Annotated in this window: 47 protein-coding genes and 3 pseudogenes; 26 read left to right on the top strand and 24 right to left on the bottom strand. The window is 72.2% G+C overall.

Translation table 11 applies throughout. The annotated features are described in order from the left end of the window. Positions 1–110: 110 nt before the first annotated feature. On the bottom strand, positions 111–572 hold the full coding sequence (locus ABZ562_RS36320) for a MaoC family dehydratase (protein ID WP_361488306.1): 462 nt from the start codon (positions 570–572) through the stop codon (positions 111–113). Positions 573–738: 166 nt separating this feature from the next. After that, positions 739–1,356: a hypothetical protein gene (locus tag ABZ562_RS36315; RefSeq protein ID WP_361488303.1), complete on the bottom strand. Its 618-nt coding sequence runs from the start codon at positions 1,354–1,356 to the stop codon at positions 739–741. Between the two features lie 187 nt (positions 1,357–1,543). Here ABZ562_RS36315 and ABZ562_RS36310 point away from each other — a divergent pair, with 187 nt between their 5' ends. From ABZ562_RS36310 to ABZ562_RS36290, 5 genes are all read left to right on the top strand, one after another. Beyond that, entirely contained in the window at positions 1,544–4,369 is a 2,826-nt protein-coding gene (locus ABZ562_RS36310; RefSeq protein WP_361488301.1) for a penicillin acylase family protein, read from the top strand. Between the two features lie 165 nt (positions 4,370–4,534). Then, the gene (locus ABZ562_RS36305; RefSeq protein WP_361488298.1) at positions 4,535–5,587 is read left to right on the top strand and encodes a LysR family transcriptional regulator; all 1,053 of its coding nucleotides are present in this window, start codon (positions 4,535–4,537) and stop codon (positions 5,585–5,587) included. A 132-nt stretch (positions 5,588–5,719) separates the two neighbouring features. Then, positions 5,720–6,496 (top strand): SDR family oxidoreductase, encoded by a 777-nt coding sequence (locus ABZ562_RS36300; RefSeq protein WP_361488296.1) that lies wholly within the window; start codon positions 5,720–5,722, stop codon positions 6,494–6,496. After that, entirely contained in the window at positions 6,493–8,136 is a 1,644-nt protein-coding gene (locus tag ABZ562_RS36295; RefSeq protein WP_361488293.1) for an AMP-binding protein, read from the top strand. Before ABZ562_RS36300 ends, ABZ562_RS36295 begins: the two co-directional genes overlap by 4 nt. A gap of 18 nt (positions 8,137–8,154) precedes the next feature. Next, a complete protein-coding gene (locus tag ABZ562_RS36290) occupies positions 8,155–8,757 on the top strand; it encodes a TetR/AcrR family transcriptional regulator (protein ID WP_361488290.1) in 603 nt (200 codons plus the stop codon). Between the two features lie 58 nt (positions 8,758–8,815). Here the strand turns inward: ABZ562_RS36290 and ABZ562_RS36285 are convergent, their stop codons facing one another. Genes ABZ562_RS36285 through ABZ562_RS36275 form a run of 3 tightly spaced genes read right to left on the bottom strand, consistent with a single transcriptional unit; the run spans position 8,816 to position 11,547 of the window. Further along, positions 8,816–10,030 (bottom strand): acyl-CoA dehydrogenase family protein, encoded by a 1,215-nt coding sequence (locus ABZ562_RS36285; protein WP_361488288.1) that lies wholly within the window; start codon positions 10,028–10,030, stop codon positions 8,816–8,818. An 8-nt stretch (positions 10,031–10,038) separates the two neighbouring features. Further along, entirely contained in the window at positions 10,039–11,061 is a 1,023-nt protein-coding gene (locus tag ABZ562_RS36280) for a phosphotransferase family protein (RefSeq protein WP_361488286.1), read from the bottom strand. A gap of 39 nt (positions 11,062–11,100) precedes the next feature. Continuing rightward, positions 11,101–11,547, bottom strand: coding sequence for a helix-turn-helix domain-containing protein (locus ABZ562_RS36275; RefSeq protein WP_361488283.1), 447 nt, complete (start codon positions 11,545–11,547; stop codon positions 11,101–11,103). 134 nt (positions 11,548–11,681) lie between these two features. On the opposite strand from ABZ562_RS36275, the gene ABZ562_RS36270 reads away from it, so the two are divergent. Beyond that, positions 11,682–12,347 carry an NAD(P)-binding domain-containing protein gene (locus tag ABZ562_RS36270; protein ID WP_361488281.1) on the top strand — a complete coding sequence of 222 codons (666 nt, stop codon included), beginning with the start codon at positions 11,682–11,684 and terminating at the stop codon, positions 12,345–12,347. 97 nt (positions 12,348–12,444) lie between these two features. Next, positions 12,445–13,371, top strand: a complete 927-nt coding sequence (locus ABZ562_RS36265; protein WP_361488279.1) for an NADP-dependent oxidoreductase — start codon at positions 12,445–12,447, stop codon at positions 13,369–13,371. Here the strand turns inward: ABZ562_RS36265 and ABZ562_RS36260 are convergent. Genes ABZ562_RS36260 through ABZ562_RS36245 form a run of 4 tightly spaced genes read right to left on the bottom strand, consistent with a single transcriptional unit; the run spans position 13,368 to position 15,406 of the window. Continuing rightward, complete coding sequence (locus ABZ562_RS36260) at positions 13,368–13,688, bottom strand: DUF202 domain-containing protein (RefSeq protein WP_361488277.1); 321 nt, start codon at positions 13,686–13,688, stop codon at positions 13,368–13,370. The two genes, ABZ562_RS36265 and ABZ562_RS36260, sit on opposite strands and share 4 nt — an antisense overlap. Then, positions 13,676–14,083 (bottom strand): DUF202 domain-containing protein, encoded by a 408-nt coding sequence (locus tag ABZ562_RS36255; protein WP_361488275.1) that lies wholly within the window; start codon positions 14,081–14,083, stop codon positions 13,676–13,678. Before ABZ562_RS36255 ends, ABZ562_RS36260 begins: the two co-directional genes overlap by 13 nt. Beyond that, entirely contained in the window at positions 14,080–14,616 is a 537-nt protein-coding gene (locus tag ABZ562_RS36250; protein WP_361488273.1) for an NUDIX domain-containing protein, read from the bottom strand. Before ABZ562_RS36250 ends, ABZ562_RS36255 begins: the two co-directional genes overlap by 4 nt. A gap of 28 nt (positions 14,617–14,644) precedes the next feature. Further along, a complete protein-coding gene (locus tag ABZ562_RS36245) occupies positions 14,645–15,406 on the bottom strand; it encodes a hypothetical protein (protein WP_361488271.1) in 762 nt (253 codons plus the stop codon). Positions 15,407–15,623: 217 nt separating this feature from the next. On the opposite strand from ABZ562_RS36245, the gene ABZ562_RS36240 reads away from it, so the two are divergent. The 4 genes from ABZ562_RS36240 to ABZ562_RS36225 all read left to right on the top strand — a co-directional run bounded on the left by ABZ562_RS36240 (position 15,624) and on the right by ABZ562_RS36225 (position 19,884). Continuing rightward, the gene (locus tag ABZ562_RS36240) at positions 15,624–17,279 is read left to right on the top strand and encodes an FAD-binding dehydrogenase (RefSeq protein ID WP_361488269.1); all 1,656 of its coding nucleotides are present in this window, start codon (positions 15,624–15,626) and stop codon (positions 17,277–17,279) included. Between the two features lie 98 nt (positions 17,280–17,377). Then, on the top strand, positions 17,378–18,106 hold the full coding sequence (locus ABZ562_RS36235; protein ID WP_361488267.1) for a molybdopterin-dependent oxidoreductase: 729 nt from the start codon (positions 17,378–17,380) through the stop codon (positions 18,104–18,106). After that, a complete protein-coding gene (locus tag ABZ562_RS36230; protein ID WP_361488265.1) occupies positions 18,090–18,809 on the top strand; it encodes a cytochrome b/b6 domain-containing protein in 720 nt (239 codons plus the stop codon). Before ABZ562_RS36235 ends, ABZ562_RS36230 begins: the two co-directional genes overlap by 17 nt. A gap of 61 nt (positions 18,810–18,870) precedes the next feature. Then, positions 18,871–19,884 (top strand): glycoside hydrolase family 6 protein, encoded by a 1,014-nt coding sequence (locus ABZ562_RS36225; RefSeq protein WP_361488262.1) that lies wholly within the window; start codon positions 18,871–18,873, stop codon positions 19,882–19,884. Between the two features lie 19 nt (positions 19,885–19,903). On the opposite strand, the gene ABZ562_RS36220 is transcribed toward ABZ562_RS36225, so the two are convergent. Next, positions 19,904–21,826, bottom strand: coding sequence for a glycosyltransferase family 2 protein (locus ABZ562_RS36220; RefSeq protein WP_361488259.1), 1,923 nt, complete (start codon positions 21,824–21,826; stop codon positions 19,904–19,906). A 336-nt stretch (positions 21,827–22,162) separates the two neighbouring features. Between ABZ562_RS36220 and ABZ562_RS36215 the strand changes: the two genes are divergently transcribed. Next, positions 22,163–23,362, top strand: coding sequence for a glycosyltransferase (locus tag ABZ562_RS36215; protein WP_361488257.1), 1,200 nt, complete (start codon positions 22,163–22,165; stop codon positions 23,360–23,362). On the opposite strand, the gene ABZ562_RS36210 is transcribed toward ABZ562_RS36215, so the two are convergent. Further along, complete coding sequence (locus ABZ562_RS36210) at positions 23,313–24,263, bottom strand: AraC family transcriptional regulator (protein ID WP_361488255.1); 951 nt, start codon at positions 24,261–24,263, stop codon at positions 23,313–23,315. The two genes, ABZ562_RS36215 and ABZ562_RS36210, sit on opposite strands and share 50 nt — an antisense overlap. A gap of 91 nt (positions 24,264–24,354) precedes the next feature. On the opposite strand from ABZ562_RS36210, the gene ABZ562_RS36205 reads away from it, so the two are divergent. After that, positions 24,355–25,191, top strand: a complete 837-nt coding sequence (locus tag ABZ562_RS36205) for an NmrA family transcriptional regulator (RefSeq protein ID WP_361488252.1) — start codon at positions 24,355–24,357, stop codon at positions 25,189–25,191. Positions 25,192–25,409: 218 nt separating this feature from the next. Here the strand turns inward: ABZ562_RS36205 and tgmC are convergent, their stop codons facing one another. The 3 genes from tgmC to tgmA are packed head-to-tail and all read right to left on the bottom strand — an operon-like array spanning position 25,410 to position 27,719. Further along, positions 25,410–26,534: an ATP-grasp peptide maturase system methyltransferase gene (gene tgmC / locus ABZ562_RS36200; RefSeq protein ID WP_361488250.1), complete on the bottom strand. Its 1,125-nt coding sequence runs from the start codon at positions 26,532–26,534 to the stop codon at positions 25,410–25,412. Then, a complete protein-coding gene (tgmB, locus tag ABZ562_RS36195) occupies positions 26,527–27,486 on the bottom strand; it encodes an ATP-grasp ribosomal peptide maturase (RefSeq protein WP_361488248.1) in 960 nt (319 codons plus the stop codon). The genes tgmC and tgmB overlap by 8 nt, the downstream gene beginning before the upstream one ends. Before the next feature lie 11 nt (positions 27,487–27,497). Further along, positions 27,498–27,719, bottom strand: coding sequence for a putative ATP-grasp-modified RiPP (tgmA, locus tag ABZ562_RS36190; RefSeq protein ID WP_361488311.1), 222 nt, complete (start codon positions 27,717–27,719; stop codon positions 27,498–27,500). Between the two features lie 454 nt (positions 27,720–28,173). Between tgmA and ABZ562_RS36185 the strand changes: the two genes are divergently transcribed. The 3 genes from ABZ562_RS36185 to ABZ562_RS36175 all read left to right on the top strand — a co-directional run bounded on the left by ABZ562_RS36185 (position 28,174) and on the right by ABZ562_RS36175 (position 31,288). Further along, positions 28,174–29,634 (top strand): twin-arginine translocation signal domain-containing protein, encoded by a 1,461-nt coding sequence (locus ABZ562_RS36185; RefSeq protein ID WP_361488245.1) that lies wholly within the window; start codon positions 28,174–28,176, stop codon positions 29,632–29,634. 183 nt (positions 29,635–29,817) lie between these two features. Then, a complete protein-coding gene (locus tag ABZ562_RS36180; protein WP_361488242.1) occupies positions 29,818–30,936 on the top strand; it encodes an IS630 family transposase in 1,119 nt (372 codons plus the stop codon). A 31-nt stretch (positions 30,937–30,967) separates the two neighbouring features. Then, a complete protein-coding gene (locus ABZ562_RS36175) occupies positions 30,968–31,288 on the top strand; it encodes a MafI family immunity protein (protein ID WP_361488240.1) in 321 nt (106 codons plus the stop codon). Between the two features lie 34 nt (positions 31,289–31,322). Here ABZ562_RS36175 and ABZ562_RS36170 read toward each other — a convergent pair whose 3' ends face one another. The 4 genes and pseudogenes from ABZ562_RS36170 to ribA all read right to left on the bottom strand — a co-directional run bounded on the left by ABZ562_RS36170 (position 31,323) and on the right by ribA (position 35,625). Further along, positions 31,323–33,461, bottom strand: coding sequence for a xanthine dehydrogenase family protein molybdopterin-binding subunit (locus ABZ562_RS36170; RefSeq protein ID WP_361488237.1), 2,139 nt, complete (start codon positions 33,459–33,461; stop codon positions 31,323–31,325). Then, entirely contained in the window at positions 33,458–34,462 is a 1,005-nt protein-coding gene (locus ABZ562_RS36165; protein WP_361488309.1) for a xanthine dehydrogenase family protein subunit M, read from the bottom strand. The genes ABZ562_RS36170 and ABZ562_RS36165 overlap by 4 nt, the downstream gene beginning before the upstream one ends. Continuing rightward, positions 34,457–34,831, bottom strand: a pseudogene (locus ABZ562_RS36160) (2Fe-2S iron-sulfur cluster-binding protein); the annotation flags it as partial. The pseudogene ABZ562_RS36160 and the gene ABZ562_RS36165, both read right to left, overlap by 6 nt. Positions 34,832–34,947: 116 nt before the next feature. Next, positions 34,948–35,625, bottom strand: coding sequence for a GTP cyclohydrolase II (ribA, locus tag ABZ562_RS36155; RefSeq protein WP_361488234.1), 678 nt, complete (start codon positions 35,623–35,625; stop codon positions 34,948–34,950). A 121-nt stretch (positions 35,626–35,746) separates the two neighbouring features. Here ribA and ABZ562_RS36150 point away from each other — a divergent pair, with 121 nt between their 5' ends. Together ABZ562_RS36150 and ABZ562_RS36145 are read left to right on the top strand one after the other, a co-directional pair. Next, positions 35,747–36,523: a creatininase family protein gene (locus ABZ562_RS36150; RefSeq protein ID WP_361488231.1), complete on the top strand. Its 777-nt coding sequence runs from the start codon at positions 35,747–35,749 to the stop codon at positions 36,521–36,523. Beyond that, positions 36,520–37,161: pseudogene (locus tag ABZ562_RS36145) on the top strand (RibD family protein); the annotation flags it as partial. The gene ABZ562_RS36150 and the pseudogene ABZ562_RS36145, both read left to right, overlap by 4 nt. A gap of 180 nt (positions 37,162–37,341) precedes the next feature. Here the strand turns inward: ABZ562_RS36145 and ABZ562_RS36140 are convergent. From ABZ562_RS36140 to ABZ562_RS36120, 5 genes and pseudogenes are all read right to left on the bottom strand, one after another. After that, a pseudogene (locus tag ABZ562_RS36140) lies at positions 37,342–38,271 on the bottom strand (lysylphosphatidylglycerol synthase transmembrane domain-containing protein); the annotation flags it as partial. Beyond that, the gene (locus ABZ562_RS36135) at positions 38,268–39,116 is read right to left on the bottom strand and encodes a class I SAM-dependent methyltransferase (protein ID WP_361488229.1); all 849 of its coding nucleotides are present in this window, start codon (positions 39,114–39,116) and stop codon (positions 38,268–38,270) included. The pseudogene ABZ562_RS36140 and the gene ABZ562_RS36135, both read right to left, overlap by 4 nt. Next, positions 39,113–40,270, bottom strand: a complete 1,158-nt coding sequence (locus ABZ562_RS36130; RefSeq protein ID WP_361488226.1) for a glycosyltransferase family 4 protein — start codon at positions 40,268–40,270, stop codon at positions 39,113–39,115. Before ABZ562_RS36130 ends, ABZ562_RS36135 begins: the two co-directional genes overlap by 4 nt. Then, positions 40,267–40,665 (bottom strand): 6-carboxytetrahydropterin synthase, encoded by a 399-nt coding sequence (locus ABZ562_RS36125; protein ID WP_361488224.1) that lies wholly within the window; start codon positions 40,663–40,665, stop codon positions 40,267–40,269. The genes ABZ562_RS36130 and ABZ562_RS36125 overlap by 4 nt, the downstream gene beginning before the upstream one ends. Before the next feature lie 107 nt (positions 40,666–40,772). Beyond that, a complete protein-coding gene (locus ABZ562_RS36120) occupies positions 40,773–41,753 on the bottom strand; it encodes a zinc-binding alcohol dehydrogenase (RefSeq protein WP_361488221.1) in 981 nt (326 codons plus the stop codon). Between the two features lie 160 nt (positions 41,754–41,913). On the opposite strand from ABZ562_RS36120, the gene ABZ562_RS36115 reads away from it, so the two are divergent. After that, on the top strand, positions 41,914–42,705 hold the full coding sequence (locus ABZ562_RS36115) for a CDP-alcohol phosphatidyltransferase family protein (RefSeq protein WP_361488218.1): 792 nt from the start codon (positions 41,914–41,916) through the stop codon (positions 42,703–42,705). Here ABZ562_RS36115 and ABZ562_RS36110 read toward each other — a convergent pair. Beyond that, positions 42,683–43,474 (bottom strand): ScbA/BarX family gamma-butyrolactone biosynthesis protein, encoded by a 792-nt coding sequence (locus tag ABZ562_RS36110; RefSeq protein WP_361488215.1) that lies wholly within the window; start codon positions 43,472–43,474, stop codon positions 42,683–42,685. The two genes, ABZ562_RS36115 and ABZ562_RS36110, sit on opposite strands and share 23 nt — an antisense overlap. Before the next feature lie 257 nt (positions 43,475–43,731). Here ABZ562_RS36110 and ABZ562_RS36105 point away from each other — a divergent pair, with 257 nt between their 5' ends. From ABZ562_RS36105 to ABZ562_RS36075, 7 genes are all read left to right on the top strand, one after another. Next, positions 43,732–44,892: a transposase gene (locus tag ABZ562_RS36105; RefSeq protein ID WP_361488213.1), complete on the top strand. Its 1,161-nt coding sequence runs from the start codon at positions 43,732–43,734 to the stop codon at positions 44,890–44,892. Continuing rightward, positions 44,889–46,163 (top strand): hypothetical protein, encoded by a 1,275-nt coding sequence (locus ABZ562_RS36100; RefSeq protein ID WP_361488210.1) that lies wholly within the window; start codon positions 44,889–44,891, stop codon positions 46,161–46,163. Before ABZ562_RS36105 ends, ABZ562_RS36100 begins: the two co-directional genes overlap by 4 nt. Positions 46,164–46,286: 123 nt before the next feature. Then, positions 46,287–47,285 (top strand): NADP-dependent oxidoreductase, encoded by a 999-nt coding sequence (locus ABZ562_RS36095; RefSeq protein ID WP_361488208.1) that lies wholly within the window; start codon positions 46,287–46,289, stop codon positions 47,283–47,285. Then, entirely contained in the window at positions 47,282–48,622 is a 1,341-nt protein-coding gene (locus ABZ562_RS36090; RefSeq protein ID WP_361488205.1) for an MFS transporter, read from the top strand. Before ABZ562_RS36095 ends, ABZ562_RS36090 begins: the two co-directional genes overlap by 4 nt. Before the next feature lie 197 nt (positions 48,623–48,819). Continuing rightward, positions 48,820–48,990: a hypothetical protein gene (locus tag ABZ562_RS36085; protein WP_361488203.1), complete on the top strand. Its 171-nt coding sequence runs from the start codon at positions 48,820–48,822 to the stop codon at positions 48,988–48,990. A 58-nt stretch (positions 48,991–49,048) separates the two neighbouring features. After that, the gene (locus ABZ562_RS36080) at positions 49,049–50,239 is read left to right on the top strand and encodes a M20 family metallopeptidase (RefSeq protein WP_361488201.1); all 1,191 of its coding nucleotides are present in this window, start codon (positions 49,049–49,051) and stop codon (positions 50,237–50,239) included. 205 nt (positions 50,240–50,444) lie between these two features. Next, positions 50,445–51,143: a ScbR family autoregulator-binding transcription factor gene (locus ABZ562_RS36075; RefSeq protein WP_361488198.1), complete on the top strand. Its 699-nt coding sequence runs from the start codon at positions 50,445–50,447 to the stop codon at positions 51,141–51,143. Positions 51,144–51,247 lie beyond the last annotated feature (104 nt).

The raw sequence follows: 51,247 nt of genomic DNA, 5'->3' as shown, positions 1-51,247 counted from the left end.
CGCCGCTGCGCTCTCCTCACGCGGGTTGCGATGCTCCCCCAGCTACCGCTGGGAGGTGCCCCCTGCACCAGACGCCGCTCGCTGATCCGGCCTGACCCACAAGACACCCCCTAGAAGTAGAAGCGGGAGACCGATTCCGCCACGCAGACCGGTTTGGTGCCGCCCTCGCGCTCGACGGTGACCGTGAGGGTCAGCTGGATCCCGTCCTTCACCTCGGTCACCTCGGCGATGCGGCCCGTGGCGCGCAGCCGGGAGCCGACCGGAACGGGGGAGGGGAAGCGGACCTTGTTGCTGCCGTAGTTGACGCCCATCGTCAAGCCCTCGACGCGCAGCAGCTGCGGGCTGAAGTACGGCAGCAGGGACAGGGTCAGATAGCCGTGGGCGATGGTCGTGCCGAAGGGGCCGGCGGCGGCCTTCTCGGCGTCGACGTGGATCCACTGGTGGTCGCCGGTCGCCTCGGCGAACAGGTCGATCCGCTTCTGGTCGATCTCCAGCCAGTCGCTGGGGCCGAGTTCCTCACCGACCGCGGCGCGCAGTTCGTCGGGTGAGGTGAAGATCCTGGGCTCTGCCATGTGTGCTGCCTCCCGGGCGACTCGCGATGCGGCTAAGCGACTGCTCAGCATGCTCGGGTGGCCAGGCTCCTGTCAACGCGCCGTGCGCGGCCCCTCATGCCGAGGGCGCTGTTCGGGGCGCGCCCGCCAGGTCCCGGCGAGCGCGCCCCCGGCCCGGGGCCGGGCCTCAGGCCGCCGCGTACCGCGTCACCGTCGCGCAGCCGGCGCGCCGGGAGGCCGCCAGCGCCTCGGTGGTGAGCAGCGGGACCGGCACCACGATGCCGCAGTCCTCGCAGACCGGTCCGGCCGCGGGATAGCGGTTCAGGTCCTCGCGCCAGACCAGCCGTTCCTGGGCGCAGACCGGGCAGGCCGATCCCGGGCCCGCTTCCATGGCCACGATCAGCCGCCGCAGGACGTCGGCGAGGCGGCCGTCGGGGTGGGTCGAGGGGGATTCGCACGGCATGATGTCGCAGCCGCCCCAGGTGTGCAGGTGCCAGTCGTCGACGGCGCTGGGCTGCCGGATGCCGTGGTGTTTCTCCAGCCTGCGCCGGGCGGCGAAGTCCGCCTCGTACGCGAGCCACAGGGTGCGGGCCTCCTCGAGTTCTTCGAGTGCCGTGATCAAACGTGTGGGTTCAGGCTGACGGTCCTCCGGGATGATCCCGGTCCTGGCGCACAGATGGTGCCAGGTCGCCCGGTGCCCGTACGGCGCGAACCGCTCCAGGCATTTGCGCAGCGAGGTGCGCCGGGCGGTGACGTGTCTGCGTGGATTGCGAACCTCTCGTGCGAGTGCTCTGAAACCGGCCACTTCTTACCACCTCCGCGAGTGCGGACCCGACTCGTTGTCGAATGGACGTAACGCAGCGCGATCCGGATCCATCGTGTTTCCAGAAACTCGCGAAGCAATCGGAACAAGGAAGTTGACGGCCGCTCACCTTCCGGCGTGGTTGTACCGCCGGTAACCTCCCCCTCAACTGCATCCGGGAGGAGCGGATATGCGTTTCAGAACCGGCAAGCTCACCCGTGTCGCGGTGGCCGCGGCCGCGGTATTGGCGCTCGGCGCCACGTTCGCGGCCCCGCTGCCGCAAGAGGCCCAGGCGGCGCCCGCCGCGCAAGCCGCCACCGACTACTGCGGGGGGCAGTGTTCCGACATCCTGCCGCCCGGCGCGACCGGCAACGCGACACTGGCCGACATCCTCGCCAACCGAGTGTTCGGCACCCACCCCGCGCACAGCGCCGACCAGCTCGGCCCGTACGCCGACCTGGCCCAGGGCTATCCGACGCTCACCGACGACAAGCTGAACACCTTCTTCAACGACTCGTCGTTCGGCGTCCCGGCCGACCAGGTCGAGTCGGTCACCAAGCCCCGCGACGACGTCACGATCACCCGGGACAAGAAGACCGGCGTCCCGCACATCCAGGGCACCACCCGCGAGGGCACCGAATTCGGCGCCGGATACGCCGCCGCCCAGGACCGGCTGTGGCTGATGGACCTGTTCCGCCACGTGGGGCGTGGCGAGCTGACCTCGTTCGCCGGTGGCGCGCCCGCCAACCAGGGCCTGGAACAGGACTTCTTCCGCCAGGCGCCGTACACCGAGGCGGACTACCAGGCGCAGATCGACTACATCCTGGCCACCGGCGGCGAGCGCGGGAAGCAGGCGCTGGCCGACGCCCAGGCGTACATCGACGGGATCAACGCCTACGCCAAGAAGGCGAAGGACGCCCGCAACTTCCCCGGCGAGTACGTGCTCACCGGGCACATCGACGCGATCACCAACGCCGGTGAGATCCAGCCGTTCAAGCTCACCGACCTGATCGCGCTGGCCTCCGTCGTCGGCGCCCTCTTCGGCAACGGAGGCGGCGGCGAGGTGGAGGGCGCGCTGTCCATGCTCGCCGCCCAGCAGAAGTACGGCCTCGAAGAGGGCACCAAGGTCTGGGAGTCCTTCCGGCAGCGCAACGACCCGGAGGCCGTGCTGACCGTCCACGACGGCAAGGGCTTCCCGTACGCGGACAAGCCCGCGAACGCACAGGGCACCGCGATGCCCGACCCGGGCTCCGTCACCCCCGAACAGCTCGTGTACGACCGCGAGGGCAGCGCCACCCCGGCCAAGGCCGAGGACCGCACCGCGGTCAAGGCGCCCGCCAAGCTCGACAAGCTGCGCGGCATCTACGACGACGGGGTGCTGCCCCGCGACCTGTTCAGCCGCAAGAAGGGCATGTCCAACGCGCTCGTGGTCTCCGGCAAGTACACCGCCAGCGGCCACCCCGTCGCCGTCTTCGGCCCGCAGACCGGCTACTTCGCCCCGCAGCTGCTGATGCTCCAGGAGATCCAGGGCCCGGGCATCAGCGCCCGCGGCGCCTCCTTCGCGGGCGTCGGAATGTACGTCCAGCTCGGGCGCGGCCAGGACTACGCGTGGAGCGCCACCACCTCCGCGCAGGACGTCACCGACACCTACGCGGTCGAGCTGTGCTCACCGGACGGCTCCACGCCGGGCAAGGACGCGACGTACTACCGCTACCACGGCGACTGCCTGCCCATGGACAAGCTGGAGCGGCGCAACGCCTGGAAGCCCACCGTCGCCGACTCCACCGCCGCGGGCTCCTACCGGATGCAGGTCTACCGCACCAAGTACGGGCTCGTGACCCATCGCGCCACGGTCGGCGGCAAACCCGTCGCCTTCACCTCGCTGCGCGCCACCTACCGCCACGAGGCCGACTCGATCGTCGGCTTCCAGATGTTCAACGACCCGGGCTACGTGACCGACGCGAAGTCCTTCCAGAGCGCCGCCCAGCACATCAACTACACCTTCAACTGGTTCTACGCCGACTCCCGGCAGGCCGCCTACTACAACAGCGGGCTCAACATGCGGCGCGCCGACGGCGTCGACCCGTCGCTGCCCGTCAAGGCCGAGAAGGCGTACGAGTGGCGGGACTTCGACCCGGCGGACAACACCGCCGCGTACACCCCGGCCGCCGAACACCCCCAGTCCATCGACCAGGACTACTACATCAGCTGGAACAACAAGCTCGCCAAGGACTACAGCGCGGCGGGCTTCGGCGACGGCTCCGTGCACCGCGGCAACCTCCTCGACGACCGGGTGCGCGCCCTGGTCAAGAAGGGCGGGGTGACCCGCGCCGCGCTCGCCCGGGCGATGGGCGAGGCCGCCGTCACGGACCTGCGCGGCGAGGACGTGCTGCCCGAGCTGCTGAAGGTGCTGCGCAGCAAGCCGATCGACGACCCGGCGCTCTCCACCGCCGTGCAGCGGCTGGAGTCCTGGCAGGCGGCCGGTTCACAGCGCCGCGAGACGAGCGCGGGCTCGCACACCTACGGCCACGCCGACGCGGTGCGCATCATGGACGCCTGGTGGCCGCTGCTGGTCGAGGCCGAGTTCAAGCCCGGCCTCGGCGGCGAGCTGTACGACGCGCTGCGCACCAACCTGAGCGTGGACGAATCGCCCTCGGCGGGCCACGGGCCGACCGGTTCGCACGCCGGGTCGTCCTTCCAGTACGGCTGGTGGTCCTACGTCGACAAGGACCTGCGCGCGGTCCTCGGCGAGGACGTCAAGGGGCCGCTCGCCAAGCCGTACTGCGGCGGCGGCGACCTGAGCGCCTGCCGTGACGCCCTGCTCGCAAGCCTCAAGCAGGCCGCCGCCAAGCCCGCCACCGAGGTCTACCCCGGCGACGACAACTGCGCGGCGGGCGACCAGTGGTGCGCCGACTCCATCATCCAGCGCACCGTCGGCGGACTGACCCACGACAAGATCAGCTGGCAGAACCGTCCCACCTTCCAGCAAGTGGTGGAGTTCGCCCGCCACCGCTGAACGTACGGCCCCGGTCATTTCTGAAGTCCCTGTGCTTCTCGCGGTTTCCCTCGTGCATTCCGGAATATCCCTGCCAGGTCCGGACCAGGAATAGCGCCGAAGACGCTGCACTATGCTTCGAAACGTCAGGACGCGTTTTCTTGTACGGGGGAGCAGAAGACCGGAATGTCCTCAAGCGATCGGTGGCAGTACCCCGCGGCGCTGCTGGACACCACCATGGATCAACTCCGCACACTGCTCGCGGTCCATGAGACCGGTACGGCGCTGGGCGCCGCCCGGCTCCTGGGCCGCGAGCAGTCCAGCGTTCAAAAACAGCTCGACACGATGAACCGGAACTTCGGCACCCTGTGCGGAGAACCGCTCGTCCTCAAACGGGGCCGCAGCCGGAACGTGCTCTTCACCGCCACCGGCGAGAGCCTCGCCGAACTCGCCCGCGGCACGCTGAACGGATGGCAGGACGAACTGCGCGACTGCCGCCGCCGGCTCGGCGGCCGGCTGGCCGTCGGCTCCACCCGCTACACCCTCGGCTTTCTGCTGAACGCCGTGGAACTGGTCACCGCCGACTTCGAGAGCCGCGGCGTCGAGCTGAAGGTCGAGCACGTCCGCACCCGGGACCTGCTCCACCGGCTCGGCTCCAAGGAACTCGACCTGGTCTGCGGCAGCGTGCTGGCCACCGGGAGCGAGAACCGCGGGCTGGAGGACTTCGAGGTGATGCAGTGGCGGCGCAGCGGCCTGTCCCTGGTCACCAACCTCGGCGCGGGCGAACTGCCGGACCCCGCCGTCGCGGTGAGCGCCCTGCCCGGGGTGCCGCTCGCGGTCTCCGCCGACGGCCTCATCCCCGGCTTCCTGCGCGGCTGGTTCGGCGGCCGCTACCGCCAGGAGCTGCACATCGCGGCCGAGATCGACACCGTGAGTTACGGCCTCGAACTGCTCTCCTCGGGCGTGCTGCGCGGCGGGGTGCTCGTCACCCAGGGGATCGGCGACGCGGTGGCCGACGGGCGGCTGCGGACCGGCGCCGGGCTGCGCACGCTGCGGCTGGCCGATGACATCGCGCCGGAGCTGGAAGTGCTCGTCGGGGTCTTCGTACGGGCCGGGGAGCGCGCCGCGCAGGACGACCACCATCCGCTCAACGTGCTGTGGAACGCCCTGGCGGGGGAGAACGCCCGCTGGCGCCGGGTCATCGGCGACCAGCGCCCCCGGAGCCCGCGCGACCGGTGAGCCGCACCCCGATGGTCATCCGCCGGTCGGCCGATCGCCCTCTTCCGTTCCACATACCGACTGGTTAGTCTGCCGGTGCGGCCGGGCCGATCCGGGCCGACGGCCGCGCCGCATCCGAGGAGCGTCTCAATCGTGGAAACCGTGCGTGGAGCGCGAGTTGTCGTCACCGGGGCGGGAGGCGGCATCGGCGCCGCCCTGGCCCGCCGCTTCGCCGCCGAGGGCGCCCAGGTCGTCGTCAACGACCTCGACGCGGCCGGGGCGGAGGCCGTCGCCGCCGAGATCGGCGGCACCGCCGTCCCCGGTGACGCCTCCGGCGTGGTGCCCGCCGCCCGCGACGCGCTCGGCGGCGCCATCGACATCTTCTGCGCCAACGCGGGCGTCGGCCACGGCGGCGGGCCCGAGGCCGACGAGGAGCTGTGGGCCCAGTCCTGGGACGTCAACGTGATGGCCCATGTCCGGGCCGCCCGCGCGCTGCTGCCCGACTGGCTGGAGCGCGGGGAGGGGCGCTTCGTGTCCACCGTGTCCGCGGCCGGGATGCTCACCATGGTCGGCTCGGCGCCGTACAGCGTCTCCAAGCACGCGGCGCTCGCCTTCGCCGAATGGCTTTCCGCCACCTACCGCCACCGGGGCATCCAGGTGCACGCCGTGTGCCCGCAGGGCGTGCGCACCAAGATGCTGGTGGACAGCGGAGCCGCGGGGGACCTGGTGCTGGTGCCCACCGCGATCGAACCGGAGGACGTCGCCGCCGCCGTGCTCCAAGGCATCGCCGAGAACCGGTTCCTGATCCTGCCGCACCCGGAGACGGCCGAGTACTACGCCCAGCGCGCCACCGACACCGAGCGGTGGCTGCGGGGCATGAACCGCGTCCAGCGCACCCTGGAAGAGACCGAAGAGAGGCCGCCCCGATGACGTCGTACCAGGACCAGCCGTGGCTCGCCCAGCTCACCGAGAAGCAGCGCCAACCGATCACCCCGCGCCCGAGCGTGCTGCACGCCTTCCGGGAGGCGGTGCGCGACGCCCCTGACCACCCCGCGCTCGCCTACTTCGACGGCCGGATCACCTACCGGGAGCTGGACGAGCTGTCGGACGGGCTCGCCGGCCACCTCGCCGGGCGCGGCTTCGCCCCCGGCGACCGGCTCGCGATCATGCTGCAGAACACCCCGCACTTCGTGATCGCGCTGCTCGGCGCGTGGAAGGCGGGCGCGGCCGTGGTCCCCGTCAACCCCATGTACAAGGGCGGCGAACTCACCCACATCCTCACCGACGCCGAGGTCACCGCGCTGGTGTGCGCCCGCACCGGCTGGGAGGCGTACATACGGGAGACGGCCGCGGGTACCCCGGTGCGCATCGCGCTCACCGCCGACGCGTACGACTTCCAGACCCGGAACGACGAGCGGGTGCTGCGCGACGAGCGCGTCCCCGTGCCCGAGGACACCGACGACCTCCTGGTGGCCGCCCGCGCCGGTGCCCGGCCGCCCGCCGTCCCCGAGCCCGCGCCCGGCGACATCGCGCTGATCAGCTACACGTCCGGCACCAGCGGCACCCCCAAGGGCGCCATCAACACCCATGTCAACGTCTCCTACAACGCCGACCGGCAGCACCTCCTCCACGAGCTGCCCCCGGGCTCGGTGATCTTCGCGCTGGCGCCGCTGTTCCACATCACCGGCATGGTCTGCGAGCTGGGCGCGAGCCTCGCCGGGGCCGGGACGCTCGCGCTGGCGTACCGCTTCGAGACCGGGGTCGTCCTGGACGCGTTCGCCGAGCACCGCCCCGCGTACACCGTGGGCCCCTCCACCGCCTTCATGGCGCTGATGGCCCATCCGCAGGCGACCCGCGACCACTTCTCGTCCTTCCGGATCATCTCCTCCGGCGGCGCCCCGCTGCCGCCCGCGCTGGTCGACCGGTTCGAGTCGGCGCTGGGCCCGTACCTGCACAACGGCTACGGGCTCACCGAGTGCACCGCCCCCTGCGCCAGCGTCCCGCCCGGCGTACGGGCCCCCGTCGACCCGGTCTCCGGCACCCTGGCGGTCGGCGTGCCCGGTGCGGACACCGTCGTACGGATCGCCGGTGACGACGGCAAGGACCTGCCGTTCGGCGAGCCCGGCGAGATCGTGGTGAGCGGCCCCATGGTCGTCCCCGGCTACTGGCGCCGCCCCGACGCCACCGAGGCCGGCATGCCCGGCGGCGAACTGCGCACCGGGGACATCGGCTTCATGGACGAGGGCGGCTGGCTGTATGTCGTCGACCGCAAGAAGGACATGATCAACGCCTCCGGGTTCAAGGTGTGGCCGCGCGAGGTCGAGGACGTGCTCTACACTCACCCCGCCGTCCGCGAGGCGGCCGTCGTCGGCAAGCCGCACCCCTACCGGGGCGAAACGGTCAAGGCGTACGTGAGCCTGCGGCCGGGGGCCGAGGCCACGCCGGACGAGCTGGCCGCGTACTGCGCGGACCGGCTCGCCGCGTACAAGTACCCGCGGGAGGTCGACATCCTGCCCGAGCTCCCGAAGACGACCAGTGGCAAGATCCTCCGACGAGAACTGCGAGGATGAGAACGGAAAGAGAAACGGGTGGCGACCATGGCCAGAACGACGAACGGCGACGGACAACCGGTGCCGCGGCGGCTGCTGGCCGCCGCGACCCGCCTCTTCGCGGAGCGCGGGTTCGACCGGACGTCCGTCCAGGAGATCGTCGAGGCGGCGGGGGTCACCAAGGGAGCCCTTTACCACTACTTCGGCTCCAAGGACGATCTGCTCCATGAGATCTACGGCCGGGTGCTCCGCCTCCAGCAGGAACGGCTGGACGCCTTCGCGGACGCGGACGCTCCCGTGGAGCGGCGGCTGCGGGACGCGGCGGCCGACGTCGTGGTGACCACCATCGAGAACCTCGACGACACCACGATCTTCTTCCGGTCGATGCACCATCTGAGCCCGGAGAAGTACAAGCAGGTACGGGCCGAGCGGCGCCGCTACCACGAGCGGTTCCGCGCGCTCGTCGAGGAGGGCCAGCGGACCGGGGTCTTCACCGCCGACACCCCGGCGGACCTGGTGGTCGACTACCACTTCGGCTCCGTGCACCACCTGGGCACCTGGTACCGCCCCGGCGGCCCCCTCGGCCCCCAGCAGGTGGCCGACCACCTGGCCGACCTCCTGCTGCGCGCGCTGCGGCCGTAAGGAGACGCGGCGGAGGGGGCGCCCACGGTGTGGGCGCCCCCTCCGCTCGCTCTCGTGGCTACAGGTACCGCTTCAACTCCCGCCGCGCCAGCGACCGCTGGTGCACCTCATCCGGCCCGTCGGCCAGCCGCAGCGTACGGGCCGCCGCCCACAGCTCCGCCAGCGGGAAGTCCTGGCTGACCCCGCCCGCGCCGTGCAACTGCACCGCCTGGTCCAGGATCCCCACCACCGTCCGCGGTGTGGCGATCTTGATGGCCTGGATCTCGGTGTGCGCCTCCCGGTTGCCCACCGTGTCCATCATCCAGGCCGTCTTGAGGACCAGCAGCCGCAGCTGCTCGACCGCCACCCGGGCGTCCGCGATCCACTCGTGGACCTGGCCCTGCTGGGCGAGCGCCTTGCCGAACGCCTGCCGGGTCACCGCCCGGCGGCACATCAGCTCGATCGCCCGCTCGGCCATGCCGATCAGCCGCATGCAGTGGTGGATACGGCCGGGGCCCAGCCGGGCCTGGGCGATGGCGAAGCCGCCGCCCTCCTCGCCGACGAGGTTCGCGGCCGGCACCCGGGCCCGGTCGAAGACGACCTCGGCGTGGCCGCCGTGGTAGTGGTCCTCGTAGCCGTACACCTGCATCGCCCGCCGCACCTCGACCCCCGGCGTATCGCGCGGCACCAGCACCATGGACTGCTGGCGGCGCACGTCCGCGCCCTCCGGGTCGGTCTTCCCCATCACGATGAAGATCTTGCAGTCCGGGTTCATCGCCCCGGAGATGTACCACTTGCGCCCGGTGATGACGTAGTCGTCGCCGTCCCGCTCGATCCGGGTCTCGATGTTGGTGGCGTCGGACGAGGCCACCTCCGGCTCGGTCATCGCGAAGGCCGACCGGATCTCGCCCGCGAGCAGCGGCTCCAGCCACTGCTTGCGCTGCTGCTCGTTGCCGAACTGGGTGAGCACCTCCATGTTGCCGGTGTCCGGCGCGGCGCAGTTGAGGGCGGTGGGGGCGAGCTGGGGGCTGCGGCCGGTGATCTCGGCGAGCGGGGCGTACTGGAGGTTGGTCAGCCCGGCCCCGTACTCGGCGTCGGGCAGGAACAGGTTCCACAGCCCCTGCTTGCGGGCCTCGGCCTTCAGCTCCGCCACGACGGCCGGGGTCTCCCAGGGCGAGCCGAGCCGGGCGCGCTGCTCGCCCACGACCGCCTCGGCCGGGTAGACGTGCTCGTCCATGAAGGTCAGGAGCTTGGCGCGGAGTTCTTCGGTGCGGGCGTCGAATGCGAAGTCCATGAGGTGTCTCAGTTCTCCTGGAGGGTGGTGAGGCCGTTGTGGATGAAGCCCGGGACGATGGCGCCGATGCGGTCGAAGCCCGCGCCCAGGGTCTGTCCGAGGGTGAAGCGGTAGTGGATGCCCTCCAAGATCACCGCGAGCTTGAAGTAGGCGAAGGCGGTGTACCAGGCGATGCCGCCGACGTCCCGGCCCGAGCCCTCGGCGTACCGCTGGACCAGTTCGTCCGTCCCCGGGTGGCCGGGGGCGCCCTGGGTGGAGGAGATGGGCGCGTCGTCCAGCGTGGGGTGCTCGCTGTACATCACGATCAGGCCGAGGTCGGTCAGCGGATCGCCGAGCGTGGACATCTCCCAGTCGAGGATCGCCTTGATCCGGTCGTCGGCGCCCACCAGGACGTTGTCCAGGCGGTAGTCGCCGTGCACGACGGTGGGCGCGGGGGAGGCGGGCAGCGCCTTGGCGAGCCGGGTGTGCAGCTCGTCGATGCCGGGCAGCTCACGGCTGCGCGAGGCCTCCAGCTGCTTGCCCCAGCGCCGCAGCTGCCGCTCCAGGAAGCCCTCCGGCCGCCCGAAGTCACCGAGCCCGACCTCGGCGGGGTCGACGGCGTGCAGCGCCACGAGGGTGTCCACCAGGGACAGCACCACCCCCCGGGTGCGCTCCGGACCGATCGCGGCCAGCTGCTCGGCCGTACGGTACGGAGTGCCCTCCACGAACTCCATGACGTAGAACGGCGCCCCGGCCACCGCCTCGTCCTCGCACAGCAGCACCGGCTCCGGCACCGGCACGCTGGTCGGATACAGCGCGCTGATCACCCGGTGCTCGCGCCGCATGTCATGGGCGGTGGCCAGCACATGCCCCAGCGGCGGCCGGCGGACCACCCAGCGGGAGGCGCCGCCGGTGACGGCGTACGTGAGATTCGACCGGCCGCCCTCGATCAGCTCCGCGCTCAGCGGGCCGCCCACCAGCCCGGGCCGCTCGCGGTCGAGATGGGCGCGGAGCCGCGTCAGATCGAGTCCCGGCGGATTGCCTGCGTTCATCGAATCTCTTCTTCCCTGGGAGGCGGGCGACGGTACGGTTCACTCCATGTCCACCTCATGATGCCGACCAGTCGGTATGTAGTCCAGTGCGCGGCCGTCACCGGTTCCCTCCCGCCGCCGCTCGGCGCGCTCCTGAGCCGCCGTGACCGCGTCGCCGTACTCGATGCCCCAGGAGCCCAGCGCCTCGACGGGGCCCAGCAGGGTGCGGCCCAGCGGCGTCAGCGCGTACTCGACGCGCGGCGGCGCCTCCGCGTACCGACGCCGCTCCACCAGCCCGTCGTCCTCCAGGCGGCGCAGCGTCTCGTTGAGCACCTTGGCGCTGATGCCGCCGATGGCCGTGCGCAGCTCACCGGGGCGGCGCGGCCGCTCGCGCAGCCCGAAGATCACCACGGCGGTCCAGGTGCGGGTCAGCACATCGAAGCCGATCCGGGCCCGGCAGTCGGCGATGAACCGACCGGTGGGCGAAGGGTGCGGGGTCGTCGTCACTCATGCCTCCTGGGGCTGACGTACTGGCCGTCCTAGCGGATCCATTGGGCACCACGGGGTGCGCAACGGACTTCCTAGTGTCCTGTTCGAAGCGGGCGGCACCGGCCGCTCGTGAGCGATGAGGAGGCCGCGCGATGCGGATCGGAGTGCTGGGCACGGGAACCATGGCCGAGGGGCTGGCGGGGCAGTGGGCGCGGGCGGGCCACACGGTGTTCATCGGCGGCCGCACGCCCGCCGACGCGCGGGCCCTGGCGGAGCGGACCGGCCACGGGGCACGGGCCGGATCGCTGCGCGAGGCCGCCGGGTTCGGGGAGGTGACGCTGCTCGCGGTCGCGTACGAAGGGGTGGCGGCCACCCTGGAGGCGGCGGGCGCGGGGGAGGGGACGCTGAGCGGCCGGGCGCTGATCGACTGCACCAACGCGATCGTCCCCGGCCGGTTCGTCCTCGCCACCGGCGGCGGCCCGGGGGTGGCCGAGCGGATCGCCGCACAGGCGGTCGGGGCGCGGGTGGTGAAGGGGTTCAACCTGTGCGCGGACTCGGTGTGGCGGATGACCCCGCCGGTCTTCGCGGACGGCCCCCTCGCGGTGCCGCTGTGCGGGGACGACGAGGGCGCGCTGGAGGCCGTACGGACCCTCGTGCGCGACATGGGCTGCGTACCCCTGGACGGCGGCGGCCTGGAGCGGGCCCGGCACCTGGAGGCGACGGCCGCGTTCCTGCTCGGCTTCTGGTTCGCCGGGGCGGAGCCGCGGGCCGCGCTGCCCCCGGCGGCGGCCCAGGTCCCCTACCGCGTTCCGGCCTGAACCCGAGCGGGCTGGATTTGCGGTGCCGGTTCCCGAGCAGGAGCGTCGGTAAGGGGGAAGCGCCCGGCGACACAAGGAACCGCGAGGAGCAGCCACCATGAAGGCCATCAGCTACCGCCGCTACGGCGGCCCCGAGGTCCTCGAATTCGGCGAGGTCCGGGATCCCAAGGTCGGGCCCGACTCGGTGCTGATCCGGGTCAGGGCCGCCGCCGTGAACCCCGTCGACTGGAAGGCGCAGGCCGGATATCTCGACCCCGTCCTGGACGCCGTCTTCCCGGTCATCCCGGGCTGGGACGTCGCCGGGGTGGTGGAACAGACCGGACCGGCGGTGACCGGGTTCCGGGCCGGGGACGAGGTGATCGGGTACGTGCGCGAGGACTTCCTGTCCCGCGGCACCTGCGCCGAGTACGTGGCCGCGCCGCTGCGCACGATCGCCCGCAAGCCGCGGAATCTCACCTTCGAGCAGGCCGCGGGCATTCCGCTGGCCGGGCTGACGGCCTACCAGTCGCTGGTCGGCGCGCTGCGGGTCGGCGAGGGCGACACGGTGCTGGTGCACGCGGCCGCCGGGGGCGTCGGCTCGATGGCGGTGCAGCTGGCCCGGCATCTGGGCGCCCGCGTCATCGGGACCGCCGGTGAGCACAACCACGACTACCTGCGGACGCTGGGCGCCGAGCCGACCGTGTACGGGGAGGGGCTCGCCGGGCGGGTGCGGGAGCTCGCCCCCGACGGAGTGCAGGCCGCGTTCGACCTGGTCGGCGGCGACGCCCTCACCGCCTCCACGGAGGTGCTGGCCCCCGGCGGCCGGCTGGCGTCCATCGCCGATCCGGCGGTCCTCGCCGCCGGCGGCGCTTATGTCTTCGTCCGCCCCGACCCCGACGACCTCCAGGACCTGACCGATCTCGCCGAACGCGGCGCGCTGGGGGTCGAGGTGTCGGCGACGTACCCGCTGGAGCGGACGGCGGAGGCGCAAGCGCGCAGCGCGGAGGGTCACACCCGCGGCAAGATCGTCATCACGGTCGATTAGCGCAGCATCGCCGCACCGCACACCGCGGCGCCCAGCACGCAGACCACCGCGGCCGCCGCGGCGCGCGGGGTCAGCAGGGGCGGGCGCGGGGCACCCAGACGGCGGACGCGGCGGTGCGCCACGGCAAGGAAGGCCAGCCCGGACAGGGCGACCAGCGACAGGGCGAGGGCCGAGAGCGGGCCCAGCCCCGCGTGCAGGGTCTGCCGCCCGGCGAGCGAGGCGGCCACGGCGCAGGCCAGCGTCGTGCGCCGCCACGCCAGCCGGGTGCGCTCCGGCTGCAGCCCGGGGTCCCGCGCCGGTTCGGTCACCCGCCCCACCCCACGGCGACGACGATCACCATCAGCAGCGCGACCACCCCGACGGCGAGGCCCAGGGCCACCGGGAAGCGCGACACCGGCAGGTCCTCGCCGCGCCGCATGGCGCGCTCGCAGCGGATCCAGTGGTTGATGGCGCGCAGGGCGCACACCGCGCCGCCCGCGAGCAGGACGAGCGCGAGGGCCAGCCGGAGCGGGCGGCCGGTGTCCGGCAGGAACTGGTCGACCGCGAAACCGCCGCCCACCAGGGCCATCGCGGTGCGCAGCCAGGCCAGGAAGGTGCGTTCGTTGGCGAGCGAGAAGCGGTAGTCGGGGGTGTCGCCCTCCTCGCGGAGCCGTTCGGGCGCGAACCACAGCCGGACGTGTCCCACGGCGGCCCCGAGTCTGCCTCCGGTCACGGGGTGGGCCTCTCACGGCGCCATTCCTTCAGCCGCCGGTACGCCTCCGAGCCGTCCGGCACCCACTCCCACTCGGTGAGCCGCCGCTCCAGCTCCTCGTCGGTGAGGAAGGTGTGCCAGGCGATCTCGTCGGCCTGCGGTGCGACGGGGAGGTCGCAGCGGACCTCGTAGACCCGGGACCACCAGGTGTGCTCGGGAGTGTCGTAGAGGAAGGAGAACAGCGGCACGGGCGCCGGGAGCCCCTGGACGCCCAGCTCCTCCTCCGCCTCCCGCAGCGCCGCCTCGTCGTAGGTCTCGCCCGCCGCGACGACCCCGCCGACGAACATGTCGTACAGCGAGGGGAAGACCAGCTTCCGGTCGGTGCGGCGATGGACGAAGACGCGGCCCCCGGGATCGCGCGCGAGGACGAAGACGCATCGGTGGCGCAGCCGGTGGGCGGTGGCGTCACCGCGACGGGCCTGGCTTATCACCCGGTCCCGCTCGTCCACGATGTCCAGCAGTTCGTCGGCGGAAAGCGGCTCCTGATCAGGCATGTGGCCATACAAGCAGATGGTACCCGGGTCAGCGCGAGGGGCCACCGCCGTAGGGGCCGCCCTGCCCGCCGTGGCCGCCGCCGTACGGGCCGGATCCGGCGCCCTGGCCGTAGGGCCCCTGCTCCTGGCCGTACGGACCGGAGCCGCCTCCCGGGTAGCCGCCGTTCCCCTGGCCGTTCCCCCAGCCGCCCTGACCCTGACCGCCCTGCTGTTCCGCCTGCTGCCGGGCCTGCTCGGCCCACTGCCGCCACGCCTCGGCCCGCTTCCGCCACTGCTCGGCCGCCTCGGACCGGGCCGGCTCGGACCGCTGACCGGAGGACGGGGTGCGGGGTTCGGCGGCGGGGGCGGCCGGGGCCCGCGTCGCCGGCTTGGCGGCGGGCGCGGGGGCCGCGGGCTCGGTGGTGCGCGAACCGCGCAGCGGCTTGTCGCCGACGGCCGACCCGGCGACCGCGGCCGACTTCGGCTCGGGCTCGTCGGGGGCGGTGGGCGAGGCGTCGGGCCCCGGGGCGGCCTGCGCCTGGCGCGCGTCCTTGCCCATGAGCATGAAGAGCGCGGTGGCGGCGCCGGTGGCCGACAGCAGGATCGCCCCGGCGGCGGCCTTGCGCCGCGGGTCGACGCGGCGGCGGCGGGCGTGCCGGGGGCCGATGATCTCGCCCTGGAGGATGTGCGGGGCGACGGGGGAGTCACCGGCCTCGATGGGCTGGGGACCGGGGGTGACAAGTGTCGGATTCACGATGCGCTTGTCCGCCTGGTACGGCGGCCCGGGTTGCTCAACGGAGCGGTCAGCCATGGTCGTTGATGATGCCGCTTTGGCTGAACCCTGTCCAATAGAGGTGAGGGATTGTTCCCTTTTGCTGCACAAGAGAGCTATAGCCTGGGGGTGACGATGTCCGGAAAGCGCTCTCACCCCTGGCTCCCGGACCAGTTGACGCCGTACTGGCCGGTAGGCAGGATCGGCATCCGACGACTGGCGTCGACCGGCTGACGAGGACGGGATACCACCAACCATGGCGTACGACGCGGATGTGATCGTGGTCGGGGCGGGCCTGGCGGGCCTCGCGGCCACCGCCGAGCTGGCCGACGCGGGCCGCAAGGTCATCCTGCTCGACCAGGAGCCCGAGCAGTCGCTCGGCGGCCAGGCCCACTGGTCCTTCGGCGGTCTCTTCCTCGTCGACTCGCCCGAGCAGCGCCGGCTGCGCGTCCGCGACAGCCGCGAACTCGCCTGGCAGGACTGGCTCGGCACGGCCGGTTTCGACCGCGAGGAGGATCACTGGCCGCGCCGCTGGGCCGAGGCGTACGTGGACTTCGCGGCGGGCGAGAAGCGGTCCTGGCTCCACGCCCAGGGGCTGCGGCTGTTCCCCCTCGTCGGCTGGGCCGAGCGCGGCGGCTACGACGCGACCGGGCACGGCAACTCCGTACCCCGCTTCCACATCACCTGGGGCACCGGCCCCGGCGTCGTCGCCCCCTTCGAGCGCCGGGTGCGCGCCGCGGCCGCCCGCGGCCTGGTCGACCTGCGCTTCCGGCACCGGGGCACCGGGCTCTCGCGGAGCGCGGGCGCCGTGGACACCGTCACCGGCGAGGTGCTGGAGCCCAGCCGCGCCGAGCGGGGCACGGCCAGCAGCCGCGAGGTGACCGGCTCCTTCGAGCTGCGCGCCCAAGCCGTGATCATCACCTCCGGCGGCATCGGCGGCAACCACGACCTCGTCCGCGCCAACTGGCCCGAGCGGCTGGGCTCCCCGCCCGAGCGGATGATCTCCGGTGTCCCCGCGCACGTGGACGGCAAGATGCTCGGCGTCGCGGAGGCGGCCGGTGGCCGCCTCATCAACCGCGACCGGATGTGGCACTACACCGAGGGCATCGAGAACTGGAACCCGATCTGGCCCCGGCACGGCATCCGCATCCTGCCCGGCCCCTCGTCGCTCTGGTTCGACGCCCGCGGACGGCGGCTCCCGGTCCCGCTCTTCCCCGGCTTCGACACCCTCGGCACCCTCGAACACATCATGCGGACCGGATACGACTACACCTGGTTCGTCCTCACCCGGAAGATCATCGAGAAGGAGTTCGCGCTCTCCGGCTCCGAGCAGAACCCGGACCTGACGGGCAAGAGCGTCCGTGATGTGCTCGGGCGCGGGCGGGCCGGGGCGCCGGGCCCGGTCCAGGCGTTCATGGACCACGGCGCGGACTTCATCGTCGAGCGCTCGCTGCCCGCCCTCGTACGGCGGATGAACGAACTGACCAAGGACCCGCTCATCGACGAGGCCGAGCTGCGCCGCGAGATCGTCGCCCGGGACCGCGAGATCGCCAACCCCTACACCAAGGATCTCCAGGTCACCGCCCTGCGCGGGACCCGTAAGTACATCGCCGACCGCCTCATCCGCACCGCCGCCCCGCACCGCATCCTCGACCCGAAGGCGGGCCCGCTGATCGCCGTGCGGCTGAACATCCTCACCCGCAAGACGCTGGGCGGACTGGAGACGGATCTGTCGTCGCGGGTGCTCACCGACGGCGGGGAGCCGCTGCCGGGCGTCTACGCGGCGGGCGAGGCGGCGGGCTTCGGAGGCGGGGGCGTGCACGGCTACCGGTCCCTGGAGGGCACCTTCCTGGGCGGCTGCCTCTTCTCGGGCCGGACGGCGGGCCGCGCGGCGGCCAGGGCGGTGTCGTAAGCCCCTTGCGTACCGCGCCGGGCGTTCAGTTCTGACGGAAGTCTGACGAAAACCCACAGACGATGGCGCGCCGCCCCGCCCGGTGGTGTCATCAGGACATGGACGCAACCCCCGGCGACGACGAGCGCGGCGCACCCGTCGGCCGCCGCATCCTGCTCGGCATGCTCGGCCTCGGCGCCGCCGGTATGGCGGTCGCTCCCTGGGCGCAGCGCGGGCTGGAGAGCACGCTCGGCGCGGTGTCCGGCAAGGACCCCACCGGGGTGACCGGGCTGCTGCCCAACGGCGGCGGGTTCCGGTACTACTCCGTGACGTCCTCCGTCCCGCACAAGGACGCCGCGAGCTACCGCCTCACCGTGGGCGGGCTCGTCGACAAGCCCGCCGACTACCGGCTCGCCGAGCTGCGCGCGCTCCCGCAGGTCCGGCTCGTCCGGGACGTCCAGTGCGTCACCGGATGGCGGGTGCCGAGGACGCCGTTCGAGGGGGCGCGGCTGTCGACGCTGCTGGACGCCGCCGGGGTGAGCCCGCGCGCCAGGGCGGTCCGGTTCACCTGCTTCGACGGCGCGTACTCCGAGAGCCTCACCCTCGACCAGGCGCGCCGCCCGGACGTCCTGGTGGCGCTGCGGATGCGGGACGAGCCGCTGGGCCACGCGCACGGCGGCCCGGTCCGGCTCTATGTCGCGCCCATGTACTTCTACAAGTCGGCGAAGTGGCTCTCCGGCATCACCGTCACCGACGAGGTGCGCCCCGGCTACTGGGAGGACCGGGGGTACGACGTGGACGCCTGGGTCGGCAGATCGAACGGACGCGACGATGACCCCACTGCCTGAGACCCCACTGCCCGACACCGCCGCGGCCCCGGCCGCCCCCGCGCACCGGGTGCGCCGCTTCGCGCCCGCCGAGCGCTGGATCCACCGCGCCACGGCCGCGCTCCTGGGGGCGTGCGTGGTCAGCGCGGCCTGTCTGTACGTCCCCGCCCTGGCCGAACTCGTCGGCCGCCGCGCGCTCGTGGTCACCGTCCACGAGTGGACCGGCGTCCTGACGCCCGTCCCGGCCCTCCTCGGTCTCGCCTCCCGTGCCTTCCGGGCCGACCTGGGCCGCCTCAACCGCTTCGGACCGCACGACCGCCGCTGGCTGCGGGCCGCGCTGCGCCGCGACCACAGCCGGGCGGAGCGCCCGGCGGGCAAGTTCAACGCGGGCCAGAAGGTGTACGCCGCCTGGACCGCGGGCGCGGTGCTGGTGATGGCGGCCACCGGATCGCTGATGTGGTTCACCGGACTGGCCCCGCTCATGTGGCGCACCAGTGCCACGTTCGTCCACGACTGGCTGGCGCTGGCCGTCGGCATCGTGGTGATCGGGCACATCGGGAAGGCGCTCGCCGATCCGGAGGCGCGGCGCGGGATGCGCACCGGGCGGGTCGACCCGCGGTGGGCGGCCCGCGAGCATCCGCTGTGGCGTACGGAGGACCCGCGTACGGAGGACGGCGGCGGCGACAGCGACCGGAACGGCGACAACGAACGCGACGTCCGCTGAACCGGCGGCACGCGGTGCCATGATGCCTCGCATGCGCAAGAGATGTCCAGGTAAGTCTGTTATGCGCCGATTGCTGACGGTCGCCGCGTGCGGTGCCATGGCCATGGCACCGCTGAGCGGATGCCAGCTGTCCGACCCTCCGCCGCGGCGGAGCGGGCTCTGGGTGAACCCGAACGGCCCGGCCGTCCGGCACGTCCGTGCCCGGGAGGAAGAGGGGAAGAACGGAGCGAAGAACAACGACGCCGAGCTGATCCGGCGGATCGCACAGCAGCCGGTCGCCGAATGGCTCGGCCCGCAGCCGCCTCGCGAACGGGTGCGCTTCATCACCGAATCGGCGGCCCGGACCGGGACCACCCCGGTGCTGGTCGCCTACAACATCCCGTACCGGGACTGCGGCGGGCACTCGGCGGGCGGCGCGGCGAACGGCGCGGCCTACCGCGGGTGGATCGAGCAGATCGCCCTCGGCATCGGCGACCGCAAGGCGATCGTCATCCTGGAGCCCGACGCGGTGGCGCAGGTCGTCGACCGCTGTGTGCCCCGCCGCGCGGTCGGCCCCCGGCTGGCGCTGCTGCGCGACGCGGTCGCCGCGTTCGCCGCGCTGCCCCACGTACGGGTGTATCTGGACGCCGGGAACGCGGGCTGGATCACCAACCCCGCCCGGCTGATGGTGCCGCTGCTCAAGAGCGGCATCGAGCAGGCGGACGGCTTCTCCCTGAACGTCGCCAACTTCCAGCGCACCGGCCGCACCAAGGCTTACGGCCACCGGCTGTCCCGCGCGGTCGGCGGAGCGCACTTCGTCATCGACACCAGCCGCAACGGCAACGGCCCGCTGCGGCGCGGCGGCGCGGCACGGCACGAGCCCCGGGCGGAGAAAGCCTGGTGCAACCCGCCGGGCCGGGCGCTGGGCCATCCGCCGAGCACCCGCACCGGGGACCGGCTGGTGGACGCCTACCTGTGGATCAAGCGGCCCGGCGAATCCGACGGGACGTGCAACGGCGGGCCCCCGGCGGGCCGCTGGTGGCCCGAGTACGCGCTCGGCCTGGTCCGGAACGCCCACGGCCCGGGCCACCACTGAGGCACGCCGCTGGGCGGTATCACAGGGCGCACACCGCGTCCGGGTCCTTCGCCGGGGCACACGGGCCCGGGTTGTCCGCACGCACGGTCGGCACGGCCGACGCCGCCACCGGGCGGCGCCGGCCCCGCACCGCCCCGCCGTACCAGACGGCCACCGGCGCCAGGCACAGCGCGAGCGCCAGGACGGCCCACGCCCGCATCGCCGCGTGCGTGTGCCCCAGGAAGAACGAGGCCGCGAGCGAGGCGCCGAAGAGCCCGCCCCACAGCAGATGGATGCGGAACGTGGAGAGCCGGTCCGGACTGGACGAGTCGCCCTTGGGCGTGACCACGAACCGGCTCTTCCGCCGCAGCACCGCGTCGAACAGCGACTTGACGTAGATCGGCGCGGACAGCGCGGAGAGCAGCATTCCGGCGAGCCCGCCCGACCCCTCGGGCTCATGCGGGGAGACGTTGTGGCGGCGGTTCCAGATGTACAGCCCGATCTGCAGCATGGCGGCGTCGCTGTAGAGCATCATCCACAGCTCGGCCGGGATGTCGAGCCCGGCCGCGCCCAGCATCAGGAACAGCGTGCAGGACAACGCCGAGAGCACCCAGTTGACCGCCGTCATCGGGTAGTACGTGATCAGCAGCGTGTAGTTGAGCAGCTTCCCCGGCGACAGCGTGAACGGGGCCTTCCAGAACTGCTTGAGCACCGTCTCGTAGGTGCCCCGGCTCCACCGCATCTGCTGGGTGAAGAAGTCCGTCCAGGAGCTGGGCCCCTCGCCGACCGCGAGTACGTCCGGGGTGTAGACCGAGCGCCACTTCCTGCCGGTGGCCGGGTTGCGGTGGCGGTGCAGCTCGAAGCCGGTGGCCATGTCCTCGGTGATCGAGTCGTACAGCCCGCCGATGGAGCGCAGCGCGCTGATCCGCACCGCGTTGTTGGTGCCCACGAACATCGGACTGCCATATGCGTTCCCGGCCCGCTGGATCAGCGCGTGGAACAGGAACTGCTGGCTTTCGGCGGCCTTGGTGACGGCGGTGTCGTAATTTCCGTACACCTGCGGGCCCACCACGAAGGACACGTCCGGATCGCGGAAGTAACCCAGCATGCGCTCCAGGAAGTTGGGCAGCGGCACATGGTCGGTGTCCACACACGCCATGAATGCGTAATCGTCGCCGTGCGCGTCCAGCCAGGCGTTGTAATTCCCGTGCTTCGTCCTCGCCCGGAAAGCGCCCTTCGGCTGGTTCCACTTCTCGATGCCCTTGCGGGAGAAGTGGTGTACGCCGAGCTGCGCGCACAGCTCCTTGACCTCCGCGTCGTCCCCCTCGTCCAGCAGCCAGACGTCCAGCGTCCCCTGGTGCCGGATGCGCACCGCGCCCTCCAGCGTGGCCCGGACCATGGCGATCGGCTCCTTGCCGGGCACGAAACTGGTCAGGAACGCCACCCGGGTGCCGGGCTCGGCCGTCACCGGCACCGGATCCCGGGCCACCAGCGTCGCGTGCGCGTTGGAGACGACCGTGACCAGCCGGAACGTCTCGATCAGCGCGATCGACACCAGCATCGTGACATCCGCCGCGGTCTCCCACGCCGTCACATAGGGGCGCGCCGCCCAGTGGTCCGGCCGCAGCAGCCACAGCAGCAGCAGCGCCGAGCACACCGGCGCCCCGCACAGCAGCAGCGCCGCCCGGAACCGGTGCGGCTCCTGCGCCAGCAGGCTGCGGCTGCGCACCCGGTACGGGCGGCCGGCGGGCGGCTCGGTCAGCGGGCCCGCCAGCTCGCTGTACCGCTTGTACTCGTACACCGCGGCCGGGCGGGAGTGCGCGGCATCCGGGGCGGGGCGCGCGTGCGGGGGTGCGGCGGCGCGCCCGGGGACGTGCCCGGCGGTGCGCGCGGCGGCGGGGGCTACTCCACGGCGCGCGTCTCGTGCGTTTCTCGAATCTCTGACGGGGGTCTGTGCAGACATGGGCACTCCCGCGGGCTGTCTGGAACCGGGTTCATTCGAAAACCGGCTGACGTGGAACCGGATGTCGCGCCGCGATGACCCGAACGGACCACATTCGTCATGTCATCGCGCGAGATGAGAAGGTAACAATCGGATGAGGCGGTATCGCGTACATCGGATTTTCGGCGCGCCCCTGGTGAACCGGGTGCTGACGGGCCGCGATAGAGCCACCCTGACGGCCCATGAATGCGCGTCTTACGTGATTTACATCCCGCCCTCTGGCAAGGTCGGAGATCGCGTGAAAAACGCGCGACCGAATCCACGGCTGCACGACGGAGGATGGGGCGGGGTCGCCCGATGAGAGTTCTGCACATCATCTCCCGCCTCGGTGCGGGCGGCGCCGAGCAGCAACTGCGGCTGCTGCTGCGCCATGTGCCGGTGCGCTGCGACGTGGTCGCCCTCGCCGCACCGGGCAGAACCGCTCACGGCATCCGCGCCGACGGCATCCCGGTCACCCATCTGCCCCTGGACGGCCGCGCGGGCGAGCTGCGGGCGCTGGCCGCCCTGGTGCGCACCATCCGCTCCGGCGGCTACGACCTGGTGCACACCCACCTCTACCGGGCCTGCGTCTACGGCCGGATCGCCGCCCGGCTGGCGGGCGTACGGGCCGTGATCGCCACCGAACACGCCCTGGGCGAGCACAGCGTCGACGGCCACCCCCTGAGCCCCGCCGTCCGCGCGCGCTATCTGGCCGCCGAACGGCTGGGCTCGGCCACCGTCGCCGTCTCGGCCGCCGTCGCCGACCGGCTGCGCGACTGGGGCGTGCCCAACCACCGCATCCATCTGGTGCCCAACGCCATCGACGCCCGCCACTTCCGCTTCACCCCCGCCGCCCGCGCCGCCGCCCGCGCCCGCCTGGCCATCCCCGACCGCGCCTTCGTCGTGGGCGCGGTCGGGCGGCTGGCGGCGGCCAAGCGGTTCGAGGTGGCGGTACGGGCCGTGGCCGCCGTACCCGGCGCCCGGCTGCTGCTGGTCGGCGAGGGGCCCGAGCGCGCCGCCCTGGAGGACCTGGCCACCCGGCTCGGCGCGGCCGGCCGGATCCGGCTGCTGGGGGAGCGGGACGGGGCCGTGGCCCCGTCCGAGGACCGGCCCGCCGGGCTGCCGGGGCTGCTGGCCGCCATGGACGTCCTGGTCGCGCCGTCCGCCGAGGAGGCGTTCGGGCTCGCGGCCCTGGAAGCCCTCGCGGCCGGGCTGCCGGTGCTCCACACCGGCTGCCCGGCCCTCGACGAACTCCCCGCGGGCGCCGCCCCCGCCGCCCGCCGCATCGCCCCCGGCCCGGCCGCCCTCACCGACGCGCTGCGCCACCGGCTGGCCGCGGGCCCGCGGCGGTACCCGGTGCCGGACGCGGTCGAGCGGTACGACATCGCCCGCGGCGTCCGTCGCCTCATGGACCTGTACGACCGCACCACCACCTGCGGCCCGGACGCCTGCCTGCGCGTCCCGCCGGTCAGCCTGCGGGCGGCGCGCCGCGGCGAGCGCGGTGCTCCCGCGGGCTGACGCCGCGTACCCGCTTGAACGCCGCGGACAGCGCGAAGGCGCTGCCGTACCCCACCCGCCGGGCCACCGCCGCCAGCGTCGCGTCCGGCTCGCGCAGCAGATCGGCCGCGAGCGCGAGGCGCCAGCCGGTCAGATAGGCCATCGGCGGCTCGCCCACCAGCGCGGTGAAGCGCCGGGCCAGCGCCGCCCGCGAGACGCCCGCCTCCGCGGCCAGCCCCGCCACCGTCCACGGACGCGCCGGATGGTTCTGCAGCAGCCGCAGCGCCCGGCCCACCACCGGATCGCCCAGCGCCCGGTACCAGGCCGGGGCCCGCGCCTCCGGCCGGGCGAACCAGGCCCGCAGCACGGCGATCAGCAGCAGGTCGAGCAGCCGGTCCAGCACCGCCGACTGCCCCGGCTCGTCCTTCACGATCTCCTCGCCGAGCCAGGGCATCAGCGGGCAGTCCCACACCTCCCCGGTCAGCACCAGCAGTGGCGGCAGCGCGTCCAGCAGCCGCCCGCTGACCTCCCCGTCCAGCAGATAGGTGCCGATGAGCATCGTCGCCGAGCCGTCCGCCCGGTTGCCCCAGGTGCGCACCCCCAGAGCCATCGCCTCGGCCAGATCCCGGCCGTCCGCCGTCCGGCACTCCTCGCCCGGCAGGATCCACGCCTGCGGCGGGGTGTCCGGGGAGTCCGCCACGGTGTACGGGTCCGGGCCGCGCACGACCGCCACGTCCCCCGGGCCCAGCCGCCGCGGTTCACCGGCGCCGGGCACCACCCACGCCTCGCCGCGCGCCATCGTCATCACACACAGCGGGGCCCGGTCCTCGATCCGCACCGACCACGGCGGCTCCATCACGGCCCGCAGCAGAAACGCCTCCCGGGCCCGCGGCCCGTCCAGCAGGTGCGCCAGCGCGTCCATGTCCCACCCCCGGGCGCATCGTAGACGCACGCGTATGGAAGCGAGCCTCTCGGCCATGGGCCGTCTCACTCCGGGCGAGTTGACTGGTCGCATGACAGACAACACGTCACGACAGACCGTCCTGGTGCTCGGCGGCACCGGCAAGACCGGCCGCCGGATCGCCGACCGGCTGACCGCCGCCGGACGGCCCGTACGGATCGGCTCCCGCGGCGGCGAGCCGCGCTTCGACTGGGAGGACCGCACCACATGGGAGCCCGCGCTGCGCGGCACCGGCGCGGCGTACCTCGCGTACTACCCCGACATCGCCGACCCGGGCGCCGCCGCCACCTTGCGGGCCTTCGCCGAACAGGCCGTCCGCGGCGGCACCCGGCGGCTGGTGCTGCTCTCCGCGCGCGGCATGGACGCAACGCTGTCGGCCGAGCGGGCCGTCGCGGTGGACGGCGCCGAATGGACCGTCATCCGGGCGAGCTGGTTCTTCCAGAACTTCAGCGAGGGCATCCTGCGGGACGGGGTGCTCGGCGGCGAGATCGTCTTCCCCGCCGGGGACGTCAAGGAGCCCTTCATCGACGCCGACGACATCGCGGAGGTCGCGGTGGCGGCCCTGACCGGCGACGGGCACGCGGGGCGGATCCACGACCTCACCGGCCCGCGGCCGCTGACCTTCGCCGAGGCCGCCGGGGAGATCGCCCGGGCGAGCGGCCGCACGGTGCGCTACACACCGGTCCCGGCGGAGGAATACGGGGCGATGCTGGGCGGCTATGGGCTCCCGGACGACCTCGTCGCCTTCCTGACCGAGCTGTTCGGCACGCTCCTGGACGGCCGTAACGCGCGGGTGACGGACGGGGTCCGCCGCGCGCTGGGCCGCGAGCCGCGCGACTTCGCCGACTTCGCGCGCCGGACCGCGAAGGACGGGGCCTGGACCGGCTGAGGCCGCCGAGGCCGCTCGTACGGGCTTCAGCCCACGAGGCGTCCACGAGCGCGTCGATCCGATCCAGCGTGTTGCGTTCCACCTCCACCAGGAACCCTTCGTCCCGCAACCATTGGGACTCGGGTGACCAGCCTGCCCAGCCAGTCGTTTGCGGCGCGCGGTGCCGATCCCTCGGCATCGAGACGACGGGCGCTGTCTGCGGGCATGGGCGGTCGCGGCTACTGCCAGGTGATGTGCTGTCCTGCCGGACCGACATGCAGCGTCAGCTGCTCGGCGGGGGGCATGCCGGCATCGCGCCACCGGGTGATGTGGTGGGCAATGGCGTCCCATAGCCGAGTGGGGCCCGCCTGCCGGACCATCCATCGCCCGCCGTTCTTGAAGACGGCTGCCCAGGCTCCGGCTTCCGCGTCGATGACGACGTGTTCGTCCTGGCCGTTGCGGGACAGCGTAAAGCGCTGAGCCCGCGGTGCGGCGAACTGGGCGACGAATCGTGCTGTCCAGTCGTCCAGGGCATCAACGCCGATGTTCGTGGGGGTCGCTTCCGCCGAGTCGAGGTCGGGCAGCATTCCGAGCACGGGCGGCGTGTGGGGGCGCGCGAGCATGAAGGAGACCTGCCCGCCGAGGACCGGGCCGCTTGCCGTCCCGTCCTCGGCCACGGAGAGGCGTACGAGTTCGGAGGCGTTCATCCACCCGCAGACGGTTACCAGGATTTCCCCACCTGGGCGAGCCTGGGCGATCCATTCGGACGGGACCGTGTGGACTCCGCACGTGGCGATCACGCGGTCGTAAGGGGCGTTGTCCTTGTGACCGGCCAGTCCGTCACCGACCACCAAGTCAGGCCAGTAGCCCACCCGTGCGAGTGCCACCCCGGCACGGGCGGACACGTCGTGGTCCACTTCTACGGACGTTACGTTGTCCTCGCCGATGACGTGAGACAGCAGCGCCGTCGAGTAGCCCGTGCCGGTGCCGATTTCGAGTACCCGCATCCTCCTGGAAACGTGCAGCTCTTCGAGCATGCGCACTACGAGCCCCGGCAGGGTGGATGACGAGGAAGGGCGGTGAGAAATGCGCCCCTCAACCTGACGAGGGACGACCGACTCGGCTACCTGCGTGACGAGTGTATCGTCCTCATACACCCGCATGAGCTGTTCGGAACTGTCACCGAGGAATGCGGGACGGTACCAGCCGCCGTCTTCGTATTCGAACCATCCATCGGCCAGAAACGCCTCACGGGGCACGGCCATGACTGCCGCTTCCCATTGGGAAGTGCGCAGCATGCCCGATACTGAGAGGTGGCGTGCGAGGTCGGCGCGCAGACTTTCCGAGTCGATGTCGTCAGTCACTTGTGTTCTCTCCGTTCTCCAGCAGGTCGACGATAGCCGCTGTGATGGGCAGGCGTGCTGCGTGTTCGAGCCACGCCCATTGCCCGTTCGGATTGCACTCCAGAAACCACCATGCCTCATCTGCGGACAGAGCGAAGTCGAATGCACCGAAGTTCAGGCCGAACCCGGCGAGGAACCGATGGAGCGCTCGCTGTATGCCCTGTGGGCATGTGATGGGTTCATAGCTGAGGTTCCGATACTCAGTGCGCCAGTCCACCACTCCGGGCGGGGCGGTGATCCGTGCGCAGAAGACGCGCTCGCCAACGACGATCGCGCGCACGTCGGAAGTCTTCGGAACCCGAGCTTGGAAGAGGTGCGCGCAACGGCTCACGGTGTCGTTGATCTCACCAGCACCAACTGGGGCGGCCCAGATACCAGCGGGCTCGCCGCTCACCTCGTACGCACCGGCGTGTAGTGGTTTGTAGATGGTGGGCTGTTGTGCGGCGAACGACTTGGCCTCCGCCGGATCGTTCGTAATCAGGGTTACGGGAACGTTGAAGTCTTCGCGGGCCGCCGCCGCAAGCTGTGCGGGCTTGTACTCCGCGCGTGCGATGGCTTGAGGGTGGCTCAGGTAGAGGCAGTCGGGAAGGGCGGCCAACACTCCGCCGAGTCCGCGCCGGTTTTCTTCTGCGGTGAACCGTGCTTCCTGATCGTCGCCACTTGGCGCATAACTGCTGGGGCGACGGTGGTAGAGGGCGCGTACGCTTGCCAGGTCTGCCGAGCGCTTGCCAATCGTAAGCTCACCGCCCCATCCGTCCCGACCCAATTGAGTGGTGAGGATCGCAGGCTTGGGGAAGTCGCGCCCGGGGTCAAAGCGCAGAACGGGCACACGGCGTTGGTTTAACTCCGCAATGACCAGATCAGCGGTCGCGTCCTCATGTTCGGTAGCAACCAGCACCGTGTGTTCGCCCATGCCACTCCCTCTCAGTCCTGCGTCGCGTCGTGGCCGCTGTCCGAATCCTGCTTACCGTCCTTGCTGACCTGGGTGGGCGGGTAGGTGTTGACGGACGTCCCGTGCTTGCCGAGTTCAGCAGGAGTCGGCAGACCATCACTTCCGACCCATCGGCCCGTCTGCGTCTGAGGATCAATTCCCGCATAGCGCCACGGTGATGGTTCCCCATTCCGTAGAGGAGTCATGCGACCCATTCCCCAGGGGGATGATGTAAGTGGCCCTTGTTCAGGCGAAGTACTGCTCATTTTTTCTCCCTGATTCAGGATTTTCAACGTTCCGTTGCGTCAGCCGGGTCCGACGCACCCATGAGTGCCGAGTTTCCGGATGCCTTCTCGGTCGTTCACTCCCAGCACCCCTCGGTCAGCACGTCCACCAACAGCAGGCCACGCCCGGAATCAGCGTCCGCAGCCTCCGTTCGAGCGGTCCACGCCCCCGGACCGTCTCAAGCGGCGCCGCGGTCTGGGCTGTCCGCCACGGATGCCGTGCCGTCTCCAAGAGCTTCAGGCGGGCCCGGCCCCTGAGGGAACAGGTAACGGGCAACCCTGCAACCTTCTTTGGGGTACCCCGTTTCGGACTGTTTGGGGAACCTCGTTCCGTAGCCCCAGGTCTACTCTGGGAAGAATCACTGCCGTCTCTGCAAGGTGGCCCATGGACGAACGCGAAACTCGGCGCACCGGCTACCCGCTGACGATCCCTGACGCTCTGCTGCAAAGCGACGCCATGCAGCGTGCTTGCGCCGAACGAAACTTCCGGGAGATCTTCCGGCTCGTCAACCGGCGTACAGGCTCAAGCCACGCAGCGATGGCAGCCGCCATTGGGAAGATGACCAGCACCCGTGTCAGCGACATCATCCGCGGCGTCCGCGGCATCAGAGGACAACAGGTCATCGAGCGTGTAGCCGATGGATTAGGCATCCCTGGAGACATGCTCGGCGTACCGGTACGCCCGTGGGAGGGCTCCCTGGAAGGCAGCGATGACTCTGGTACGGAGCGCGCTACCGTTGGAGACGCGGGAGAGCCCAGATCGAATGTTCTTCCAGTGACGAATATTCCGGTCGGCCCCGACGCCGCACGGACCCACTGCCTTGTGAACGCGGTCGGAAGTGGTGAAGAGGAGGACACGGAGGTGGAACGACGACGCTTCCTCGGCGCAGCGGCGGCGGCCGCGACCAGCGCTGTGGTTCTGCCCGGCATCGCGGAGGCGCGGCAGGGCATCAACGCCGCCTTGTCCGGCTCCGACGCGGGGGACCTAGCCTATCTTGGCGAGGCGTTCGAACGGCATCGCGGAGGATACCGCGGTCGGCCACCAGGCGTCGTTCTCGCGGAGATGCGAGGAGAGCTTGATCTGCTGCGCGACGTCCTGAACCGTCCGCACCCCGCGGCGGTGAGGGCGGATCTGGCCCGTACGGCAGCAGGCATCACCGGGCTGGTGGCGATCATCCAGCATGACCGTGGCGACCGGCGTGACGCGCACGGTTGGTTCACCACTGCCGAGCGGGCGGCCTGCGAGTCAGGGGACAGTCAGATGCTCGCTTGGACACTGGCCCGGCACGCGATGGTCCCGCTCAACTACGGCGCCCCCAAGGCGGCGGCCGCGCTGGCCGTCCGGGCCCGTAACGAGGCCGGGGCGAAGCCGTCCGCGGCGGCGGCACTGGCCGCCGCGGTCACCGCGCGGGCTCTCGCCGCGACCGGTGACCGGCAAGGGGCTCTCCGCGCTGTCATTGACGCGCGGTCCGTTGCTGAGCGGTTGGACGGCTCACAGACCGTCGACACGTGGTTTGGTTATCCGGAGCAGAAACATCACGTCCATCTCTCGCAAGCGTTCACCCTGATGGGCTGGACACGTGAGGCGTACACGGAACAAGCGGCAGCGCTTGCCCTCACCCGCTCGCCGTCGGTGATGACGCGGGCATTGCTCACGATGGATGCGGCGACATGTCTGTCGGCGGACGGGGATCCCTCGGCGGCGGCCGATGTGGTCGTCGGCATCTGGGAGGGGGTGCCCGAAGAATACCGATCCGGGCTCATCCGTTCACGGGCTGAAGCTCTGTGCCAGACGCTGTCCGGTGCTGCCCGGGGCAGGGTACGGGATGTGCTCATAGACCTGTGATGGTTGACCGGAGTGCTGGGAAGCCACGGCCGACGCTCCCGACACCTCCCGCCGCGCCGGTCAGGAGAATCGCTGGCCGGGGCATCGCCCAGGTCCTCTAGTGCTCTGACCGGGAAGGTTGGCCGGGGTGGCGGTTCCGGCGGTTGGATGTCCGGATACGTTCGTGCGACTGCTGGGGGTGTGGTGGCTGAGCCTGTCCGCGTGCGCAGACTGACCGACCAGGAGGGGCAGAAGCTGCAGCAAATCGTGCGCCGGGGCAGCACCGGTTCGGTGTGTCACCGGCGCGCGATGATGCTGCTGGCCTCGGCCGGCGGCAACCGGGCGCCGGTGATCGCAAGGCTGGTCCAGGCCGATGAGGACACCGTCCGGGATGTGATCCACCGATTCAACGAGATCGGCCTGGCCTGCCTGGACCCTCGATGGGCGGGAGGCCGTCCCCGCCTGCTCAAGCCCGACGACGAGGACTTTGTCGTCCAGACGGCCACCACCCGCCCCACCAAGCTCGGCCAGCCCTTTACTCGCTGGTCCATCCGTAAACTTGCCGCCTACCTGCGGAAGGTCCACGGCCGCGTCATCCGGATCGGCCGCGAGGCGTTACGGTGCCTGCTCGCCCGCCGCGGCGTGACCTTCCAGCGGACCAAGACGTGGAAGGAGTCGCCCGATCCGGAACGCGACGCCAAGCTGGACCGCATCGAGGAGGTGCTGGAGCGTTTCCCGGACCGTGTGTTCGCGTTCGACGAGTTCGGGCCGCTCGGCATTAGGCCCACCGCCGGCTCGTGCTGGGCCGAGCAAGGCCGGCCCGAGCGGCATCCCGCGACCTACCACCGCACGCACGGGGTGCGCTACTTCCACGGCTGCTACTCGGTCGGCGACGATCGCCTATGGGGTGTCAACCGCCGCAAGAAGGCTGCCGCGAACACCCTGGCTGCACTGAAGTCGATCCGGGCCGCCCGCCCGGACGGTGCCCCGATCTACGTGATCCTGGACAACCTGTCCGCCCACAAAGGCGCCGATATCCGTCGCTGGGCGAAGAAGAACAAGGTCAAGCCGTGCTTCACTCCGACCTATGCGTCCTGGGCGAACCCGATCGAGGCTCACTTCGGGCCGCTGCGGCAGTTCACCGTTGCCAACTCCGACCACCGTAACCACACCGCGCAAACCCGCGCCCTGCACGCCTACCTGCGCTGGCGGAACACCAATGCTCGGCATCCCGACGTGCTGGCCGCCCAACGACGTGAGCGCGCCCGTATCCGTAGTGAGAAGGGCATCCGGTGGGGCGGGCGGCCGGCGAAAGCCACGTGACCATACGGGCAGCACCAGCGACACTGACGCCATGACCGTTGATCGCGAGGCGCTTCAGTCCAGCTGGAACCGGACCCGTGGCCACCTCGACGCTGCCCGGGTCCATCTGACGGGCCTGCCGAACGTCGACCTCTCAGCGCCGCTTGAGTTCCTGGAGCACAACGAGCTGGAGCTCGCCTTCGACTGTCTCGTCGATCTCGGTGACGACCTCCACCTGCCGCTCACCTTCTGGCAGCACCTGGACCGAGCAGCTCGTGAGATGCGGCTCTACAGCGATGCGCTACACAAACCCCACCTCACGGCTGCTGACCTGTGCCGCCGCCATCTCGCAGCTGCCTCCGAGAAAGCATGACCCGCCAACCCGGCAAACCTTCCCGGTCAGAGCACTAGATCACCAGCTTGTCGCAGGTGATCGGCAGATCGCGCACCCGCACGCCGGTCGCGTGGTGCACGGCGTTGGCGATGGCTGCGGCCGTGCCGACGATGCACACCTCGCCGACGCCCTTGGAGCCCATCACATTGGTGTGCGGGTCCGTCTCGTCCACCCAGTGCGCCTCGATCGTGTGCACATCGGCGTTGGCGGCGATGTGGTACTGGGCGAAGTCCTGGTTGACCACATGGCCGAAGCGCGGGTCCAGCACGCTGTGTTCGTACAGCGCCATCGACACGCCCTGCGTCATGCCGCCCAGCAGCTGGGAGCGGGCGGTCCTGGGGTTGATGACCCGGCCCACGTCGAACATCCCGAGCAGCCGCGGCACCCGGATCTCCCCGGTGTCCGCGTCCACCCGGACCTCGGCGAACTGGGCGCCGAAGCTGTGCATCGCGTACCGCTCGGCGTCGGGGTTCACCGGCATGTCGGCGGTGACCTCCAGACCGTCCGGCGGAACCACATCGCCGTGCTCGGTCGCGAGGAGGGCGCGCAACCGGCGGGCGGCCTCCGCGATCGACGAGCCCCAGCTGGTGATGCCGGAGGAGAAACCGGCGGGGGAGGCGTTCGGCAGGGTGGTGTCCCCGATGCGCAACTCCACCCGTTCGACCGGTACGCCGAGCGCGTCCGCGGCGATCTGGGTGAGCGCCGTCCAGGTGCCGGTGCCCAGGTCGGCGGCGGCGATCAGCACCGTGCAGTGCCCGTCCGGGGTGACCCGGACCGTCGCCTCGTTGCCCGGCAGGCGCGGCGAGGGGTAGGTGGACGCGGCCACGCCGGTTCCGATCAGCCAGCGGCCCATCCGGCGCGCCCGGGGCGTCGGATCGCGCCGCTCCCATCCGGCGCGGCGGGCGCCCTCGCGCAGGCAGGCCACCAGATGGCGGCTGGAGAACGGCAGCTGGGACTCGGGGTGGACGTCCGGCTCGTTGCGGACGCGGAACTCCACCGGGTCCATCCCGCACGCGAGCGCCATCTCGTCCATCGCCGACTCCAGCGCGAACATGCCCTGCGCCTCGCCCGGCGCCCGCATGATGGTCGGCACCGGGATGTCCAGCGGGGCCAGCCGGTGGGTGGTGCGCCGGTGCGGGGCGGCGTACATCAGCCGGGTGCACACGGCGACCTGGTCGGCGTACCCCTTGGCCCGGGCGGTCTGCTCGACCACGTCATGGGTGACGGCGGTGAGCCGGCCCTCGGTGTCGGCGCCCAGCCGGATCCGCTGGATCGACGCCGGGCGGAAGCCCACCAGCGCGAACATCTGCTGGCGGGTCAGCGCGAACTTCACCGGCCGGCGCACGGTGCGCGAGCCCATCGCGGCGAGCACCGCGTAGGCGTGCGGATACACCTTCGCCCCGAAGCCGCCGCCGACGTGCGGGGACACCACCCGCACCCGGCCCTGTTCGAGCCCCAGGGTGGCGGCGATCAGATCGCGGCTCAACGTCGGCCCTTGCGTGGAGCAGTACACCAGCAGCTCGCCGTCGGCCCAGGTGACCACGGCGGTGTGCGGCTCCATCGGGTTGTTGTGGTACATCGGCGTGGTGTACGTGGCGTCCAGCACGGTGTGCGCGGCGGCCAGCGCCGTATCGGCGTCGCCGACGACGCTGTCGGCGGGGGAGCCGTCCTGGAGTTCGCCACCGCCCTGCCCGAACTGGGCCGCGTCCACCGGCTTGTACAGGTCGCCGCGGTCCTCGCGCAGCGCCACATCGGGCGGGCGCTGCTCGTAGGTGAACCGCACCAGGCCCGCCGCGTACCGGGCGGTCTCCGGGGTCTCCGCGACCACCGCGCCGGTGAACTGCCCGCGCCAGGCCACCTCGTCGGACTGCAGCACCGCCAGCTCCGGATCGCCCGTCACGGTCAGCCGCGGCGCGGTGAGATGGGTGAGCACGGCCAGCACCCCCGGCTCGGCCTCCGCCGCGGCGGTGTCCACCCCGGTGATCCGCCCGGCGGCGATGGTGGCCTGCAGCGGATGGAGATAGGCGGGGTGCTCGACGGGCCACTCGAAGGCGTACGTGGCGGTGCCGGTGACCTTCTGCGCGCCGTCGATCCGGCGCAGCGGCGCGCCGACCGCCCGCGCCCGCTCCCTGACCTCGCGGACCTCGTTCACCGCGCCACCTCCAGCAGATCGAGCAGCGTGGCGACGAGGGTGTTGCGGGCGAGCGCCACCTTGAAGGCGTTGCCCGGCAGCGGGTCCGCCTGGGCCAGCTCGGCCGCGGCGGCGTCCCGGAAGCCGTCCCACGTCGCGGGCGCGCCGCGCAGCGACTCCTCGGCCTTCCACGCCCGCCACGGCTTGTGCGCCACGCCCCCGAGCGCGATGCGTACGTCGCGTACGGTCCCTGAGTCCGTGACGTCCAGCGCGGCGGCGACCGACACCAGCGCGAAGGCGTACGAGGCGCGGTCGCGCACCTTGCGGTAGCGGGAGGTGGCGGTGAAGTCGGGCGGCGGCAGCTCCACGGCCGTGATCAGCTCCCCGCGCCGCAGCACCGTGTCCCGCTCGGGGGCGTCGCCGGGCAGCCGGTGCAGCTCGGTCAGCGGGACGCGCCGCTCGCCGTCCGGCCCCTGGGGACCCCGGACGCACACCACGGCGTCGAGCGCCGCCAGCGCGACCGCCATGTCGGAGGGGTGGGTGGCCACGCAGGAGGACGAGGCGCCGAGGATCGCCATATCGCGCTGATAGCCCTCCAGCGCCGAACAGCCCGACCCCGGCTCGCGCTTGTCGCACGGGGTGGTCACGTTCTGGAAGTACGGGCAGCGGGTGCGCTGCAACAGGTTCCCGCCGGTGGTGGCGAGGTTGCGCAACTGGCCCGAGGCGCCGGACAGCACGGCCTGCGAGAGCACCGGATAGCGCCGCCGGACCCGCCGGTCGGCGGCCAGGTCGCTGTTGGGCACGGCGGCGCCGATGCGCAGGGCCCCGTCCGGCAGCTCCTCGATCCGGTCCGAGGTGAGCCGCCGGACATCGACCAGCACCTCCGGGGTCGCCACCTCCAGCCGCATCAGGTCCACCAGGTTGGTCCCACCGGCCAGGTACGCCGCCTCCAGCACCACGTCGGCGGCGTTCGGATCCTTGGCCACGGCGCTCGGCCAGCCCGCCGCCGCCTCGCGCAGCATGCCCACCGCCGAGCAGATCTGGCCGGGGGTGCAGTAGCCGCACTGAAAGGCGTCATGGGCGATGAAGGAGCGCTGGAGCGGATGCAGGCCGTCGCCGCTCTCGATGCCGCGTTCCCCGTCGCCGCCGTTCATCAGACCGGCGGCCGTGACGATGTCGGCGCCCCGGTGGGCCACCGCCAGCGCCAGACAGGCCAGGGCGCGGCGGCCGTCGAGCAGGATGGTGCAGGCCCCGCACTGGCCATGGTCACAGCCCTTCTTGGGGCTGGTGTTCCCCAGCCGCTCGCGGAGGGCGTCCAGCAGGGTCGTACGGGTGTCGACGGTGAGCCGGTGGTCCGTACCGTCCACCCGGAGCGTGATCTCCACGTCCATGCTTCACATCATCGGACATATGTGCGCTGATCGCCTGTTCTCACCCCAGTGCACCTGGAGCGCCGGCGGCGGGGCTCACCCGCCGCGCCGCCGGCGCCACCGGCTCCGCGCGCTGTTCAGGACCGCTCGGCGCCGCCGTCGACGGACGTCAGCACACCGTCCAGATGCGGCAGGTAGTGGTCCATCCGCTCCCGCTTGGTCAGCAGGTAGGGCAGGTTCTCCTCGCACGGCTCGATCAGCAGCGGAACCTGTTCGCTGATCTTGATGCCGTGGCGCAGCAGCGCCTCCCGCTTGCGCGGGTTGTTGGAGAGCAGCCGTATGGAGCGCACCTGGAGGTCGTGCAGCATCTCCGCCGCCACCTGGTAGTCGCGGGCGTCGTCCGGGAGGCCGAGCGCGAGGTTGGCCTCGACCGTGTCCAGGCCCTCCGCCTGCAGCTGCATCGCCTGGAGCTTGGCCAGCAGGCCGATGCCCCGGCCCTCGTGGCCGCGGAGGTAGACGAGGATGCCCCGCCCCTCGCTCACGATGGCGCGCAGCGCCGCGGACAGTTGGTCGCCGCATTCGCAGTGCCGGGAACCGAAGGCGTCTCCGGTCAGGCACTCGGAATGCACCCGCGTCAGTGCGTCCTCGCCCTTGACGTCGCCGTATACCAGCGCGATCTGTTCATCTCCGCGTTTGTGGTCCTGGTAGCCGAAAGCGAGAAAATCGCCGTGCACGGTGGACAGCCGGAGATTCACCACTCGTTCGACATCCGATCGACGAGCGCTGTCGACCAACACGCTATCACTTGCTGTCATGTTGCAACCCTATCTGGTGAACGCCGGGTGGCGTGGGGGAAAATGGGAAAGTCGGCCGGATGATTGGCCGCGCATCCGCAGCAGGAAGCACGCAGCACGAAGAACGAAAGGCCGGAAGAACATGAGCGATTCGGAAACGCCGGACCAGTGGGCCTCGGGGCTCCTGCCGCCGACGACCACGGAGGAGGTGCGGGCCCGGCGGGCCGGTGTCGCCGTCCTGCCCATCGGCAGCTTCGAGCAACACGGCGCGTATCTCCCGCTGGTGACGGACACGGTCATCGCCTGCACCATCGCCCGGGAGATCGCCGCGGCGTATCCGGTCCAGCTCCTCCCGCCCGTCACCGTCTCGTGCTCGCACGAGCACGCGGACTGGCCGGGCACCGTCTCCATATCCGCCGCGACCCTCTACTCCGTGGTGCGCGACATCGCCGGATCGCTGCGCCGCTCCGGTATCGGTTCGCTGATTCTGGTGAACGGGCACGGCGGAAATTACGTCCTGCGCAACATTGTTCAGGAATCCGCCGGCACCGGTACCCGCATGGCGCTTTTCCCGGGCTCGGCCGACTGGGACACGGCCCGCGGCAGGGCCGGTGTCCGCACCCCGTCGAACAGCGATATGCACGCCGGGGAAGTGGAGACCTCCATCCTGTTGCATGCCCATCCCGAACTCGTCCGTCCCGGTTATGAAACCTCCGATTGTCTCGCCGACGACCGGAAGCATCTGCTGACCCTCGGTATGGCCGCGTACACCGAGTCCGGAGTCATCGGCCGCCCTTCCCTGGCATCCGCCGGGAAGGGAAAGGAACTCCTCGCCGCGCTCACCGAATCCTTCGCCGAGTACCTTTCCGTCGTCGGCGAGCCCGTCGTCGGCGAGCGACAGGAAACGGAGACGCGATGACGACCCTGGACACCGCACAGGCATGGGAGCGGCTGCGCTCCATACGGACCGTGGCCGAGGCCCGGGCCGCCGGACTGGTGCGCGGGCCGGACGGCGCGGTGCGCTGGTCGCGGGACGCCACCCCCGGGGCGGACGCGCTCGCCGACCGCTATCTGCCGCTCTGCCTGGCCGGGCCGCGGCTGACGATCGCCCAGCTCGGCCAGAGCCTCGACGGTTTCATCGCGACCCGCACCGGCGACGCCGACTACGTCACCGGCGAGGAGGACCGGTGCCATCTGCACCGGCTGCGCGCCCTCACCGACGCCGTCGTGGTCGGGGCCGGGACCGCCGTCGCGGACGACCCCCAGCTCACCGTGCGCGCCTGCTCCGGACCGCATCCGGTGCGCGTCGTCCTCGATCCCCACGGCCGGGTACCTCCGCATCGCCGGGTCTTCACCGACGGCTCAGCGCCGACCCTGTGGGTGGTGGGGGCGGGCGCCCGCGACGGGCGGGCGGCGCCGGACGGCGTCGACGTACTGACCCTGCCGGACGGTGCCGCGTTCACGCCGCAGCGCCTGGTGGAGGCGCTTGCGGCGCGTGGCCTGGGGCGGGTGCTGATCGAGGGCGGCGGCGTCACGGTGTCGCGCTTTCTGCACGACGGCGCGCTGCACCGGCTGTACGTCACCGTGGCACCGGTGCTGCTCGGCGACGGCATCCCCGGGCTGCGCTTCGACGGCACCCCCGTCATGCGCGACGCCCTGCGGCCCCGGACCCGCCGGGCCCGCCTCGGCGAGGACACCCTCTTCGAACTCGACCTGGGGACGCCGCAGCCGGACGGCCCACTGCCCGACCAGCACACCCAGACCGGGCAGGCTCGCGGCGAAGGTGAGCACCCCGTACACGACGGCGACCGTCAGCCCCTGCGCGGCTCCCAGGCCCGCGGCGCCGAAGGCCCACGCGGTGACGCCTTCGCGGGGGCCCCAGCCGCCGATGTTCAGCGGCAGCGCCATGGCGAGCAGGGCCAGCACCATGATGGGCACCAGCCGGGTCGCCGGGGCGGTTGATCCCGCCGCCCGCGCGGCCAGCAGGAACATCCCGAGATAGCCCGCCAGCACCACCGCGGACGAGATCATGACCCCCGGCCAGCTCGCGCGGGCCAGCAGCCCGAGCCGCGCCTCGCCGAGCGCGGCGCGCAGCGCCCGGCGCCCCCGCGAGGTGCCGGGCCCGCGGCGCAGCCGTACGACGGCCACGGCCCCGAGCCCGCACACCGCGATCAGCGCGGCCGCGGCGCCGGGCGTCGTGGCCACGGCGTGGACCACCCGGCCGGCCTCGGACAGGGCGAGGGAGGGCCGGGCGAACAGCAGCGCCACGCCGGCCATCACCAGCACCACCTGACCCGCGGTCCGCTCCAGCACCACGGCGCGCACACCCCGGGCCACATCCCCCTCGGTCCGCCCGTGCCGTACCGCGCGGTGGACATCGCCGAGGACGCCGCCGGGCAGCGCCGCGTTGAGGAACTGCGAGCGGTAGTAGTCGCCGACGGCCCTTGCCAGGGGCAGCCGGATGCGCAGCGCCCGCGCCACCACACACCAGCGCCAGGCGCTGAACACGGTGGTCAGCAGGCCGAGTCCGAGGGCGGCCAGCAGGGTGAGGCCGTCGATGCGGCGCACGCCCTCCAGGAAGGCGCCGGTGCCCATCTGCCACAGCAGCACCGCGATGATGGCCGCCCCGGCGAGTGTGCCGAGCCGTGCCCGGATCGACGCGCTCATGACACTCCGCCCGTCGGTCCGGGGCTCACCGGCCGGGGCAGCGCGAGCAGATCGTCGTGGTGCACCACCACCCGCAGCTCGCCCGCCGCGCACTCCGCCAGCCGCCGCCGCAGATACCTCTCGGCGCGCGGTTCCAGCTCCGGGCGGTGCTCCACCGCCGCGCCCACCCAGCCCCGCAGCCACTCCGCGGCCAGCGCGGACTCCCCGGGCCCCAGCAGCCAGGGGCTGGCGTGTGTCCGTACCGTCGCGCCGTGCCGGGCGAACGCCTCGGAGGCCACCGCGACGGCGTCCGGCCCCAGCAGACCGGAGCGGCGCTGATGGGCGTCGAACGCCTCCGCGATCTCCGCGTCCAGCGGATCCTCCGGGGCCAGCTCGACCCGGCCCGCCACCGACAGCGCCAGCAGCACCGGACACCCCGCCCCGGCACAGGCCGCGGCGAGCCCTTCCATCTCCTCGGCGGTGAGCACGTCCAGCAGCGCGGAGGCCGTCACCAGCGACGCGCCCGCCAGATCGTCCGCGGTCAGCGAGCCCAGGTCACCGCGGCGCGTGCGCACCGTGACCGGGCTGCCGTCGGCGGCCGTGCGCGGCGCCCGCTCGGCGGCCAGCTCCAGCAGACCGGGATCGTGGTCGTGCAGCACCCACTCCTGCGGGCCGTCCAGCCGGGGCGCCAGCCACCGGCCCAGGGAACCGGTGCCGCAGCCGAGGTCGTGGATCACGCGTACGGCGCCGTCGGCCGGGCGGGCACGCAGCGGCTCCAGCAGTTCGGGCGCGCGGGCGGCGGCGTCCGCGCCCTCGCGCAACTCCAGCCACTCGGGCGCGTATCGAGGCGTATCGGTGGTGGTCACGCGGCCCTCCGGGGTTCGCGGCGAAGTCGTTCCAGCGCACCGGCCAGATCCGTTGCGGTCGTCCGCCAGCCGTCCAGCGCGGTGCGCCGGCCGCGGGCGGCCGTGATCAGCCGGCGGCGTACATCGGGATCGCCCAGCCAGCGGCGCAGCGCCGCCCCGAGCGCGGCCGGGTCGTCCGGCGGGACGAGCAGGCCCGGCACACTGCCCTCGGGCGCGTACCCGAGCGCCTCCGGAACCCCGCCCACGGCGGTGGCCAGCACCGGAACGCCGTGCGCCAGCGCCTCGGTCACCACCATCCCGTACGTCTCGGCGTAACTGGCGAGCACCAGCAGATCGGCACCGGCGTAGCTCGCCTCCAGCTCCGCGCCGCCGCGCGGGCCGGTGAGCCGCACCCGGTCGCCGAGCCCGGACGTCCCGATCAGCTCCCGCAGCCGTTCCACATAGCCGGGGTCCTGCTCCAGGGCGCCGACGCACTCCAGCGTCCACGGCACATCGGTGACCTCGGCCAGTGCCTCCACCAGCCGGAGCTGGCCCTTGCGCGGGGTCACCGAGGCGACGCACAGCAGCCGCGTGCCCTCGTCCGTGCCGGACGCCTGCGGCGCCACATCGGCCCCGGGCGCCGCCACATGGACCCGGCCCGGGGCCAGCCCGTGGTGCGCCACGAGCCGGCGGGCCGCCCAGCCGCTGGTGGCCACGACCGTGGGCACCGCGTTCAGCGTCTTGCGCTCCAGCGCGTCCAGGTCCGCCGCCCGGCCCGGGGCGAGCCCCGTCTCCTCACCCAGCGGCAGGTGCACCAGCACCGCGAGCCGCAGCCGTTCCGCCTCGGGAACGACGAGGTAGGGGACGGCACAGGCGACGAGGCCGTCGAGGAGGACGATGCCGCCGTCCGGCAGCTCCGCCAGCAGCCGGGCCAGCTCCGCGCGCGCCGCGGGCCCGGCCTGCGGCCAGTCGCCCGCGATCGTGTGCTCGTGGACGTCCCAGCCGATGCCGGGCAGTTCCCGGCAGATCCGCCGGTCGTACGTATTACCGCCGCTCGGCGTGGCCGGGTCGGCCACCCCGCCGGGCATGACGACGTGCACCGCGCGCAGCGGCGGCGGGGCGGCACCGCCGCCGAGACCCAGCAGGCTTCCGGGGCTCTCCACGTGCGCGGTCACAGCTCACGCTCGTAACTCGCCCAGGCGACATGCGATTCGTGCAGGGTCACCTGGATCCCCGACAGGCCGCGCGCGCCCTCGCCGAGCGCCCCGGCGTGCACCCGCTCCGCCAGCCGGTCGGCGATGACCTTGGCCAGGAACTCGGTGGAGGTGTTGATCCCCTTGAAGGCGGGCTCGTCATCCAGGTTGCGGTAGTTGAGGTCGCCGACCACCGCGCCCAGTTCCTGGGTGGCCAGTCCGATGTCGACGACGATGTTGTCGTCGTCCAGCGCGGCACGCCGGAAGGTGGCGTCCACCAGGAACGTGGCTCCGTGCAGACGCTGCGCGGGTCCGAAGACCTCTCCGCTGAAGCTGTGGGCGACCATCAGGTGATCGCGGACGGTGATGCTGAACAACGGCCCTCCCGGTCCGGCTGGCACATCTCGGCTTCTAGTACGGCCGATGCCTTCCCCGTGTTCAGCCCCAGCTCAGCCTTGTTCGGACGGGTTTTCGCGCCCCGGTCCTACGCACCCTCGTAAGCCACCCGGTGACACAGCCCCGGCAGCTCACCCGCGGCGATCCGGGCCATCACCCCCGGCAGTTCCTCGAACGCGCATTCCCCCGTGACCAGCGCGTCCAGCGCCGGGTCGGCGAGCAGTTCCAGCGCGATCGCCATCCGGTCCGCATAGCCGCGGCGGCCGCCCCGGGCCGGGGAGACCGTCCCCACCTGACTGCTGCGCACGGTCAGCCGCCGGGAGTGGAACGCCTCGCCGAGCGGCACGCTGATCCGGCGGTCGCCGTACCAGCTCAGCTCGATGACGGTGCCCTCCGGCGCGAGGAGTTCCAGGGAGCGGGCGAGACCCGCCTCGCTCGCGCTGGCGTGCACCACGAGATCCCGGTCGCCCTCGGCGTCCTCCGGCAGCGCGAAGTCCACCCCCAGCGCCTCGGCGATCCCGGCGCGCGCCGGGTCGGCGTCCACCAACTGGACCCGTACGGCCGGATAGCGGGCCAGCAGCGCCGCGACCGACGCCCCGACCATCCCCGCCCCGACCACCGCGATCCGGTCGCCGAGCAGCGGCGCCGCGTCCCACAGGGCGTTCACCGCGGTCTCCACCGTCCCGGCCAGCACCGCCCGCTCGGCGGGCACGCCCTCGGGTACGGGGGTGACGGCGCTCGCCGGGACCACGTACCGCGTCTGATGCGGGAACAGACAGAAGACCGTACGGCCCACCAGCTCCCGCGGCCCCTCCTCGACCACGCCCACGTTCAGGTAGCCGTACTTCACCGGCCCGGGGAAGTCGCCCTCCTGGAACGGCGCCCGCATCGCGCCGTACTGGCTCTCCGGCACCCCGCCCCGGAACACCAGCGCCTCCGTGCCGCGGCTCACACCGGAGCACAGCGAGCGCACCACCACCTCACCCTCCGCGGGCTCGGGCAGCACCACGTCCCGTATCCCGCCGTGACCGGGGGAATCGAGCCAGAAAGCACGGGCGACGCGCTCCATCGGCGTCCTCCTCAGGGAATCGAGCGGAAACTCCGCGCCGAACAACGGGGCGCACATCACGCTGAACAAACGGGGGATGCGCCACGTACGGGACATCATCAAGCCGCGCACACGGTACGCGGCGCCAATCGACACTGTCACACAGCCGGAGGGGTGCCCGGTGGCACTGAACCACACACACAACGCGAGGCTGTTGCGGCAGGAGACGGCCGCGGGCGCGGGCGTGCAGATCCTCCTGTTGACGCTTCTGGGCGCCTCGCTCGGTCTGGGACCCGCGGGCTGGCTCACGGGCCTCGCCTTCGCGGCCGTCACCTGGGCCGTGCTGACCCGCGCCGTCTCCCGCTCCTGGCTGTCCTCCTTCGGGCCCGCCAACCGCGTCACCCTGGCCCGGGCCACCCTTGTCGGGGGCGTGACCGCGCTGGTCGCCGACTCCTTCACGAACCCGCCCCGGGTCGCGGTCCTCACCGCGCTCACCGCGGTGGCCCTGATCCTCGACGCGGTCGACGGCCAGGTGGCCCGCCGCACCGGAACCTCTTCCCCCCTGGGCGCGCGGTTCGACATGGAGGTCGACGCCATCCTCATCCTGGTGCTCAGCGTCTACGTCGCCACCGCGCTGGGTCCCTGGGTGCTGCTGATCGGCGCGATGCGCTACGCCTTCGTCGCCGCCGCCCGCTTCCTGCCGTGGCTGAGCGCGCCCCTCCCGCACAGCATGGCCCGCAAGACGGTGGCGGCGCTCCAGGGCGTGGCCCTCCTGGTGGCCGCCACCGGTCTCCTCCCGGCCCCCGCGGACCTCGCGGTCGTCCTGCTGGCGCTGACCTCGCTGATCTGGTCCTTCGCCCGGGACATCGGGTGGCTGTGGAGCACGGAGAAGGCGCTCCGTACGGGCCTGGCGCCGGTCGTCCCCCACCCCCGCGCCCAGACGGCGTACGTCACCCCCTCGTCGGCGGCCTGACCCCCGGCCCGGTCCGCGGCGGGGCGCAGAAGCCGCGAAGGACGGCGGATGACGCGGGACCCCGCAGGGCGGTGACGGTGGTGGAGAAGACCTCCTCGCCGTGCTGGACGGCGGTGACCCGCGAGGAGACGTGGGTGGGGAGCTGGGAGGGAAGCGCCTCGGCCGCCACGAGGCAGGGCGCGTCGAACTCCACGTACCGCCGGAAGGCGGTGTCCATGGCGGTGATCACGGCGAAGTCCGGGTGGGCGACGGTGTGGGCGGCCTGCCGGGCCGCTTCCAGGAGCAGCATGCCGGGGGCGTGGTCCACACGGTGGTCGAAGAGCACCGGGTGGCCGACGTCGAAGCGCAGCAGGTAGCGGTTCGGCTCGCCGGTGGGCGCGAGCACCACATCGTGCGCGCGGTCCCGGCCGACGCGGTGCGGGGCCAGCGGCGGCGCGGCGGCGACCACGCGGGAGAGGGCGTGGTCCACGTCGGCGTAGGCGCCGCGCAGCCGGTCGTAGACGGCCGGGGCCTGGCTGGCGAACCGCGTGGTGGCCACGCCCAGGGGTCTGCCGTCACGGCTGATCTCCACATGCATGGTCAGGGCGGCCAGACGGCGGCCTCTGCGGACCACGTCGGTGCACCGGACGCGCATCTCCAACTCGGCGGGGACCCCGGCGGAGGCCAGCTGGGCGGGCTCCAGGGCCCAGGTCAGACGGTCCCAGATCTGGCGGTGCCCGAAGGGCACGTCGTACCCGAGGTGACTCACGAGCGGTACGGCCCGGCGCACGGTCTCCGCGAAGAATCAAAAAACGGAATGCTGCGATTCCATGGCGCGCGGACGGATCTGTTCCGTAGCGCCACGGCCGTCCTCGGTGCGATGCGATGACCGATAAGATAAAGGGCGATCGGTTTTTTTGTCGAGGGGGTCCGAGGCGGATGGGGTGATGGTTGGCGTCGTTCTCCCCGAGGGTGGCTGCGTGGGTGGAAAACAAAGCGAATGTTATGTATTTTCTCTGGAGTTGGGTGCCAGAGAGGGAGCGAACCATGACGTCGCACACTGTGGCGCGGCTGCCGAAGCCGGTCGTCCCGCACTCCGCCACCGCGACGGAGCGGGGGCGCCTCGCCTCCTTCGCCCAGGACGTGTTCGCCGGGCTGCCCCGGGCCGACCAGCGGCGGTGGGCGGGCGTGTACCTCCAGGGCCTGCTGACGGCTTCCGGCAAGAAGTCCATCCGGCAGCTGGCGGCCGCGGTGGGCGACCCTTCGGCCGCACCGGCCCTGCAGCAGTTCGTCAACGCCAGTCCGTGGGACTGGAACCCGGTCAGGAGCGCGCTGCTGCGCCATGCCGAGCGGCGGGCCGCCACACGGGCGTGGACGGTGGGACTGGTGGTGATCCCCAAGCGCGGTGAGCTGTCCGTGGGCGTACACCGGCGCTTCGTGCCCGCCCTCGGACGCACCGTCAACTGCCAGGCCGGCGTGGGGATCTTCCTCGCCGGTGACGACGGTCCCCTGCCCGTCGACTGGCGGATGCTGCTGTCGGGCCGCTGGAGCGAGGACGAGGAACTGCGCTCACGCACCCGGATTCCGGCGGCCGTCCGGGGGCAGTCCTGGTCGGCCCAGGTGCTGAGCCTCATCGAGGCGCTGGCCGCCCGCACCCCGGCGGCCCCGCCGATCGTCCTGGACATGACCCACGACCAGCAGGCCGGCGCCTTCGCCCGCGCGCTGGTCAGGCGCCGGTACGACGCCGTCCTCGCCGTACCGTCCACCACCCCGCTCGTCCCCGTCGGCCAAGACGGCGAGGCGCCGGACCCGGCCGCGACCCCCGTGCCCGCCGGGGCGCTGCTCGCCGGGCGTGCCCCCGTGGTCGCGGCGGTCCAGGCCGACGGGGGCCGGGGACGGCGGTCCGGGCGGTTGGTCACCCGCACGGTGCGGCTGTCGGGGGTGCCGCTGGAACACTCGGTGTGCCGGCTGTTCGCCCACTGGCCCCCGGAGGCCCGTACGCCGTCCCGGATCTGGCTGACCAACCTCGTCCGCACCACCCCCGAGGAACTGCTCGCTCTGACGCGCGCTCAGGAGGACACCACCGCGGCGGTGGACCGGCTCACGGAGTTCGGCCTGTCGGCCTTCGAGGGCCGCTCGTACCCCGGCTGGCACCACCACCTGACGCTGGTCTGCTGCTCGCCTGGGCCCTCGGCAACGACGTGGTGATCCGCACCGAACGGCCCGCCCTGTGGGACGAGGTGGCCGCCGTCCTCCACGAACCCGGCTTCCCGCTGCCGACCGTCCGGACCGCGCCCGCGGGCGAACCGGTGCGGGGCACGGCCGTCGAGGTCCCGGACCTCGTCCTCGACGCCGGACCCGGCGGCGCGGACCCCGCGCTCGGCGAGGGCGGCCCGTACGCGTCCGAGGAGCGGGCCGGCGCCGACGCCATCCGGATCCGCCTCGCCCCCGGACGCTCCCGCCCGCCCGCCCCCATCGCCGCGCCCGACTGCGCCGCCCCCTGGTTCCGGCGAGTGTACGAGGCCACCTACCTGGGCGGCACCACCCTGGCCGCGGCGCGGGAGGCCGACCCCGGGCGGACCGGGCGACTCGACGCCCGCCTCCGCTACCTGGTCGGCATGGCCCGGTACACCGCGCACTATCGCGACCTGCCGCCGGTGTCCGGCCTCCCCGACCTGAGCCGTCTGCCCGTCCTGGACATGGCCACCCTGGAGGAGTGCTCACTGCCCCGCGCCCGCGACCTGACCACCGACGCCCCGCCCAGCGGCGGCGGCCTGATCACCACCAGCAGCGAGCTGACCCGGATGCCGGTCGAGGCGTACTCCACCGGCCAGCAGGTCACCGCCGAACTGCTGCTGATGCTCGTCCGCGACTTCTCCGCCAACGACGGTGCCCAGCTCGGCTATCAGTGCTCCTCCCTGGGCGGCACCTCCCACCACCTCAACGACGACTACAACCTCGTCGGGGTCGTCGACGACGACGGCCTGCCGGTGCCGGAGGGCGAGAGCGGACATCTGCTGATCACCGCGATGCAGAAGTTCGAGGGCCCGCTGATCCGCTACCGCATCGGCGACGTGGGCCGCGTCAGCCACCGCGACTGCGGCTGCGGGGTGTCCGGACGCGTCCTGGAGTACCTGGGCCGCAGTGACGGGCAGCTCAAGTTCAAGGCACAGACGGTGCACTACAACGAACTCGTCGACGCCCTGGAGAAGTTCCGGGGCTCCCAGCTCCAGGCCGAGCTGCTCACCCGCGGCGGCACCGAGACGCTGGTGCTGCGCACCGAATCGCCGGAACCGCTCGACCCCGGGACCCTGCGGGAGTTCCTGATCGGGGCCTTCCCGGTGCTCGGCCACCTCCAGGCGTACGACGACGATCTCGAGGTCTTCGAACTCGTCGTGGAGTGCCACCCGGAGGGCGCGCTGGAGCGCAATCCGGTCAGCGGAAAGATCAAGACCGTGATCGACCGCCGGCTCGCGTAACCCGCGCCCCGCTCTCCCGTTCCTCCCTCTACCGCACCCCGCTCCACCGCACCCCGCTCTACCGCACCCCGCTCCACCGCTTTCCCGCGCGCGGACGCCGCGCGCCCGACCCGGAGGTCCGTCATGCGCCGCCAGGCCATCCTCGTCCATCAGGTGCGCCGCCCTCATCAGGCGCCCACCGCCCACGACTTCGCGTTCGTCGAGGAGCCCGTCCCCGAACCCGGACCTGGTTCCGCACTGGTGGAGAACGTGCTGCTGTCGGTCGACCCGTACATGCGGGAGAACATGGACGCGGTCTGGGCCCTCCACACCCCGCTGGAAGGCCGCACCATCGGCCGGGTCACCGCCTCCCGCGTACCCGGTCTGCGCGAGGGAGACCTGGTGTTCCACCGCCAGGGCTGGCGCACCCACGCGGTGGTGACACCGGACGAGGTGCGGGTGCTCCCCGACGTGCCAGGTGTTGATCCGGCCTCCTTCCTCGGAATCCTGGGGGGTACCGGCCTCACGGCGTACGTGGCGCTCACCCGGGTGGCGAAGCTCCAGCCGGGTGAGGACGTCTTCATCACCGCGGCCGCCGGCGGAGTGGGCACCGCGGCGGGGCAGATCGCCCGGCTGCTGGGCGCGAAGCGGATCATCGGCAGCGCGGGCACCGAGGAGAAGGCGCGGCGCCTCACCGAACAGCTCGGCTTCGACGCCGCGTTCAGCCATCGCGCGGGGCCGGTCGGCGACCTGCTGGCGGCCGCCGCCCCCGACGGCGTGGACATCTGCGTGGACAACGTCGGCGGTGAACATCTGGCGGCGGCCATCGCCGCGCTGCGCGAGCACGGCAGGATCGCCTGGTGCGGCGCGATCGCCCAGTACAACGCCACCGAACCGCCGCCCGCCCCGCGCAACCTCTTCGACCTGGTGGAGAAGAGCATCCGGCTGGAGGGATTCCTGGTGCGCAACCACCGGGACGTCCAAGGCGAGTTGGAGGGCTTCCTCATCCCGCATCTGCGCGACGGCCGCGTGGTCGACCAGCAGACCGCCTGGGACGGCTTCGACCGGATCGTCGAGGCGTTCCTGGCCATGCTGGACGGCCGCAACACCGGCAAGGCCGTGGTCCGGGCGGGTGCGCTGTGACGCGCCTCGGCTCCGGTGCCCGCACCATGCTCTCGGCGATGCTGCTGTCCAGCATCGGGCTGGGCGTCTACACCCTCGCCCTGGGCCAGACGCTGTTCCGGCTGACCGGTGACGCCGAGGCATTCGCGATGATCTTCGCCCTCCAGGGCGTCGGCGCCATCTGCGTGCTGCCGTTCTCCGGCCCTCTCGTGGACGCGTTCGACTCCAAGCGCACCTACGTCACCTGCGGACTGCTGCGCGCGGTGACCGTCGCCGCGATCGTCATCGTGTCGGCCACCCGCCTCGGCGATCCCCTGCTGGTGATCGGCGCGGCGGCGGTCCTCCTGGCGGTGTTCGACAACGTCCAGCGCACCGCGTTCTTCAAGTTCACCGCCCACCACATCGACCGGCATCACATGATCACGTTCAACAGCAGGATCAGCATCGCCGTCCAGACCGGACGACTGGCCGGCATGGCGCTGCTCGGCCTGGTCCTGCTGGTGGGGACGCCCACCGAGGCGCTGCTCGTGGACGTGGCGGTCTCGGTGTTCTCCGCGACCCTCGTCGCCGTGATGGCCGCCCCGGCCGCAGAGGCCACCGGACGGCTGAGCGGAACCTCGCTGCGCACCGCGCTGCCGGACATGGTGGCCGACTGGCGCGGTCTGTTCGCCCGCCACCGCCACGAGGCGGTCGTCTTCGCGATGGTCGCGCTGTGCGCCGGGGACTTCTTCATCTCCTACAGCCTCAGCACGCTGGTGGTACCGATGGTCGACGCCCACTACGGGGGCCGGTCGTGGGTCATCTCGCTGGTGGAGGCGACCTTCGGCGCGGGAATGATCACCGCGACCTTCTTCACCCGCTTCACCGTGCGCCAGCGGCTGCTGCCCTTCTGGATCGGCGTCCAGACGCTGCTGCCGGTGCTGCTCGCCTTCGCCGGGACGCCGTACCTGCACTTCCCGGCGTACTTCCTGGCCGGTTTCGCCAACCTCAACAGCATCACCTGGCTGCTCACGGCGCTCCAGCAGCACGGGGCCGACACCGACAAGGGCAAGCTGGCCTCGCTGCGGCTGCTGGCCATCGGGGCCGGTACCGCCGGGCTCATGCCCCTCCTCGGGATCGCGGCCGGCCGGTCGCTGGCGCTCGCGTATCTGACCGCCGCGATGATCATGGTGCCGTTCGCCGCCTGTGCCGTCTGGGCGGCTCTGGGCTTCCGGCCCCAGGAGGCGCAGGGGAGCGAACAGGAGTGGAAGGAGACCGGCTGGTGCTCGCCGCCGAGAGCGCGGTGCTCTCCCACTCCGACCTGGCCCAGCTCACCGTCGAGCGCTATCTGCGCACCGAGCCGTGGGAGGAGCACCTGAGCCGGGCCCGCGCCGCGTACCGGAAGCGCCGGGACGCGATGCTGCTCGCCCTGACCACGGGTATGCCGCCCGGCGTCTCCTGGACCGTGCCCAGGGGGGATTCTTCGTCTGGATGACGCTGCCGGAGGGAATGGACACCGGACACCTGCTGGACCGCGCTGTGTCGTCCGGCGTCGCCTACGTGCCGGGCACCGGCTTTGCGCGCCGACGGCGGAGGAGCCCGGCATCTGCGGCTGTCGTACTCCTACCCCTCGCCGGAGGACATCCGGGAGGGGGCCGACCGGCTGGCGGGCGTGCTGCGCGAGGCGCTGCCGCTGGCCTACCGGTACTGGGACGTGCTGTCGGGTACGTGCACCCCATCGGCCTGATGCCCCACCCGCCGCTCCCCGGTGGACTCCCGCCGTACACGACCTAGGAGAGAGAGCCATGAACCTGCTGGAGGACGCCCGTGAGCTGCACGGGGACATCGTCCGGCTCCGCCGCGCGCTGCATGCCGCCCCGGAGACGGGCCTGAACCTGCCGCGCACACAGGAGGCCGTACTGACCGCCCTGGACGGGCTCGGTCTGGAGATATCCACCGGCGAAGGCCTGAGTTCGGTCACCGGCGTGCTCCGTGGCGCACGGCCGGGGCCCACGGTCCTGCTCCGGGGCGACATGGACGCGCTGCCGGTCGCCGAGCGGACCGGACTGGACTTCGCCGCCACCAACGGCGCGATGCACGCGTGCGGCCACGACCTTCACACGGCGATGCTGGCGGGCGCCGCACGGCTGCTCGACGCCCACCGCGACCGGCTGGCCGGCGACGTGGTGTTCATGTTCCAGCCCGGTGAGGAGGGCTTCGACGGGGCCCGCCACATGCTCGACGAGGGCGTGCTGGAGGCCACCGGGGCCCGCCCGTCCGCCGCGTACGCGCTCCACGTGACCTCCGCGCGGCAGCGCGGGGGACAGTTCACCACCCGGGCGGGCACCGCGATGGCCGCCGCGGCCGTTCTCACGGTCACGGTGCACGGGATGGGCGGCCACGGGTCGATGCCGCACCGGGCGAAGGACCCGGTGCAGGCGGCGTGCGCGATGGTGACCGCGCTCCAGACCTGGATCACCCGCGAGTTCGACGTGTTCGACCCGGTGGTGCTGACGGTGGGGACCTTCCACGCGGGGACTCAGCAGAACATCATCCCCGAGACCGCCCGGTTCGAGGCGACGGTGCGGTCCTTCTCCCCCGGGGCCCTGGAGCGCCTGAAGGAAGGCACGGTGCGGGTCTGCGAGGCGGTCGCGGCGGCGCACCGGGTGACGGCCGAGGCCGAGTTCGGTGAGCTGTACCCGGTGACGGTGAACGATGCGGAGGAGGTCGGGTTCGTCGCCCGGACCGTCGCCGAACTCCTCGGCGAGGAGCGCTTCGAACCGCTGGAGCGCCCCATGACGGGCTCCGAGGACTTCTCCCGGGTCGTGGCCGAGGTGCCGGGCGCGATGGTCTTCCTCGGCGCCGCGCCGCCCGGCGCCGACCCGGCCGACGCGCCGTACAACCACTCGCCCCTCGCGGTCTTCGACGAGGCCGTGCTGGCGGACGGGGCCGCGCTGTACGCCCGGCTCGCCCTGGACCGCTGCGAGCTAAAATAGAGAGTGCTCGTTTTGTTATGGTGATGCGGAGAAGTTGAAGAGGTCCCTGGGACATCAAGTAGTCGCAAAGTGTGCACGTAGTGCCAGCATGTGGCCACTTGTAGTCTCTTAGCGGATGTCCGGGATCAGGAGTCGTGGGCGTGAGGTCGAGCGGGGCACGGGCTGTTGGTAACGTAAGGAACGTTCTATTTGTTGGAGAGGTGAGATGGGGCGGCCCAAACAAGAACGTGCTGTGCAGACCCGGGAAACGATCCTCCGCGCGGCGGCGGAGGTCTTCGACGAGTACGGCTTCGCCGGCTCGAGTATCAGCCGTGTCCTCAAGCGCGCCGGTGTGACGGCGGGTGCTCTGTACTTCCACTTCAAGTCCAAGGAGGATCTGGCCCGGGCGGTGATGAACGCCCAGCCCGAGTCGATCATCCCGCTCCTGGAGACCGACGGGCTGCAGCGACTGGTCGACATCACCATGATCTGGGCGCAGCAGCTCCAGACGGATCCGCTGCTGCGGGCGGGCGTCCGGCTCACCGGTGAGCAGGAGACGTTCGGCGTGCGCGACGCCTCGCCCTACCGGGAGTGGGGCGAGATCATGGCCGAGTGCCTGCGCGTCGCCCGGGAGAAGGGCGAACTCCAGGCCGGGGTGGAGCCCGGGGAGCTCGCCGAGTTCGTCGTCGAGGCGTGCACCGGGATGCAGATGTACGCGTCCGTGGTGAGCGGCCGGGCGGATCTGGTGGACCGGGCCGTGCGGATGTGGCGCCTGCTCCTCCCTGGAGTCGCGGTACCCGCCGTGATCGCGCGCACCGAGGTGAGCCCGGCGTACGCGAAGTCGGTCATGGAGGCGGCCGGGCGCGGCACCGCCGCCCGGGGCGCGGCCTCACCCGGCGCCGCCGACGAGAGCCTGGTCGGCTGAGGCCCGGGCCCCCTAGGGGGTGTCGTGTGGATCATGCCGGGCTCCCGACGCCGCTGTGACATCAGCCGCTGCCGCGGCGGGCGGCACCTCGCGGCCCCGCGCTC

The sequence above is a fragment of the Streptomyces sp. NPDC019937 genome (assembly GCF_040631655.1).
Classification (GTDB): Bacteria; Actinomycetota; Actinomycetes; order Streptomycetales; family Streptomycetaceae; genus Streptomyces.
Note: the sequence above shows the minus strand (reverse complement) of the source record. Positions and strands in the feature narration are given on the sequence as shown.

Coding starts and splice junctions, on each gene's coding strand:
- ABZ562_RS36265 (WP_361488279.1), top strand. CDS start 12,445: ATGAAGGCCATCAGCTACCGCCGCTACGGCGGCCCCGAGGTCCTCGAA.
- ABZ562_RS36205 (WP_361488252.1), top strand. CDS start 24,355: ATGACAGACAACACGTCACGACAGACCGTCCTGGTGCTCGGCGGCACC.
- ABZ562_RS36250 (WP_361488273.1), bottom strand. CDS start 14,616: ATGCCTGATCAGGAGCCGCTTTCCGCCGACGAACTGCTGGACATCGTG.
- ribA (WP_361488234.1), bottom strand. CDS start 35,625: ATGACAGCAAGTGATAGCGTGTTGGTCGACAGCGCTCGTCGATCGGAT.
- ABZ562_RS36080 (WP_361488201.1), top strand. CDS start 49,049: ATGAACCTGCTGGAGGACGCCCGTGAGCTGCACGGGGACATCGTCCGG.
- ABZ562_RS36210 (WP_361488255.1), bottom strand. CDS start 24,263: ATGGACGCGCTGGCGCACCTGCTGGACGGGCCGCGGGCCCGGGAGGCG.
- ABZ562_RS36215 (WP_361488257.1), top strand. CDS start 22,163: ATGAGAGTTCTGCACATCATCTCCCGCCTCGGTGCGGGCGGCGCCGAG.
- ABZ562_RS36095 (WP_361488208.1), top strand. CDS start 46,287: ATGCGCCGCCAGGCCATCCTCGTCCATCAGGTGCGCCGCCCTCATCAG.
- tgmB (WP_361488248.1), bottom strand. CDS start 27,486: ATGGGCGAACACACGGTGCTGGTTGCTACCGAACATGAGGACGCGACC.
- ABZ562_RS36220 (WP_361488259.1), bottom strand. CDS start 21,826: ATGTCTGCACAGACCCCCGTCAGAGATTCGAGAAACGCACGAGACGCG.
- ABZ562_RS36285 (WP_361488288.1), bottom strand. CDS start 10,030: ATGGACTTCGCATTCGACGCCCGCACCGAAGAACTCCGCGCCAAGCTC.
- ABZ562_RS36175 (WP_361488240.1), top strand. CDS start 30,968: ATGACCGTTGATCGCGAGGCGCTTCAGTCCAGCTGGAACCGGACCCGT.
- ABZ562_RS36105 (WP_361488213.1), top strand. CDS start 43,732: ATGACGTCGCACACTGTGGCGCGGCTGCCGAAGCCGGTCGTCCCGCAC.
- ABZ562_RS36165 (WP_361488309.1), bottom strand. CDS start 34,462: ATGCTGCGCGAGGCGGCGGCGGGCTGGCCGAGCGCCGTGGCCAAGGAT.
- ABZ562_RS36245 (WP_361488271.1), bottom strand. CDS start 15,406: ATGGCTGACCGCTCCGTTGAGCAACCCGGGCCGCCGTACCAGGCGGAC.
- ABZ562_RS36225 (WP_361488262.1), top strand. CDS start 18,871: ATGCGCCGATTGCTGACGGTCGCCGCGTGCGGTGCCATGGCCATGGCA.
- ABZ562_RS36150 (WP_361488231.1), top strand. CDS start 35,747: ATGAGCGATTCGGAAACGCCGGACCAGTGGGCCTCGGGGCTCCTGCCG.
- ABZ562_RS36185 (WP_361488245.1), top strand. CDS start 28,174: ATGGACGAACGCGAAACTCGGCGCACCGGCTACCCGCTGACGATCCCT.
- ABZ562_RS36075 (WP_361488198.1), top strand. CDS start 50,445: ATGGGGCGGCCCAAACAAGAACGTGCTGTGCAGACCCGGGAAACGATC.
- ABZ562_RS36295 (WP_361488293.1), top strand. CDS start 6,493: ATGACGTCGTACCAGGACCAGCCGTGGCTCGCCCAGCTCACCGAGAAG.
- ABZ562_RS36230 (WP_361488265.1), top strand. CDS start 18,090: ATGACCCCACTGCCTGAGACCCCACTGCCCGACACCGCCGCGGCCCCG.
- ABZ562_RS36310 (WP_361488301.1), top strand. CDS start 1,544: ATGCGTTTCAGAACCGGCAAGCTCACCCGTGTCGCGGTGGCCGCGGCC.
- ABZ562_RS36270 (WP_361488281.1), top strand. CDS start 11,682: ATGCGGATCGGAGTGCTGGGCACGGGAACCATGGCCGAGGGGCTGGCG.
- ABZ562_RS36120 (WP_361488221.1), bottom strand. CDS start 41,753: ATGGAGCGCGTCGCCCGTGCTTTCTGGCTCGATTCCCCCGGTCACGGC.
- tgmA (WP_361488311.1), bottom strand. CDS start 27,719: ATGGGTCGCATGACTCCTCTACGGAATGGGGAACCATCACCGTGGCGC.
- ABZ562_RS36280 (WP_361488286.1), bottom strand. CDS start 11,061: ATGAACGCAGGCAATCCGCCGGGACTCGATCTGACGCGGCTCCGCGCC.
- ABZ562_RS36305 (WP_361488298.1), top strand. CDS start 4,535: ATGTCCTCAAGCGATCGGTGGCAGTACCCCGCGGCGCTGCTGGACACC.
- ABZ562_RS36240 (WP_361488269.1), top strand. CDS start 15,624: ATGGCGTACGACGCGGATGTGATCGTGGTCGGGGCGGGCCTGGCGGGC.
- ABZ562_RS36320 (WP_361488306.1), bottom strand. CDS start 572: ATGGCAGAGCCCAGGATCTTCACCTCACCCGACGAACTGCGCGCCGCG.
- ABZ562_RS36235 (WP_361488267.1), top strand. CDS start 17,378: ATGGACGCAACCCCCGGCGACGACGAGCGCGGCGCACCCGTCGGCCGC.